The organism is Achromobacter sp. Root170 (genome assembly GCF_001428165.1).
Taxonomy (GTDB): domain Bacteria; phylum Pseudomonadota; class Gammaproteobacteria; order Burkholderiales; family Burkholderiaceae_B; genus Achromobacter; species Achromobacter mucicolens.
Genome location: NZ_LMHN01000001.1, coordinates 700,333 through 756,549, shown reverse-complemented (window position 1 = coordinate 756,549; position 56,217 = coordinate 700,333). Strand labels below are relative to the sequence as shown.

Here is a 56,217-nt window from a genome sequence, read left to right as displayed (position 1 = left end):
CGGACGGCGCCCCGCTGGTGGTGGGCGCCGATTCCGTGTCGCTTGTGGACGCGCAGGACGACGGCCTCATCGCCGTCACCGCCTCTCACGGAGAACGGCTGGCCGGCCTGCAGTCCGATGGCGTCCGGGCCTCCCCGCGCCTGGTCACCTTCAACGACGCGGGCATGGGCAAGGACAGCGCCGGCATAGGACGCCTGCCCCTGCTGCAGCAGCGCGGCATCGCCGCATTGACCGTCTCGGCGCACACCGCCTGCATCGGCGACGCCCGTTCCTGCTACGAGGAAGGGACCATCTCTTCGGCCAACGCCCGCGCCCGCGACCTGGGCTGCCGCGTCGGCACACCGCTCAAAACCTTTATCGACGCCCTGCTCGCCGGGCGCGACACCCACTAGGAGCCTTACCCGCATGTCGGAAAAACTGGAAATCACCGGAGGCGAAGCCCTCGCCCGCATGTTTGCCGCGCACGACGTCGGCCTGATGTTCGGCATGGGCGGCTTTCAGCTCCTGCCCTTCTATGACGCCGCGCGCCGCCTGAACCTGAATCACAACCTGATCAACGACGAGCGCTGCGCGGTGTTCGCGGCCGACGCCTACACCAAGGTCAGCGGCCGCCCGGGCGTGTGCGATGCGACCCTGGGCCCTGGCGCGACCAACCTGGTGACCGGACTGGCCGAAGCCTACAACGCCGGCACGGCGCTGGTCGCGCTGGTCGGCGACTCGCACCGGATGCACTCGTGGAAGAACATGACGCAGGAGGCCCGGCAGTTGGAGGTGCTGCGCCCGGTCGTGAAAGACGTGCTGCGCGTGGAGATGATCGAGCGCATTCCCGAGCTGGTGCGGCGCGCGTTTGCCGTGGCCACCAGCGGGCGCCCGGGGCCCGTGGTGCTGGACGTGCCCGAAGACATCGCGCACGCCGTCCATGCCTTCGAGGTCGACGACTTCTATTCCAGCCCCAACTACCGGCGCTCGCCCGCCCTGCGCTGCCGTCCGTCGGCCGACGACGTGGCGCAAGCGGCAAGCATGCTCGCGGGGGCCTCCCGCCCGCTGATGCTGTGCGGCGGCGGCGTGCACATCAGCGATGCCGCCGATACCGTCCAGGCCTTCGCACGCAAATTCGGCATTCCCGTCGCCCACACCATGAGCGGCAAGGGCGCGATCGCCTGCAGCGATCCGCTGAACGCGGGGCTTTTCGGCCGCTACAGCCGTGTTGCCAATGACCTGATCGCCAAATCCGACTGCCTCTTTGTCGTCGGCTGCAAGCTGGGCGAAGTGGCAACCCGCCGCTACGACCTGCTGGCCGCGGGCGCGCCGATCATCCATCTGGATATCGTGGCCGAGGAATTCGACCGCACCACCACGCCCGCCCTGCGCCTGTGGGGCGACGTGCGTGCCACGCTGGAAGACCTGGACACGCGCCTGGCCGCCCGCGGCGCGCATGCCCGCCAGGACTACGTGGACGAGGTGGGCCAGGCCATGCACGCGTGGCGCGAATCGGTTAACGCAAAGCTGACTTCCGGCGACCGCCCCGTCGGCATGGCGCGGCTGATGCACGAGATCAATGCCTCGCTGCCCGAAGACGGCATCCTGGTGGCCGACGGCGGCTTCGCCGCGCATTGGGGCGGCTTGCTGTTCGACACCAAGCGGGCCGGCCGCGGGTTTGTGCCCGACCGCGGCTTTGCGTCCATTGGCTACGGCATCCCTGGCGCGATCGGCGCGGCCGCGGCGGCCCCCGGGCGCCAGGTGGTCAGCCTGACCGGCGACGGTGGCTGCAACATGTCGCTGGGCGAACTGGAAACCGCGGTGCGCATGAAGCTCGCCTTCACGCTCGTGGTGGTCAATAACGCCGCGTCGGGTTACATCAAGGCGTTGCAGCACCTGATGTACGGCGCGGGCAGCTACCAGTCGTCGGATCTGGTGGACACGAACTACGCCAACGTGGCGCGTGCGCTGGGCTGCAACGGCATCCGCGTCGAGGATCCCGCGGAATTGCCCGCCGCGCTGGCGCAGGCCTACGCCTGCAAGGACCGTCCCACCATTCTTGACGTGGTGGTCACGCGCGATCCCGCGCACATGCTGCCGGGCGTGGACAGCCGGGCGGCCAAGATCAAGCCGGGCGACCGCATCGCCTGAGGGCGTCGCGCATCGCCCGGTTCGACACACAAAACAATATCAAGCAAGGAGACAAACCTCATGAAGCGCAGAACCTGGATCAAGCTGGCGGCCGCCGCTGCAACCCTGTCGCTGGCGGGCGCCGCCGCGGCACAGGCCACCTACCCCGACCGTCCCATCCGCCTGATCGTGCCCTTCCCGCCGGGCGGCACCTCGGACGTGGTCGGACGCATCTTTGCCGAAGCGCTGGCCAAGCAGATCGGCCAGCCGGTCGTGGTGGAGAACCGCGGCGGTGCGGGCGGCACCGTGGGCAGCCGCGCCGTGGCCTCGGCCGCCCCGGACGGCTACACGCTGCTGCTGGGCACGTCCAGCACCAACGGCACCAACCCTGCCGTGTACAAGAACCTGCCCTACGACGCGGTGAAGGACTTCACGCCGGTCACGCAGATCATCCGCGTGCCTGGCGTGATCGTCGTGAACAAGAACTTCCCGGCCAAGGACTATGCGTCGTTCACCGCCCTGATCAAGGGCGCGCCGGGCAAGTATTCGTACGCCTCGTCCGGCAACGGCGGCGCCACCCACATGGCGATGGAGTATTACAAGTCGCTGTCGGGCCTGGACATGATGCACGTGCCGTATCGCGGCACGGGTCCCGCGCTCAATGACGTCATCGCCGGCCAGGTGCCCATCCTGTGGGATACGGCCGCGTCATCGATGGCGCACATCCAGTCGGGCAACCTGCGCCCGATCGTGGTGGCCGCCAAGTCCCGCCTGCCGCAATTGCCGGACGTGCCCACGTTCGCGGAAGTGGGTCTGCCGGACTACGACGCGGAAATGTGGAATGGCCTGCTGGCGCCCGCGGGCCTGCCCAAGGACGTGCTGGCCAAGCTGAACGACGCATCCCGCAAGGCGCTGGCGGACAAGGACGTGCAGGCCAAGTACGCGGGCGTGGGCGCGTATGTGGTCGCCGACAAGCCCGAGGAATTTGCCGCGATGATCCAGGGCGACGTGGCCAAGTGGAAGAAGGTCGCCGACTTTGCGCACATCTCGGCGGAATGACATGGGTCAGCGGCTGAAAGACAAGGTGGCGCTGGTGTTTGGCGCGGGCTCGTCCGGGCCGGGATGGGGCAACGGCAAGGCCGCGGCGGCCCTATACGCGCGCGAGGGCGCGTGGGTGTTCGCCGTGGATCTGCGGCCGGATGCCGCCCGCGAAACCTGCGGCATCATCGAAGCCGAAGGCGGCCGCTGCCAGGCATTGACCGCCGACGTGACGGATTCCGGGCAGATCCAGGCGGCGGTCGCCGCCGTGCTGGCGGCTGCCGGGCGCATCGACGTGCTGCACAACAACGTGGGCATCACGGAAATGGGCGACCCCATCGAGGCCACCGAAGAGAGCTGGCATCGCGTGCTGGACACCAACCTGACCGGCGTGTTCCTGACCTGCAAACATGTGCTGCCCGCCATGCTGGCGCAGGGCGCGGGCAGCATCGTCAACATTTCGTCGCTGGCCTCGATCCAGGTGAATTCCTATCCGTACACCTCTTACTACGCCGCCAAGGCCGGGTTGAATCACCTGACGCGGTCATTGGCCGTGCGTTACGCGCCGGACAATATCCGCGTGAATGCGGTGCTGCCCGGCGTCATCGACACCCCGTTGATCTACAAACAGATCGCGGGCCAGTTCGATGACGTCGAGGAAATGCGGCGGCGGCGCAATGCCGCCAGCCCCATGGGGCGGATGGGCGACGCCTGGGACGTGGCCCATGCCGCGCTGTTTCTGGCAAGCGACGAGGCCAAGTACATCACCGGCGTGTGCCTGCCGGTCGATGGCGGCAAGGCCTGCGCGGGACGCTAGCGCAAAGCCGGCGGGATCGGACTGGCCGGGACGCGATCAGACGCGCGGGGCCAGGTCCGCCGACAATTCCGCCGCCGCGCGCTGCAGCGCGGCCACCACGTCGGCCAGGCGTGCGCCGGACAGGCGCGACCGGATGGCTGCCACGCTCAGCGCCGCCACCACGTGCTGCTCGCGGTCGAGCACCGGCACCCCCACGCCCAGCATGTCCGGAATGATGCGGCCCGGGTTCAGCGCGTAGCCGTTCCTGCGCGCGGCGGCGATGTCCTCGCGCAGCATGTCGGTCGATGGCAGGTCGGGCGCCGCGCTGGCGTCGTAGCGCGCCAGCACGCGTTCGATATCGTCATTGGGCAGGAACGCCAGCAAGGCCAGGCTGCCCGCGCCAACGCCCAACGGGCGGCGGTGGCCGACTTCCAGGGTCAGAATCTTGATGGGAAAGTCGCCCGTCTTGCGGTCCACGCAGACCGCTTCGTGCCCGGAGCGCACCGACAGGAAGCTGGTGTCGCCCGTGGACTGCGCCAGCCTCAGCACGGCCGATTCGGCGATGGCCTTGATGCCGTGCCGGCTTTCGGCCGCCAGCCCCAGGATGTAGGACTCGCGGCCAAGGCTGTAGGTCTTCAGGCGCGGATTGAGCGACAGGAAGCCTTCCTGCAGCAGCGCCGTGAGCATGCGGTGCGCGGTGGGCGGCGTCAGGCCGACATCGCGCACCACGTCCGTCAGGCCCACGCCACGCGCCGGGGCCGCCCCGACGTACTTGAGGATGCGCAGCACGCGGAAAATGCTTTGCGCGCCGCCGACGGCGTCGCTCGCGCGGGGCGCCATCAATGCACCGTCGTCCCGTCCGGCGGCGTCTGGTTCAGCCCCAGCGCCGCTTCCCAACTGCGCAGCGGCACGCAGGTCTGCAGGCGCACGATGGCGCGCTGGATCAGGGCGGGATGCAGCTCGTGGCCGACGTGGGTGGCGATGTCGATGGTGGAATCGCCGTGCAGTTCGGCCAGGCGGGCCTGGGCCGCCTGGGCCTGCGACACGCTCATGACCGGATCGTCGGCGCCGTGCAGCAGATGGATGGTGGTGTACTGCGGGGCGCTCTTGGGCAGTTGCGCGTAGCGGCCCGAAAACGCGATCACGCGTCCGGCCATGCCGTCGTGGGCCTGCACCAGCTCCAGCGCCATGATGGCGCCCTGCGAAAAGCCGGCCAGCGCGGTGTCGGACTGCAGCAGGCCGAAACGGGCCTGCGCATCGTGCACGTAGGCTTCCAGGCGCGGCAAGGCCTGGGCCACGCGGTCGGCGCGGTTGTCGTCGGTAACGCCGCGCACCGAGAACCACTGCCGGCCGGCGCCCCCGCCATCGAAGGGCTCGAAGCCTTCGGGGATCAGCACCGCCGCGCTCGGAAAGGCCGCGCGCACCGCCTGGGCCAGGGGCTCCAGGTTGGCGGGCGATCCGCCCACGCCATGCAGCAGGATGAAGAGCTGGCGCACGTCGACGCCCGGATCGGGAAGGAATTCGATAGAACTGGAAGACGCCATGAAACTGCTCCGTGCTGGGCTGGGACCGTGGAATGCGCCCCGATTGCGGGATTGTAAAATGCGCCGCGCCTGGCCGTCCCGGGCCACTTTTCGATACGTCCTGCCGGCGCAAAGCCCGGTACAATACTGTATATTTATCCAGGTATTGAACACCGGGCGCTTTTTCCATGCAGTCCCCCGAACGTATCCATCCCGCGTTGTGGCGCGCCACGCAGTTGGCCAAAGGCGCCGCACGCACCCTGCCAACCGGGCATGCGGCGCTATCGGCCGAACTGCCGGATAACGGCTGGCCGCTGGGATCGCTCGTCGAGCTGCTGACTCCCCACCCCGGCATCGGAGAAATCCGCCTGCTGCGTCCCGCGCTGGCCCAACTGGAAACCCGCCGGCCCATTGCCCTGGTGCAGCCTCCCCATGTTCCGCACATCGCCAGCTGGATGAGCTGGCGGCTGGATCCCCGGCAACTGCTGTGGGTGGCGCCGGAAAAACCGGTGGATGCGCTGTGGGCCAGCGAACAGATCCTGAAGAACGCCAGTTGCGGCGCGCTGATCTGCTGGCTGCCCCACGTGCGCCCGGAATCCCTGCGCCGCCTGCACCTGGCCGCCCAGGCCAGCGACCTGCTGTTCATCGCCGTGCGCCCGTCCCGCGCCGCCCAAAGCGCCACGCCCGCCGCCTTGCGGCTGGCGCTGGCGCCCGCGCCGGGCGGCCTGTCCGTACACATACTGAAGCGCCGGGGGCCTGTCTGCGACACCCCGCTGTACGTGGGCCTGGAGCCCGGCGCCCTTACCCCCTCTTCTCCCCGCCATGCGCCTCTGGATCGCCGCATACCTGCGCTGCCTGCCGCTGGACGCCATACGCCCGCACTGGCCGCATGAACAGCAGGCGTTCGCCGTTCTGGACCAGGAACGAGTGGCCGCCCTGACGCCCGCCGCCCGCCAGGCCGGCGTGACGCCCGGCATGCGCCGCGCGGGCGCGGCGGCCATCGCGCCCGGCGTGGAACTGCTGCCCCGCCAGCCGCAGGCCGAAGCCGACGCCTTGCAGGGCGCGGCGCTGGCCCTCTTGCAGTACACCCCCGAAATCGCGCTGGCCGACGGCGACACCGTGCTGCTGAATGTGGGCGCCAGCCTGATGTTCTTTCGCGGACCGCGGGCGCTGAGCCGGCGGGTGGCCGCCACGCTGCGCGCGCTGGATCTGCGGGTGTCGCTGGGCATGGCGCCCACGGCCACGGGCGCCTGGCTGCTGGCGCGGCGCGCCGGCCGGGGCGTGCCGCGCCGCACGCTCAAGCTGCCCACCCTGGCGCGGCGGCTCGATGCCCTGCCCTTGGCATTGCTGCCCCAGGCGCAAGGCCGCCGCAACTGGCTGGACGACATCGGCTGCCACACGCTGGCGCACCTGCGCGCCCTGCCCCGCGCGGGCCTGCAGCGGCGCAGCGCGCCCGATCTGCTGCAAGCGCTGGACGCCGCCTACGGCCAGACGCCCGAACTCTACCGCTGGCTCGAACCGCCCAACCAGTTTTCGCGGCGGATCGAGCTCATGGACTATATGGAGCACACCGACGCCGTGCTGGCGGTGGCGGGACGCCTGGCCGAACAGCTGGGCGGCTGGCTGACCGCCCGGCAACTGGCCGTGCGGCGCGTGGTGCTCAGCATGGATCACGAACGCGGCCGCCACGCCCGCCCGCCGACCGAACTGGAGGTCGCGCTGGCCCAGCCCATCTGGCAGGCCTCGCAGCTTCTGCATCTGCTGCGCGAAAAACTGAACCACTTCACGCTGGAGGCCCCCGTCATCGCGGTGGCGCTGCACGCGCCCGACACCGTCGAGCAACCCGCCGCCAGCACCACCCTGTTCCCCGAGCCGGGCGGCACCGCCGCCGACCACGCGCGGCTCCTGGACCTGCTGGTGGCGCGGCTGGGCCGCGACCGGGTGCGCCATGCCCGGCCCACCCCCGACCATCGTCCCGAAGCCGCCAACGCATGGACCGACGCGCTGGCCGCGCCAGAGCGTCCCGCCCCCCTGCCGCCGCTGCTCGACCGGCCGTTCTGGCTGCTGGAAACCCCGCAGCCCCTGAAGCTGTCCGGCCATCGCCCCCACTACGGCGGCCAGGCGCTGCGGCTGATGCGCGGCCCCGAACGCATCGAAAGCGGGTGGTGGGACCCAGCCCTGACCGTGCGCGATTACTTCGTCGCCGAAGACGCGGCCGGCGCGCGCTACTGGATCTACCGCGAGCGCGACGCCGAGGACGCGCGCTGGTTCCTGCACGGTCTGTACGCCTGACATGCGCATGGACGACGACGCCCCCGATCCGCTGGACCCGGCTGAGACCCAGGCCCAGTTGCCCGGCTATGCCGAGCTGCAATGCCAGTCCAATTTTTCCTTCCTGCAAGGCGCCTCGCACCCCGAGGAACTGACCGCCCGCGCGGCCGAACTGGGCTATGCCGCGCTCGCCCTGACCGACGAATGCTCGCTGGCCGGCGTGGTGCGCGCCCATACCGAAGCCAAGACCCTCAAGCTGCCGCTCATCATCGGCGCCACGTTCCAGCTGCGCGCCGCGCCCGACGCCGCGCCGCTGGGCCTGACCCTGCTGGCGCAGACCCGCGAGGGCTACGGCAACCTGTCCGAATTCATCACGCTGGGCCGCACCCGGGCGCCCAAGGGCGAATACCGGCTGGCGCCGCAAGACATTGCCGATCCGCCCGCCGGCTACGCGCACCTGCGCAACCTGCCGGAATGCCTGGCCATCCTGACGCCCGCCTACGGCACCGACGCCGACCGCATGGCCGACCAGGCGCGCTGGCTGGCACGCGTCTTTCCGGGGCGGGCGTGGGTGGGGCTGACCTTGCTGCACCAGTCGCGCGACGACCTGCACCGCGCCGCCGTCGAGCACGCCGCCCAGGCCTCGCAACTGCCGATCGTGGCGGTCGGCCAGGTGCAGATGCATGTCCGCTCGCGCAAGCCGCTGCACGACACGCTGACCGGCATCCGCACCCGCCAGCAGGTGTCGCAATGCGGCTACGCGCTGTCCGGCAACGCCGAACAACACCTGCGCAGCCGCATGCGGCTGGCCAGTCTGTACCCGCCCGACGCGCTGGCGCAGACCCTGGCCGTGGCGCGCCGCTGCACGTTTTCACTGGACGAACTGCATTACGAATACCCCGACGAAATCGTGCCGCCCGGCCACACGCCGGCCAGCTACCTGCGCCAGGAAACGCTGGCCGGGGCCGCCCGGCGTTTTCCGCGGGGCGTTCCCGACGGCGTCACGGCGCAGATCGACAAGGAACTGGAACTCATCTCGGACCTCAACTACGAGGCCTATTTCCTGACCGTCTACGACATCGTGCAGTTCGCCCGCAACGCCGGCATCCTGTGCCAGGGCCGGGGCTCGGCCGCCAACTCCGCCGTGTGCTATTGCCTGGGCATCACCGCCGTGGACCCGCAGCGCGGCAACAACCTGTTCGAACGCTTCATCAGCAAGGAACGCAACGAACCGCCCGACATCGACGTCGACTTCGAACACCAGCGCCGCGAAGAAGTCATCCAGTACATCTACGACAAATACGGCCGTGAACGGGCCGCCCTGACCGCGGTGGTCATCTCGTACCGGCCGCGCAGCGTGCTGCGCGACACGGGGCGTGCGCTGGGCGTGGACCCGGGCGTCATCGACGCCGTGGCCCGCGCCCACCAGTGGTGGGACGGCAAGAAGGAAATGCTGCGCACGCTGGGCGCCTGCGGCCTGGACCCCGAATCCCAGGTGGCCCGCCAGTGGGCGTCGCTGGCGCAGACCATGATGGGTTTTCCGCGCCATCTGTCGCAGCATCCGGGCGGCTTCGTCATTTCACGCGGCAAGCTCTCGCGCCTGGTGCCCATTGAAAACGCCGCCATGCAAGACCGCAGCGTCGTGCAATGGGACAAGGACGACCTGGATGCCCTGAAGCTGCTGAAGGTGGACGTGCTGGCGCTGGGCATGCTGTCGGCATTGCGCCGCACGCTGGAACTGGCCAGCCAGCGCCGCGGCCAGCCGCTGGCGTTGCAGGACATCCCGGAAGGCGACGAGCCCACCTACGACATGATCTGCGATGCCGACACCATCGGCGTCTTCCAGATCGAATCGCGGGCGCAGATGACCATGCTGCCGCGCCTGCGGCCGCGCGAATACTACGACCTGGTGGTGCAGGTGGCCATCGTGCGCCCGGGCCCGATCCAGGGCGGCATGGTCCATCCCTACCTGCGCCGCCGCCAGGGCAAGGAAGACGAAACCTACCCCAGCGAAAAAGTGCGCGGCGTGCTCAGCCGCACCATGGGCGTGCCCATCTTCCAGGAACAGGTCATGCAGATCGCCGTCGTGGCCGCCGGCTTCTCGCCGGGCGAAGCCGACCAGTTGCGCCGGTCAATGGCGGCCTGGCGGCGCAAGGGCGGCGTGGACAAGTTCCGCGTCAAGCTGGTGGGCGGGCTGCTGGCGCACGGCTACACGCTGGACTTCGCCGAAGCCTTGTTCCGTCAGGTGGAAGGGTTTGGCGAATACGGTTTCCCGGAAAGCCATGCGGCCAGTTTCGCGCTGCTGGCATATGCCAGTTCCTGGCTCAAGCGCCACGAACCCGAGGCCTTCCTGGCCGCCCTGCTCAATTCCCAGCCCATGGGGTTCTATGCGCCCGCGCAGCTGGTGCAGGACGCGCGCCGCCACGGCGTGTGCGTGCTGCCCGCAGACGTCACCGTGAGCGGCTGGGATTCCGTGCTGGAAATACTGCCCGGCGGCCATCCCGGCGCCCGGCGGCGCGCGCATCACCACGCGCCGCCTACCGCCGAACCCCGTCCCGCCGTGCGGCTGGGCCTCAGCCTGCTGCAGGGCATGCGCGAGGACACTGCCCGCCGCATCGAAGCCGCGCGGGCCGAGGCCCCCTTTGCCAACACCGCCGACCTGGCTCGCCGCGCCGGGCTCAACCGCCACGACCTGAATGCGCTGGCCGCGGGCGACGCGCTGCGCACCCTGGCCGGCCACCGGCGCCAGGCCAGCTGGGAGGCCGCCGCCAGCGTGCAAAGCCGCGACCTGCTGCGCGACGCCGAGATCGTGGACGCCCAAGCCCCGCAACTGTCCGCCCCATCCGAAAGCCAGACCGTCGCCGCCGACTACCGCAGCGTGGGCCTGACGCTGCACAGCCATCCCGTGTCGCTGCTGCGCCCGCAACTGGCCGCCCGCAATTTCCAGCCCGCCTCGGTGCTGAACGGCTATCCCAACAAACGCGTCGCCCGCGCCTGCGGCATCGTCACCGTGCGCCAGCGCCCCCAGACCTCCAAGGGCGTCATCTTCGTGACCCTCGAAGACGAGACCGGCCCGGTCAACGTGGTGGTCCGCCCCGACCTCATCGAACGCCAGCGCCGCGAACTGCTGGGCGCCACCCTGCTGGGGGTCTTTGGCGCCTGGCAAAGCGTGGACGGCGTGCGCCACCTGATCGCGCAGCGGCTGGTGGATATGTCCGACCTGCTTGGCGGACTGGCGGCGCAGAGCCGCGATTTCCACTAAAGCTGCGCCACCAGCCGCCTGCCGCTGTTGCCCGGTTGCACAGGGGCCGCCGCGCCTTGACCACAGCGCATCGCCGCTGGTCTATCATGGGTTTTTGTCCGCTCGTTGTAAGGAGTCCTACATGATCCGCAAGCTGATCCCCTTCCTGCTGGTTGCCAGCCTGGCTGCGTGCGCCAATACTGGCGGTTCGCGCACATCCAGCGCGCCGGCATCCAGCTCCTCGAGCGCGTCCTCTTCCTCGAGCACCGGCGCTGGCGCTTCCTACGGTTCATCCTCGTCCATGCCCGGCAGCACCAGCGGCAAGAGCTGCGACGCGGGCGCGCTGCAATCGCTTATCGGCCAGAAAGCCACGCCCTCCGTCATGGAAGACATGCGCACGCGCAGCGGCAGCGCCACCGCGCGCATGCTGCGCCCGGGCCAGGTGGTCACCATGGAATACAACAACACCCGCCTGAACCTCATCGTGGACGACAAGGACGTGATGACGGCAATCCGCTGCGGTTGACGGCGCCAGCCGGCCCGCGTCCGGCCGCCTCAGCGGCAGGACCGGGCGCCGCAACAAGACAAGCGCAAGGCCAGCGGCCCCCGCCGGCCGCAGGCCTTGCCAATCAATCTCCGGCCAGCTCCCGATCGGCCAACCCGCCCTTTTCACTCGCCCTTTTCACCCACCCCGAGCGGCCGCGCCGCCGGCGGCACATGCGGCAGGAACGCCCCCGCCACCTCGAAGGCGCATTCCTCGCGCGCAATGTCGATCACCCGGGACACGACCGGGTTGACGATGTTCTTTTTGTGCACCGCGTAGTAATTGATGGTCGGCAGGTCCGGCTGCACATTCAGCTGGCACAGCGCCCCGCGCGCCACGAGCGGCGCAAAGTAGGCGCCCGGCAGATAGCTGATCCCCAATCCCAGCATCGTCAGCTGGGCCATCATGCCCAGGCTGTTGCACGTCAGCACCCGCTTGACGGGCATTCCCTGCTCGGCGAACCACGCGTCATACAGATGCGATAGCGCGGAATTGGTGGGCTGCGAAATGACGGGGTACGGCGCCAGGTCCTGCGGCGTCAGCGCGGCGGCGACATCGATATCCAGCGCCGGGCTGGCCATCCATACATTGGTGACCGCGCCCAAGTGCGTGCAATCGTACTGATAGCCCCAGAAAGGACCCGGCATGATCGCCAGGTCCAGTTCGTCCTGCTCCAGCCGCTCGTAAAGCGTAATGCCGCCGTCGATCTCGGGCATCAGTTGCACGCGCGGGTAGCGCTGGCTGATCTGCTTGATCAGCCCGGCCAGCCAGGTCATGCCGACCAGTTCCGTCACGCCCAGCCGCACCACGCCTTCGAAGCTGGCCGGATCGGCCATGTTCTGGACGATCCGGCTGTTCAGCTCCAGCATCTGGCTCGCCAGCTCAAAGAGCTTGCGGCCCTGCGGGGTCATCAGGAGTTTCTTGGCCCGCCGCTCGAACAGGGGCGCGCCCGCAAAGGCCTCGAGTTCGCCCACCCGCTTGGCAACGGCCGATTGGGTGGTGTGCAGCTTGCGCGACGACGCGCTGAAGCTGCCCAGTTCGGAACTCCAATAAAAGGCCTCCAGCTGTTTGAGGGTGTACATCGCCGCGGTCGAAGAAAAGCGCATGGAAACCCCCAACATTACCACCGAGGCCGCTCGGCCCGGATCATCCCCGCGGATGCAGGATGTCCGCCAGGAAGCGCTGCGCGCGCGGATGCGCCGGCGCGCTGAAGAAGCGCTCGGGCGTGTCCATCTCCAGGATCTCGCCCGCATCCATGAACACCACGCGGTCGCAGACGTCGCGCGCAAAGCCCATTTCGTGCGTCACGCACACCATCGTCATGCCGTCCTTGGCCAGCCCCTTCATCACCTGCAGCACCTCGCCCACCATCTCCGGGTCGAGCGCGCTGGTCGGCTCATCGAACAGCATGACCGGCGGCTGAAGCGCCAGCGCGCGCGCAATCGCCACCCGCTGCTGCTGGCCGCCCGACAGCGATCCGGGATAGGCGTCGATCTTGTGCGCCAGCCCCACGCGATCGAGCAGGCTGCGCGCCAGCTCCACGGCCTGCTTGCGCGGCTGCTTGCGGATGTTCACCGGCGCGAAGATCACGTTTTCCAGCACGCTCATGTGCGGAAACAGGTTGAACTGCTGAAACACGAAGCCGATCTTCTGGCGCAGGGCGTTCAGGTTGGCGCCCTTCTGGTAGATGTCCTGGCCATCGATCAGGATGCGGCCCTTCTCGATGGGCTCCAGCCGGTTGATCGTGCGGATCATGGTGGACTTGCCCGACCCGGACGGGCCGCAAATCACCAGCACCTCACCGCGCGCCACCGACAGGTCCACGTCCTTGAGCACATGATGCTCGCCGTACCACTTGTTCACTTTTTCGAGATTGATCATGTTTTGTTCCTTTAAGCCATGGCCCGCGAGCGGCGGATGCGCAGGTCCAGCCAACTCAAGCCGCGGCTCAGGCTGAAGCACACCAAGAAGTAGATGATGGCCAGAATGCCGAACACCTGCAGCGGCTGCGTCAGCACGAGGTTGTTGACCTGGTTGGCGGCAAAAGTCAGTTCATTGACGCTGATGACATAGCCCAGCGACGTTTCCTTGATGGTGGACACGAACTGGCTGGTCATGCTGGGCAGCACGTTGAACAGCGCCTGCGGCAGCACCACCTTGCGCATCGTCGTCCAGTAGCCCACGCCTAGCGAGCGCGAGGCTTCGATCTGCCCGCGCGGCACCGCCTCGATGCCCGACCGGATCACCTCGGACAGGTAGGCGCTTTCATAGACCACCAGCGCAAAGATCAGCGTCCAGAAGCCGCTGACCACCTGCCCGGTGATCTTGGGCACGACGAAGTAAGCCCAGAAGATCAGCATGAGCAGCGGCATGCCGCGCACCACATTGACCAGCGCCTTGCTGGCCGTGCGCAGCCAGCCATAGGGACTGACACGCGCCAGCGCAATCAACAGCGCCAGCGGCAGGGACATCGCCAGGCCCAGCGCGGCCAGGATCAGGGTGAGCGCCAGTCCGCCCAGCGGACCGTTGGGGTATTGGCCCACGAGCAGCGTGGGCCAGTATTGCATCAGCAGATCAAGCACCGTGGCCTCCGCGGTTCAGACGATAACGGGCGTAGATGCGCGATCCGAAAGCCATGATCAGGAACGATCCCAGCAGGTACATGATCGTCGCCGCGCCGAAGGTGGCGAAGGTGCGGTAGGTCTCGTTTTCGATTTCCCGCGCTTGGTAAGTCAGCTCCATCACGCCGATCGCCATGGCCACGCTGGTGTTCTTGAACAGCAGCAGCGCGCGCCCGACCAGCGGCGGAATGGAGATGCGCAGCGCCTGCGGCACGATCACGAAGCGCATGCATTGCAGATAGCTGGCGCCCAGCGCGCGGGCTGCCTCGAACTGCGTGCCCGGAATGGCGCGCAGGCCGCTGCGGATGTCTTCGGCGATATAGGCGGCCGACCCCAGCGCCAGCGCGATCGCCGCCAGCGACATTTCGGCGTTATGCGCGTACAGCCACATGCGGAACCCTTCGGGCAGCAATTCGGGCATGCCGAAATACCAGAACAGCACCTGCACCAGCAGGGGCACGTTGCGGTGATATTCCACATAGGCGTCGACCAGCCAGCGGCACGGCGCCAGATTGGTGGCGCGCACCACCACCAGCGTCACCGCGATGGTGAACGCCATGACCCATGCAACCAGGAACAGCTGCACGGTGACCGCCATGCCGCTGAGCAGCAGCTGGTATTGGGAAGCGTCTAGAAAGCTCATAAACCTGTCAATCTCCTGCGATCGGGCGCGCGGCGCCAAGCATCACGGCTTCGCGCGCGCCGCCTTGCGGGACGCGCCGAAGCCGTGACTGGAGTGGCGAGGCAAACGCCCGGGTCCGTGCCTCAGCCGGCGATCGGGCCGATCTTGAAGCTGCGTTCCAGCTTGTACGGCGTCTCGGGGCCAAACCACTTGTTGAACAGCTTGGCCGCCGCGCCGGAGGCTTCGGCCTCGTCCAGCGCCTGGTTCACCGTTTCCAGGAAACGCGGTTCGGACTTGCGCACGCCCAGGCCCCAGGGCTCATCGAACACCGCCTTCGGGATGACGCTGACCGGCGCGGTCGGCGGGCTTTGCAGCACCAGGCGCACCAGCACCAGCTCGGAGGCGAACTGCGCGTCGACCTTCTTCTGTTGCAGGGCGAGGTACGTGGCCGAGCTGTCGCCGTAGCCGATCACCTGCGACTTGTCCAGAATGCGCTTGATCTCGCGCTCGGAGCTGGACCCCTTGGTCGCGCCGATGCGGCGGCCGTTCAGGGCCTCGATCGAATCCAGGCCCGAATCCTTGCGCACCATCAGCTTTTGCGGGCTGACGTAGTACGAGTGGCTGAAGGCGATCTGCTGGGCGCGGTCGGGCGAATAGCCCAGGTTGGCCGCCAGGATATCCACACGCCCTTCGTTCAGCTCGGGCACGCGCGCCGCCACCGACAGCAGCTTGTAGTTGACCTTGACGCCCAGCTTGTCGGCGACCAGCTTGCAAACGTCCACGTCATAGCCCACCAGCTGGCGCGTCGCGGCGTCCTGGAAGCTGAAGGGTTGCGACGTGCCCAACGTGCCGCAGACCAGCTCGCCGCGCGCCTTGATGTCGTCAAGCTGGTCGGCGTGGGCGATTCCGCCCGCGGCCAGCGTAGCCAGGCCCAGGCAGGCGGCAAAGAAAGTGTGACGCTTCATGGTTCATTCCCCTTGATTGGTTGTTTGGTGAACAGACTGAATAGGACGTTGAATCTCGGTCTAAGGTATCGAGTGCCGGGTATCAGGCCAGCTTGGCGCACGCCTCGCGGATCGCCGAGCAACCCTGCCGGATATCGTCCAGCGAGGCCGCGAATGACAGCCGGAACGTGCCCGGCGCGCCGTAGGCGTGACCGTCGATGACCGCCACGCCCGCTTCGCGCAGCAGGTAGTGCGTCAGGTCGGTATCGCTGGCGATCACGTCGCCGGCCGGCGTCTTCTTGCCCAAGAGGCCCGAGCAGTCCGGAAAGACATAGAACGCGCCCTGCGGCACCACGATGTCCAGGCCCGGCGTGCCGGACAATTCGGCGATCGCCAGGTCGCGGCGCTCGCGAAACACCTTGGCAAACTCCACGACGCAGTCCTGCGGGCCCGTCAACGCTTGCAGCGCGGCCGCCTGGCTGACCGACGAGGCGCCCGACGTGCTTTGCGATTGCAGGATCGCCATTGCCTTGATGAGCTCATCGGGACCGGCGCCGTAGCCGATGCGCCAGCCCGTCATGGCGTAGGCCTTGGACACGCCGTTGACCACGAGGGTGCGTTCGGCAAGTTCCGGCGCCACCTGCAGCGGATGCACGGTGGGCTCGCCGGTGAAGTTCAGGCGCGCGTAGATGTCGTCGGTCATCAGCCAGACGTGCGGATGACGCGCAAGGACCTCGGTCAGGCCGCGCAGTTCTTCCGCGGTGTAGACCGATCCGGTCGGGTTGCTGGGCGCGTTCATCATCAGCCACTTGGTGCGCGGCGTGATGGCGCGTTCCAGGGCGTCGGGCGTGACCTTGTAGTCGCTGGCGGGCGACGTTTCCACCGTCACCGGCACGCCGCCGTTGACCAGGACCATGTCCGGATAGGACACCCAGAACGGCGCGGGAATCAGCACTTCGTCGCCATCGTTCAGCGTGGCGGCCAGGCCGTTGAAGATCACCTGTTTGGCGCCGGTGCTGACAATGACGCGCGAAGCCGGGTACGTCACGCCGGTCGCTTCCAGCAGGTGCGCGGCGGCGGCCTTGCGCAGGGCGAGCGTGCCCTGCGCCGGCGGATACTTGGTTTCGCCGCGGTTCATGGCGGCCGTCGCGGCCTGCCGGATGTGCTCGGGCGTCGAGAAATCGGGTTCGCCAATGGTCAGGTCGATGATGCGGCGGCCTTGTTCGCGCAGTTCGGCGATGATGGCGCGCGCGGCGACGCTGGGCGAAAGCTTGATGCGCTTGATGCGGTCGGCGACGATGCTCATTTGGCCGCTCCCATCTTTTCGGCCAGCGTCTTTTCCAGCCACGGCTTGGTATACGTGCCGGCACGCAGCTTTTCCTTGGCCACGGCTTCGTCGGCTTCCTTTTTGAGCGCCAGCGCGAGCACCGCGCCGGCATGCTCGGCCGGAATCACCACCACGCCATCGGCGTCGCCCACGACCACGTCGCCGGGGTTGACCACCTGGCCGCCCACCGACACGGGCACGTTGATCTCGCCCGGACCGTCCTTGTAAGGCCCCTTGTGCGAAACCTCACGCGCAAAGCAGCCGAATTCGCCCTGCGCGAACACGTCGGCATCGCGCACGGCGCCGTCGATCACGAATCCTTCGATCCCGCGCGACTGCGCGTCCATCATCATCAGTTCGCCCACCAGCGCGTTGCTGGTGTCGCCCGCGCCGTCCACGACGATCACGTCGCCCGCCCCGCCCAGCGAAATCGCCTTGTGGATCATCAGGTTGTCGCCCGGACGGGTCTTGACGGTCAGCGCCACGCCGACCGTGCGGCGTGCGCCGTTATGCAGCGGACGCAGGCCCGACACGCCGTACAGACGGTTCATGCAGTCGCTGATCTGGGCCGAGCCGATGGTGGCAAAGCCGGCCAGCACGTCGGCGGCGACGGCCGGCGCGGTACGGGAAAGAATGCGATATCCGATGGGATTCATAAGGAAAGTCAGTGTGAATGCAAGGAGCGTTGAAGCGAACCTGCATTACAAAGCCGCGCAAGCCTTTCCTCAAAACGATATAAATTCCCAGCGATCCACGAATATTTTTCGTGGATTACGCCGATTAAGGGTTATCCCTTATTCGTGCATCCGTGCTCAGTCGTCGCCGGCGCCCGACGCGCTGCGCGCCTCGGACAACGCCACTGTCAGGTGCATGACCTTCTTCTTGAGCTGGTCTCGCTCGTCCGTCAGCTTGGCCAGCAACTGGCGCAGGCGAGCGATCTCGGCCGGCATGTCGGCGATGTTCTCGATGGGCTCCTCGGGCGGCGCCTCGCGGGGTGGCGGGGCCTTGGCCTGCCGCACTTCCCGGGCGGCCTGCTGCAATTCCTTGCGGCCGCCGGCAACCGCGGCAGCCTGCCGTTCCGCCGGCAGCGACGCCACGGCCGCCGCGGCGTTGATGGAGATGGCGCCTTCCTTGACCGCGCGCACCAATTCCGGCGCCGCGGACTTCTGGATCTTTTCGATCTGGCCCAGGGTGTTGCTGCTGATGCGGGCGGCGCGCGCCAGGGCCTGCCGGCTGGGCACGGCCGGCTTCCAGTCCGGATTGGCGTGGCCACGCATCGGCGCGGCGCCGGCCCCGGGCGCGTCCTCGTCCCAAGGTGGGGAGTCGTCGGGCGGCGATCCGTCGGATGGCGCGCCCTCCGAAGCTGCGCCTTCCGTCGCCGCCTCGCCAGCCGCCGCCCCGGCCTCAGGCCCGGTACGCGCCAGCAGGATCTCCTTCTTGCGCAGCGCCAGCACCCCCCGCTGGAAGTCCGACACGCTGCGCCGGCCCAGGTGGTTCTCGATCATCCACAGGTGCACGTCTTCGATGGACTTGAAGTGCGGATGCTGGATGGTCTTGAAGGGAATGTCGTGCTTGACGCAGATGGCGTAGCGGTTGTGGCCGTCGACCAGCAGATCGCCCCACAGCACGAGGGCGTCGCGGCACCCTTCGGCCAGGAGGCTGCGCTCCAGCGCGGCGTGTTCGTCCTCGGTCAGCGGGTCTATATAGGCGCGCAGGCCTTCGTCTACTCTGATTTCCATGGTGTCCAAATAAAGTCGGGCCGCGCGCTACGCCAGCCCCTGTCCGCGCAGCACGTCCTGGATCGCCGCCAGCCGCGAGACCGGATCGGTCAGCGCCAGCAGGGTCGCCTTGTCGTCCGGCGGCAAGGGCAAGAGTTCGCACCAGCGGTTCGCCACCCAGCCGCAGTCGTCCAGCCGGAACGGCGGCGCAAGCGGCATACGTTCGGCGGGCACGCCGTCCCGCTGCCACTGCGCCACCAGTCGGCCCAGCGCATCGGCGCTGGCCTGCATGGTTGCCGGCACGGGCGTGGGCGGATCGTCGGGGATGGGCTCGGCCTCGCCCATCCAAAGGCCGTATTTTGCCACCTCGCTGGACCGCAGCCGAAAGCGTCCGGCGCCGCGGCACCGGATTTCCAGCAGGGCCGGCATGGGCGCCTCCCAGCGTTCGACCCGGGCCATCGTGCCCACCGGCGACAGCGTCTCCTCGCCTTCCGGGGAACGGACCTCGCTACCGGCCAGCAGGCCCACGATGCCGAATTCGGTGTTCTCGGCGATGCTGCGGCGGATCATGTCCAGGTAGCGCACCTCGAAGATGCGCAGCTGCACCACGCCGTCGGGAAACAGCGCGTTGGACAATGGAAACAAGGGAATCAGCGACATGGCCGCCTCCTGTTCAGGTCACGTGGAACGCTTCGTCCACCGGCACCTGCAGCGCCGTCGCCAGCGCGTTGGTCTGCGACGCCATCGCGATCACCGCCAGCAGTTCCGCATGCTGGCCGTCGGTCATGCCCTTGGCGCGGGCCGAGGCCGTGTGGGAATGAACGCAATACGCGCACCCATTGGCCGTGGACACCGCGATGTAGATCAGCTCGCGCACCAGCGGCGAGAGCTCGCCCTCGGCCATCATTACCGTCTTGAGCTGCTCCCAGACGCTGCGCATCCGCGGCGGATCGTTGGCCAGCGCCCGCCAGAAATTGTTGACGAAGTCCGATTTGCGCGTGGCGCGGATGTCTTCCAACACCGCCCAGGCCTCGGGACTTCTACGGATCTCGTCATCGCTCAGCAGCCTTACCGTGCTCATTGCACCGCTCCATCGTGAAAAAATCGTGACGCCGCCGCCCTTTCGCGGCGGCCCTGTTCCGATCCGTCGGGGGCCGGGGCCGCCAATCAGGTATTGCGGCCATCGTAGGGAATGCGGGTCAGCGCATTCAAGTCCACATTTTCCAGGCAGCGCACGTTGACCGCCGCGGTCTCCTTGCCTTCGGCGCCCACGCCGAAACCGAACGGCGCGCAGCCGCAATTGGCGCAGAAATGGTGCGAAATCACGTGCTTGTTGAAGGTGTACGTGGATAGAGTCTGCGTCGAGGACGTGATGCGCAGCGCGGCGCGCGGCACGAACCACAGCAGATAGCCCTTGCGGCTGCAGTGCGAGCAATTGCATTCCAGCACCTGGGACACATCGCCATCGACTTCATAGGCGATCTGTCCGCAGTGGCAGCTTCCTTGTTGCATGGATTGTCTCCCGGCCGTTATCGGATCAGACTCCCATCATAGGCCTGTGCCGCCCGCCTTGCCCATGCGGACCCGCCGCACTTCACCCCGCCCGGAGCCATCATGCCCCAGTTATCCGCCTATCTCAGTTTCGACGGCAATTGCGCCGAAGCCATGCGCTTTTACGAACGCGTGCTGGGAGGCCGCCTTGACGCGCTGGTCCGTTATGCCGATGCGCCCGCCGATGCCGTCATGCCCATTCTGTCCGACGAGGACGCCGGACGCGTCATGTACGCCCGCCTGACGCTGGATGAGCAGACCTTGCTGGGCAGCGACGCCACCGCCGGACACCCCTACCCCGGCAACCGGGGAGTGGCGCTGGCGCTCGTGTATCCCACCGTGTCGGACGCGCATCGGGTATTCGACCTTCTGGCCGAAGGCGGCAGCGTCACGATGCCGCTGCAAAAGACGTTCTGGGCAGAAGCCTACGGCGCGCTGGTCGACCGGTATGGCACGCGCTGGATGGTGAGCGGGGGCCGCATGACCCACTGATGGCCCGGACGGCTGTGCCCGGCGCCAGGTTCAACCGCCCGGCCGGTGCGCCGCCAGCACCTCGTGCAGCGACTGCGCCGCGCGCTGCAGCACCGGCACGGCGCGCAGCAGATCGTCCAGCATCACGCGCGCCGTGGGCGCATGGCAAGCCACCGCCGCGACCACGCGGTCTTCGCCGTCGCGCACCGGGACCGCCACCGCGCTCATGCCGCGCACGAATTCCTCGTTGTCGATGCCGATGCCGCGCACGGCCAGCCGCTCCAGCTCGGCCTCAAGCCGGGCCGGGTCGGTCAGCGTGCGCGGCGTGTTGCGCGTGAGCGGCAGGCGGGCCAGCACGCGGCTGCGCTCCAGACGGTTCATCGAGGCCAGGAACAGCTTGCCGCTTGCCGTGCAGTGCATGGGCACGTGGCTGCCCACCGCAAAAAAGAGCCGCAACGGCTCATTGGTCTCGACGCGCTCCATGTAGACGACGCGGTCGCCGTCGGGCGCGGTCAGGTTGCAGGTTTCGCCCAGCGTGCCCACCAGTTGGGTCAGCACGGCGCGGCACGCGCGAGTGAAGGCGCAGGCGCGCAGCGTGGCCAGCGCCAGCGAGGTGGCCTGCGGCCCCGGCACGAAACCGTTTTCGGTGGGCGTGGCGGCCACGAAGCCGGCGCGCTGCATGGCCGCCAAGAGGCGCATCAACGTGGTCTTGGGCATGTCGAGCCGCTGCGCAAGCTGCGCCAGCGTGGGCGGATGCTGCGCCCGCGCCAGATGATCCAGCACCAGCAACGCCCGCAACGAACGGGCGGCCTCCTGCTGTCCGCCCGCGTCATCGGACCGGCCATCGGCCGGCTCCTGCGATGCTGCACTGCGATTTTGAAACCGAAGCCGCATGTTCTGTTCCATTTCTCCGCCCCAGCGCGTGTTGTGCTTTGTTCTGTGCGCGCGCTTCCTAGAATCGCCTCAGATGCCGGCCTGGTCCGCATTGCGGAGTCTGCACCGGCCGGTCATGCCGAACAAATATAAGGGAGACCGCGCGGAAATGTCCGATACCGTCGATTACATCGTGGTGGGCGCCGGCTCGGCCGGATGCGTGATGGCCAACCGGTTGAGCGCGGACGGCGCGCATTCGGTCTGCCTGCTGGAGGCCGGTCCGAAGGACACCTATCCCTGGATCCATATTCCCATCGGCTACGGCAAGACGATGTTTCACAAGGTGGTGAACTGGGGCTACTACACCGACCCGGATCCCAACATGCTGGACCGGCGCATCTACTGGCCGCGCGGCCGCACGCTGGGCGGCTCCAGTTCCATCAATGGCCTGATCTACATCCGCGGCCAGCGCGACGACTACGACGCCTGGGCCGAAGCCGGCAACCCCGGCTGGGGCTGGGACGACTGCCTGCCCTGGTTCCGCAAGCTGGAAAACAACGATCTGGGCCCGGGCCCCACCCGCGGCACCGAGGGCCCGCTGAACGCCACCTCCATCAAGACGCCGCATCCGCTAGTGGAGGCGCTGATCGACGCCGCAGGCAAGCTGGGCGTGCCGCGCGTCCGTGACTTCAATTCGGGCGACCAGGAAGGCGTGGGTTACTACCAGCTCACCACGCGCAACGGGCGGCGCTGCTCCACGGCGGTGGCCTACCTGCGGCCCGCGCAAGACCGCCCCAACCTTCGCATCGAAACCGATGCGCACGCGATGGCCGTGCTGTTCGAAGGCAGCCGCGCCTGCGGCGTGCGCTACCGCCGCGATGGCCAGGTCCGAACGCTGCGCGCCCGGCGCGAGGTGGTGCTTTGCGCGGGCGCGCTGCAATCGCCGCAACTGCTTCAGCTGTCCGGCATCGGCCCGGCCAGCCTGCTGCGCGAGTTCGGCATCGGCATCGTGCGCGACCTGCCCGGCGTGGGCGAAAACCTGCAGGACCATCTGCAGATCCGCCTGATCTACGAGACCACGCGCCCGATCACCACCAACGACCAGTTGCGCACGCTGCACGGCCGCCTGCGCATGGGGCTGCAATGGCTGCTGCTGCGCAGCGGTCCGCTGGCCGTGGGCATCAACCAGGGGGGCCTGTTCTGCCGGGTCGATCCGGCCAGCCGCACGCCCGACACCCAGTTCCATTTCGCCACGCTGTCGGCCGACATGGCGGGCGGCAAGGTGCATCCCTTCTCGGGTTGCACCTATTCGGTGTGCCAGCTGCGGCCCAGCTCGCGCGGCCGCGTCCGGCTGCGCAGCACGGACCCGTTCGAGGCGCCGTCCATGCTGCCGAATTACCTGTCGACGGAGCTGGACCGCCGCATGGCCGTGGCCGCCGTCCGGTACGCGCGCCGGGTCGCCGCGACCGAGCCGCTGGCCGGCCTGATGAAGCACGAATTCCGCCCCGGCCCGGACGTGCAGACAGACGACGAGATCCTGCACTTCTGCCGCGAGTACGGCGCCACCATCTTCCACCCTTCGGGCACCGCGAAGATGGGCCCGCGCAGCGACCCCCTGGCCGTGGTCGACGAGCGCCTGCGCGTGCACGGCGTGTCGGCGCTGCGCGTGGTGGATTGCTCGATCATGCCCACGCTGGTCTCGGGCAACACCAACGCGCCGGTCGTGATGCTGGCCGAGCGCGCGGCGGATTTCATGCTGCAGGACGTGCGGCAGGCGCGCGCGCAGACCGTGCGCACGCCTGCGCGGATGGAGATGACGGACCCCGGTTAGGAAACGCATATCGCAGACAGACCCGGCCGCGGCAGCGCAGATTGTCCGGCCGACCCACCAAAGGAGACTGGACATGGCCAAGCAAAACGAAGCGGCGGTGCGCAAAGTCGTCACCGCCTCGCTGATCGGCGCCACCATCGAGTGGTACGACTTTTTCCTGTATGGCGTCGTCGCCGGCATCGTATTCAACAAGCTGTACTTTCCCACCGGCGATCCGCTGGTCTCGACCATGCTCGCCTACACGACGTTCGCCGTCGGCTTCGTGACCCGGCCGCTGGGCGGACTGATCTTCGGCCACTTCGGCGATCGCATCGGCCGAAAGAGCATGCTGGTGATGACGCTGATGATCATGGGCATCGCCACCTTCCTGATCGGCCTGGTGCCCACGTACGAGATGATCGGCATCTGGGCGCCCATCCTGCTGCTGCTCTTGCGTGTGTTCCAGGGCATCGGGCTGGGCGGCGAATGGGGCGGCGCGGTGCTCATGGCCTATGAATATGCCCCGCCCGACAAGAAAGGCTTCTACGCGTCGCTGCCGCAGATCGGGCTGGCGATCGGGCTGTGCCTGGCCTCGGGCACGGTGGCGCTGCTGTCCGTGCTGCTGACCGACGAGCAGTTCATGGCGTGGGGCTGGCGCGTCGCCTTCCTGGCGTCCGCCGCGATGGTGGCCGTGGGCATGTACATCCGGCTCAACATCAAGGAGACGCCGGAGTTCACGGCGGTCAAGGCGCAGAACGCCGAAAGCCGCATCCCGTTCATGGACATGATGCGCCGCTATCCGGGCAACGTGGTCAAGGGCATGGGCGCGCGCTATATCGACGGTGTGTTCTTCAACGTCTTTGGGGTGTTCTCGATCTCGTTCCTGACGCAATCGGTGCAGATCACCCGGACCGAGGCGCTGATCGGGGTGATGGCGGCGGCGCTGGTGATGTGCTTCTTCATCCCCTTCTTCGGCCGGCTGTCCGACCGCATCGGCCGTACCCGCGTGTACTTCTGGGGTTCGCTCATCACCGCCGCGGCGTCCTTTCCCGGCTTCTGGATGATGATCAACAGCGGCGGCAACGTGATGCTGATCTGGCTGGCCATCATCATTCCGTTCGGGATCCTGTACGCCGCCGTGTACGGTCCGGAGGCCGCGCTGTTCTGCGAACTTTTCGACGCCAAGGTGCGCTACACCGGCATCTCGTTCGTCTACCAGTTCTCGGGCATCTTCGCGTCCGGCATCACGCCGATCATCGCCACCGCACTGCTCAAGACGGGCGGCGGGCAGCCGTGGCTGATCTGCCTGTACGTGATGTTTGCGGGGGTCGTGTCGGCCTTCTGCGCGTGGCTGATCGGGCGCGGCAGGCAGCCTGCCGAAGTGGACGACGCAAGCCAGCCGTCCATGCAGCGGGCTGGGCTGCGCAAGGCGTAGGCGGCGGGCGGCCCGTGCGCAGCGGATCCGCACGGGTCACAACCGGGGGACCGTCCGGCGCCCCCCTTTCGCCGCTCAATCCCGTGCCGCCTGCGGCGGCTGCTGGGCCGGCCACCCGCCGCCCAGCGCCTTGAACAAGGTCGCCAGCGCCGCCTGGCGCTGCGCGCTGACGTCGATGTAGGCAATCTGGTCCGTGTAGGCGCTGCGCTGCGCATCCAGATAGCGCAGATGGCTGTCCACGCCGCCGCGGTAGCGCGCCTCGGAAAGCTGCAGGGCCACCTGGCTGGACTGCGCCAGCGCAAGCCGGGACGCCTCTTCACGCCGCAGCGTCTCGGTGGCCACCAGCGCGTCCGACACCTCGCGGAACGCCGTCTGGATCGTGCGTTCGTACTGGGCCACGGCGATGTCCTTGCGCACGGTGGCCAGATCCAGGTTAGCCACGTTGCGCCCGCCGGCAAAGATCGGCAGCGTGATCTGCGGGGTGAACGACCAGGCGCGCTGGCCGGCTTCGAACAGGCCCGACAGGTCCGCGCTGGAACTGCCGAACAGGCCGGTCAGCGAAATGCTGGGAAAGAACGCGGCCCGCGCCGCGCCGATGCTGGCGTTGCGTGCCTGCAGCGCATGTTCGGCGGCCAGGATGTCCGGCCGGTTTTCCAGCAGCGCGGCTGGCGCGCCCGCCGCGATCTCCTGCACCAGCATCGGGGCATCGGCCGTGCGGGCCGGCAGATACGGCGACAGGTCGCTGATGCCCACCAGCAGGCCGAGCGCGTTGCCGGCCTGGCGGACCTCGCGATCCGTGCGCTCGAGCTCGGCGCGTGACTGCTCGGTCAGGCCGAGCGCTTCCTGATAGTCGAGCGCGGTGGCCGCGCCCGCCTGCCGGCGCTTGGCGGTCAGCGCCAGCGACGCCTCGCGGCTGGCCAACGTCTGGCGCGTCACATCCAGGCGCCGCTGCGCGCTATCGCGCGCCACATACGCCTGGATCACCTCGGCCACCAGGCTGATCTGCGCGCTGCGCGCGGTCGCCTCGGTCGCCAGGTACTCCTGCAAGGCGGCATCCGACAGGCTGCGCACGCGGCCGAACAGGTCCAGTTCGAAGGCGGTCAAGCCCAGGCCGGCCTGATAGCTGCTTTGGACCGACGAGGCGCCCGTGCTGCTCAGGTCTGCCGGCACACGCTGGCGCGTGCCCGTGCCCTGCGCGTCGATGCCGGGCAGCCGGTCCGCGCGGGTGATCTGGTACTGCGCCCGGGCCGCCTCGATGTCGAGCAGCGTCTGGCGCAGGTCGCGGTTGTTGGCCAGCGCCAATTCCACCAGCTTGCGCAAGGCGTCGTCGGTGATGAAGGACTGCCAGTCCAGCGTCGCCGCCGCCGACTCGCCGGGGCCGGACGCCGCCAGGCTCCAGTGGTCGCCCACGGGAGACGCCGGACGTTCATAGACGGGCGCGAGCGAGCAACCCGCCAGCGCCGCCGTCAGCAGCAAGGCGGACAGCCGCAAGGGAAACAAGGTCTGCATCATGGCGTTACTCCTGCACGGTGCGCGGCGCGGCGTTGGCGGCGGGCGAGGACTTGCCGCGCTTGCGCTGCACCAGCGACAGCACCCACACGAAGAAGATGGGAACGAAGATCACGCCCAGCAGCGTGGCGGTCAGCATGCCGCCGATCACACCCACGCCCAGCGCGCGCTGGCTGGCCGCGCCCGCGCCGGAGGCCAACGCCAGCGGCACCACGCCCAGGATGAACGCCAGCGACGTCATCACGATGGGACGGAAGCGCAGCTTGGCGGCCTGGATGGCGGCGTCGGCAAGGCTGTGGCCCTGTTCGCGCAGGCTCTTGGCAAACTCCACGATCAGGATGGCGTTCTTGGCCGCAAGGCCGATGATGGTGATGAGGCCAACCTTGAAGTACACGTCGTTCGGCATGCCCAGCACCGTCACCGCCAGCACCGACCCCAGCGCGCCAATCGGCACGATCAGCATCACGGACGCCGGAATCGACCAGCTTTCATACAGGGCGACCATCAGCAGGAACACCACCAGGAAGGCCAGCGCGAACAGCATCGGCGCCTGCGATCCGGCAAACTTTTCCTGATACGACAGGCCGGTCCATTCGTAACCAATGCCCTCCGGCAAGCCGGCCACGATGCGCTCGATCTCGGCCATGGCCTGGCCGGTGCTGCTGCCGGGCATGGCGTCGCCCGCGATCTTGAACGCCGGATAGCCGTTGTAGCGGGAGATCTGCACGGGGCCGTTCTCCCAGTCCGTCTTCACGAACGCGCTGAGCGGCACCATGCCGCCAGTCTTGTTCGGCACGTTCAGCTTCAGGATGCTCTCGGGCGTCATGCGGTCGCGCACGTCGGCCTGCACCACCACGCGCTGCAGGCGGCCGGCGTTGGCAAAGTCGTTGACGGTGGCCGACCCATACGCCGACGAAATCGCCGTGCTGATCACGTCAAAGCCCACGCCCAGCGCCTCGGCCTTTTCGCGGTCGATGTCCAGCCGCAGCTGCGGCGCGTCGGCCAGGCCTTCCATCATGGCGTAAGCGATCACAGGCGAACTGTTGGCTTGCGCCAGCAGCTGGTCGCGCGCTTTGGTCAGCGCCGCGCGGCCCACGCCGCCGCGGTCCTGCAGCCGCAGCGCGAAGCCGCCCGAGTTGCCCAATCCGTCGATGGGCGGCGGGTTGACGGCCATGACCGCGCCGTCGTCGATCACCGCGAAACGCGCGTTCACGCTGTCGGCCACGTCGGCGGCCGATTGACCCTTGCCCCGCTCGGACCAGTCCTTGAGCGTCGGGAACGCGATGCCCGCGTTCTGACCCGTGCCCGAAAAGCTGAAACCCATGACGGTGAAGGCATCGCCCATGGCGTCCAGCGACAGCAGGTGCTGCTCGACGTCGGCCACCACCTTGTCGGTGCGCACATGCGTCGCGCCCGGCGGCAGTTGCACGTCGACGATGACGTAGCCCTGGTCTTCCGGCGGCACGAAGGATTCCGGCACACGCATGTACAGCACGGCCAGTACGGCCACGATGGCCAAGTAGATCACCATGTAGCGGCCCGTGCGGCGCACCAGGCGGGAATTTAGCGCCTCGAAGCGGCCCGTCAGGCGGATGAACGCGCGGTTGAACCCGCCGAAGAAACCCTTCTTTTCGTCATGATGGCCCTTCGGAATGGGCTTGAGAAACGTGGCGCACAGGGCCGGCGTGAAGGTCAGCGCCAAAAAGCCCGAGAACAAGATCGACACCGCCAGCGACAGCGAAAACTGCTGGTAGATGACGCCCACCGAACCGCTCATGAACGCCAGCGGCAAAAACACCGCCGACAGCACCAGCGTGATGCCGACGATGGCGCCGGACACCTGTTCCATCGCCTTGACCGTGGCTTCGCGCGGCGACAGGCCTTCCTCGGCCATGATGCGCTCGACGTTCTCGACCACCACGATGGCGTCGTCCACGAGGATGCCGATGGCCAGCACCATGCCGAACATGGTCATCATGTTCACCGAGAAGCCCAGCACCGACATCACCGCGAACGTGCCCAGCAGGCACACCGGCACGACGATGGTCGGAATCAGCGTGTAGCGGAAGTTCTGCAGGAACAGGTACATCACCAGGAAGACCAGCACCATCGCTTCCAGCAGCGTGTGCACCACCTTCGTGATGGCCACGCTGACGAACTTGGACGTGTCGAACGGCACCGAGTACGCAATGTCTTCGGGGAACGAGGCCGACAGTTCCTTCAGGCGGGCATTCACGGCCTTGACGGTGTCGATGGCGTTGGCGCCCGGCGCAAGCTGCACCGCCGCGCCGACCGCCTTCTTGCCGTTCAGGCGCGTTTCGAAGTCGTAGCTCTGGCGGCCGACTTCCAGGCGCGCCACGTCGGCCAGGCGCACAGACGAGCCATCCGGATTGGCGCGCAGGACGATGCGCCCGAATTCCTCGGGGTTGTCCAGCGTGCCCTTGACGGCCAGCGTCGCGGTCAGCTCCTGCTCGGACGCGCCGGGACGGCTGCCGAAGCTGCCGGCCGGCACCTGCACGTTCTGCGCGGCAATGGCCGCGTTGACGTCCGCCACGGACAGGCCAAGACCCAGCAGCTTCTGCGGGTCGATCCAGACGCGCATCGCGGCTTCGGCGCCGAAGAACTGCACCTTGCCCACGCCATTGACGCGGCGGATCTCGTTGTTGATGTGACGCGCGGCGTAGTCGGACAGCCCGACCACATTCTTGTGCGCATCGTCGCCCTTGTAGGTCAGGGCGTAGATCATCAGGAAGTTCGAACTGGCCTGCTCAACCTGCAGACCTTGCTGCGTCACAGCGGTGGGCAGGCGCGCTTCGGCCTTCTTGATCCGGTTCTGCACGTCGACCTGCGCCAGGTCGGGATCGGTGCCCGGCTGGAACGTGACGGTGATTTCCGCGCTGCCGCTGGAACTGCTGGACGACTCGTAGTACAGCATGTTCTTCGCGCCGTTCAGCTCTTCCTCGATGACGCTGGTAACCGAATCGACCAGCACGGTGGCGGAGGCGCCCGGATAGGTGGCGGCAATGGTCACCTGCGGCGGCGCGACCACCGGAAACTGCGACACCGGCAGCGACGGAATCGCCAGCAGCCCCGCGAGCGAGATGAAGATGGCCACCACCCAGGCGAAATTGGGGCGGCCAATGAAAAACTTGGACATGGTCTAACCTCGGATTTGCGCGCGATGCATGGGGGCCGCTTATTGCTTGGCGGCAGCGGCGGCATCGCCGGCGGCGGCCACCTTGGGCTCGTTCACGGGCGTCACGCTGACTTTCTGGCCGGGCACGGCGGCGCTGACGCCGCCCACGATCACCCGGTCGCCAGCGGCCAGGCCCTCGGTGATGTGCCAATCGCCGCCGCGCATGGTGCCGGTCTGCACGGCGCGGGTCTCGACAACGTCATCCGCCCCCACCACCAGCACCTGGGGCTTGCCATCGGTGCTGCGGGTGACGGCGCGCTGCGGGACCAGGATCGCATCCGGATCCACGCCCTGATGCGTGCGCACCCGCACGTACATGCCGGGCAACAGCAGCACGTCCGGATTGGCGAATTCACCACGCAGGGCCACCTGGCCGGTGCTGCGGTCCACGGCGATGTCCGAGAACAAGAGGCGCCCTTCGCGCTGCTTGTCGGTGCCATCGATCGTGATGGAGATGCGCGCGCCCTCGCCTTCGCCCAGGCTGCCATCCTGCATGGCCGCGCGCATGCGCAACATGTCGGCGACCGGCTGATTGAAGTCCACATAGACCGGATCCAGCTGCTGGATCGTCGCCATCACGGTGGCTTCGTTCTGGCCCACGAGCGCGCCTTCGGTCACCTGCGCACGCCCGATGCGGCCCGAGATGGGCGCCTTGACCGTGGCGTAGTCCAGGTTCAGCTGCGCGGTCTCGACGTCGGCCTGGGCCGACCGGCGGGCGGCCAGCGCGCTCTTGAGCGTGGTGTTGGCCGTGTCGAAATCCTGCTGGCTGACGGCTTCGATCTTGACCAGCGGCGTGTAGCGCTTGACGACGGCCTGGGCATCGGCCACGGCGGCCTGGGCCTTGGCCAGCTCGCCCTGTGCGCGCGACAAGGCGGCCTTGAACGGCGCGGGGTCGATGCGGAACAGCACGTCGCCCGCCTTGACGTCGGCGCCTTCGACGAAATCGCGGCTGAGCACGATGCCGGCCACGCGGGCGCGGACTTCGGCCACGCGCATGGGCTCGACGCGCCCGGGCAGTTCGCTCGTCAACGTGTAGCGCTGCGGCTGCACGGCCAGCGCCTGCACGGGACGCGGCCCTGCCGCCTGGGGCTCACCGCCGTCAGAGCCGCCGCAACCGGCCAAGAGGATTGCCGTCGACAACACCGCCAGGGGCAACTGCCATGCTTTATTCCACTTCATTCACTACCCCGCGCCGCGCGTCTTGAATTCAAAGAGACGCCGATGCTACCTTAAAGACCGATTTGAATCAATATTGATTCATTTGTTGCTTTTCGGCTTGATTTTGCGGACCAACAAGTCCTTACTTGAAAAATTCGCCAAAGTTTGTACAAAGTGAATCGGCCATGATCCAATACCGGCCCAGGGATATCCAAAATGGGGAGGAGGCAATGTCTGAAGAGGCAGGCCACGAACGGCTGCTTGTCGCATTGGCGCTTGCGATGGTGGACCAGCCGCGCGCCACGCTGCAGGAACTGGCCAAGGCAGTGGGCGTCAGCAAGGCGACCTTGTACCGGTTCTGTAAGACGCGAGACCAGTTGGTGCTGCGCCTGATGACGCATTGCGCGCAGGTCATGAAGCAGGCGCTGGCGGACTCGCACCTGGACACCGCCCCGCCCCGCGCGGCGCTGCGCAACCTGATCGAACAGCACCTCGCGCACAAGGAACTGACCGCGTTCCTGATCTACAACTGGAAGCCCGACACCGAGCTCGAGCCCGACATCATGAACAGCTGGTCGGGCTACCAGGAAACGCTGGACGCATTTTTTCTGCGCGGACAGCGCGAAGGCGCCTTCCGCGTGGACATGACCGCCGCCGCGCTGAGCGAACTATTGATCGCCATCATCACCAGCATGGTGGATGCCGAGCGCCGCGGCCGGATTGCCCGCATGGGCATCGCGCAGGTGGCCGAGCAGATGATGCTGCACGGCATCTCGGCCGAGCCGGCCCCAGGCCGCTGAACGGGGCGTCCGGATCATTGCACCCGTGCGCACACGGGTGCAATGGGCACGATCCCCCTTCCGCGCCCGCTCAGGCCGCCGACACCGGGCGGCCGTAGAACGGATAGTTCGGATCGTTGTAGCCATGCGCGGAGGCGTGACCGGGCACCACCCACTCGTTCACGACCGTTTCGTCTTCAGGCGTGATCGTCACGTCCAGCGCCGCGTAGTAATCGTCCATTTGTGCCAGCGTGCGCGGACCGGCGATGACGGCGGTGATGACAGGATTGGCCAGCACCCACGCGGTCGCGAAGTGACCCGGCTGAACCCCGCGCGCGGCGCTATGCTGCACAAGCTTCTGCGCGATCTGCAGGGATTCTTCGCGGAATTCCGTGGCCAGGATGCGGCGGTCGCCACGTCCGGCGCGCGTATCCGGCGCAGGCGCCTGGCCCGGCAGGTACTTGCCCGTCAGCACGCCGCGCGCGATCGGGCTGTACGGCACGACGCCCAGGCCGTAATGCTTGCACGCCGGCAGGATCTCGACCTCTGGGCCGCGGTTCAGCATGTTGTAGTACGGCTGGCACACCACCGGTTGCGGCACACCCAGCTTTTCGCACAGGCGCATCACCTCGGCAATGCGCCATCCGCGGAAATTCGACAGGCCGAAGCTGCGCAGCTTGCCCGCGCGGATCAGGTCGCCCAGCGCCCACAACGCCTCTTCCAGGTTTTCTTCGTGGTAGTCGCGGTGCAGGTACAGGATGTCCATGAAATCCGTATCCATGCGCGAAAGGCTCTGTTCCACCCCGCGGATCAGCCACTGGCGCGAGTAATGCGCCAGGTTCGGTCCCTTGCCGACCGGATTACCGATCTTGCTGGCCAGCACCCAGTCGTGGCGTTGCCCCTTGAGCAGCTTGCCCACCACTTCTTCCGACCGGCCCTCGTTGTAGACGTCCGCGGTGTCGATGAAATTGACCCCATGATCGCGCGCCGACGCAACGATGCGCGCGGCCTCGTCATCGGGCGTCTGCTCTCCGAACATCATGGTGCCCAGGCAGAGCGGCGATACCCGGAGATTGCTGGTTCCCAGTCGGCGGTAGTTCATGGCGTGGTTCCTTGATCGGATGAAAAGATGCGGCGTGGCCACGCGGCAACGCGCGGCCGAACGCGATATCTTGCCCGAAAAAACCTGACATGCCGCAAAACCCCGGCTGGGATGAGGGTGTCAGGCACCGGCCTCGTTGCGCAGGTGTCAGTCGCCCGCGTCCACCGCCGCCAGGATCTTCCCGAACAGCGCGTCGGCATGGGCCGAATTCAGCCAGCGCACGATCACGACCATCTTGCGCTCTGGCTCCACCCACGTGAACGAGCTGCCCGCCCCTACCCCGAAGAAGCTGGAGGACGGCACGCTGGGAAAGACCTTGCCTTCGTGGTTCAGCCAGATCAAATAGCCGTAGTACGGCGCGATGTCGCAGGGGGTGCGCATGGCCTGCAGCCATTCGCGCGACAGGATCTGGCGGCCGTTCGCCTGGCCGTCGTTCAACAGCATCTGGCCAATCAGCGCCTGGTCGTTGGCGCTGATGGACATGCCGCCGCCCCAGTGCGAACCGCCGGGCACCGACGGCATGCGCTGGCCGTCGATCTCGACCCAGGCGTTGTCGTAGCCGACCCACTGCCAGTTCTCGCTGCAGCCGATGGGCCGCGTGACGGCCTCGCGGAACACCTCCGGCAGCGGTTTGCGGAACAGATGCAGCAGCGCATAAGACAGCTGATTGATGCGCACGTCGTTGTATTCCCAATACGTGCCGGGTTCCTGCAACGGACGCGCATCGCCCTTCTTGCCATCCGGCGGCACGCCAAAGGTGACGGCGCGGTAGCGGTCCGCCTGATCCGACACGCCGAAGCGTTCGCCTTCCCATTCGCTGGTCTGCTGCAACAGGTGGCGCCACGTGATGGACGCGTTGCGGCCTTCGTCAAAGCCGATGCCCGGCACGCGCTTGCCCACGGGCTCGTCCACATCCGGCAGCAGGCCGCGGTCATGCGCGACGCCCGCCAAAATGGCCAGGTAAAGCTTGGCGACGCTGAACGTCAGGTCGGCCCGGTCCGGCTCGCCCCACGAGGCTACGGTCTTGCCGTCCACCACCACCACGCCGGACACCGGCCCGCGATCGTGGATGGGACCCAGCAGACGGTTCCACGGCGGCGGGTCGTTCAGGTGCACGCCAAAATTGCCTTTGACGCTGCGATCCCAGGTCGATTCGTGTTCGTTGGCGAACTGGATCGCCTGCTGCATGAGCGTATTCATCGGTTCCCTCGTTGTTGTGTGTTCATCCCGCCACGCGTTCGGGCGCGCGGGTCAGATATTCCATGGCGGCTTGCAATCCGCCCGAGCGGTGCGGGACGCCGGCCGCGGCCAGCCCCATCTCCACGCCAGCCAGCGTGCCGCATAGCGTCAGGTCGTTGAAGTGGCCCAGATGGCCGATGCGGAAGATGCGGTCGGAAAGCTTGCCCAGGCCCTGCCCCAGCGACATATCGAAGCGATCCAGAATGACCTTGCGCAGCGCGTCGGCGCTGTGGCCGTCGGGCATCAGCACCGCGGTCAACGCCGGGCTGTGCGCGGCCGCGTCCAGGCTCAGCAGCTCCAACCCCCACCCGGCCACCGCCAGCCGGGTGGCGCGGGCGTGGCGCTCGTGGCGCGCAAACACCTGCGGCAGGCCTTCGGCCGCCAGCATGGCCAGCGCTTCATGAAGGCCATACAGCAGGTTGGTCGACGGGGTGTACGGGAAATAACCCTTTGCGTTGGGCCCCAGCATTTCGCGCCAATCCCAATAGGAGCGCGGCAGGCGCGCGGTCTCGGCCGCGGCCAGCGCGCGCGGCCCCACCGCGTTGAACGACAGGCCCGGCGGCAGCATCAGTCCCTTCTGCGATCCGGCCACCGTGACGTCCACGCCCCATTCGTCGTGGCGGTAGTCGATGGAGCCCAGCGAGGAAATCGTGTCGACCATCAGCAGCGCCGGGTGCCCGGCCTGGTCGATGGCGGCGCGCACCGCGGCGATGTCGCTGGTGACGCCGGTTGAGGTCTCGTTGTGCACCACGCACACCGCCTTGATGCGGTGCTGGGCATCGTCGGCCAGCCGCGCGCCGATGACACCGGCATCGACGGGGCGACGCCAGTCGCCTTCGATGCAATCAACATCCAGTCCCAACCGCCCGGCAAGCTTGCGCCACAGGCTGGCGAAGTGGCCGGTCTCGACCATCAGCACGCGGTCGCCCGGCGACAGCGTGTTGACCAGCGCCGCTTCCCAGGCCCCGGTGCCCGAAGCCGGAAAGATCACGACAGGCGATTCGGTCCGGAAGACCTGCTTGATGCCCGCCAGCACCGCTTTGCCAAGCTCGCCGAATTCCGGTCCCCGATGATCGATGGTGGCCTGGTCGATGGCGCGCAGGACGCGGTCGGGGACGTTGGTCGGTCCGGGAATCTGCAGGAAATGCCGGCCGGACGGGTGGGAGTTCAGCGTGAGCATGCGGGGCCCCAATATGGACGGTTTGTATACCAGTACGCCCTGCGCGCATCCTGATGCGACACGCGCCAGCCTGGCGGACTTGCGGCTTGCGCCACTCTATCCCATTGTTTTTACGTCGATAACCTAGGGTATACACCCATCAAAACCGCAGCAAAGACAGGTTTATAGTCTGCGAAAACAAGGGGAATTTTTGTATACCAATGAGCAGCGATCCTAGCTTCTTGCCGGATCACGCCGGGGCCGTGGCCTCGCCCGATCTTGCGCCCGCCCCAGTCCCAGCGGCCGTTCGCGCCGCCGGCGACGGGCGCACGCTGGCGGGATCGGCGGCCGGATCGCTGCGCGAACGCATCATCCAGGGCGAATTCCCGCCCGGCACCCGCTTGAACGAACGCGCGCTGTGCGACCTGCTGGGCGTGTCGCGCACCCCGCTGCGCGAGGCGTTCCGCCTGCTGGCCGCCGAAGGCCTGGTGCAGATCGAACCGAACCGCGGCGCGCAGGTGGTGGCGCTGTCCGAAGCGAACATCCGCGAAGCCTTCGAAGTGATCGGCGGGCTGGAAGCGATGTCGTGCCGGTTTGCCTGCGAGCGCGCGACCGACGTCGAGATCGCGGAAATCCGCGCGCTGACCTACGAAATGATGGCCAGCCATGCGCGGCATGACCTGCCGACGTACTTTCGCGTCAACCGCGAGATCCACGAACGCATCAGCCTGGCCGCGCACAACAGCCTGCTCAAGCAGCTTTACGACGCGCAGAACGCGCGGATCCAGAACCTGCGCTTCGTCTCGAACGAGAACCGGCAGAAATGGGATCTGGCGATGCGTGAACACATAGAAATGGCGGAGGCCCTTGCCGCGCGCGACGCGGACCGGCTGGCAGCCATCATGCGGCAGCACCTGCAGCGCAAATGCGAGGCGGCGCTCAAGAGCCGGAGCGAGACGATAGATACGCAACACATGTAGTGTCATCAAGAGGAGCCTTCACCATGGCTGATAGTCGCTTCACACCTTGCTGCATCACGCTTTCTCGCTTCACCCCCGCCGCGCCCGCGCTGTCCTTGCGCCGCGTCACGCCATTGAAGGCACTTGCCGCCGCGCTGGTGGCCTGCGCCGCACTGGCATCCCAGCCCGCGCTTGCCGGCAAGAAGGACGACACCTTGCGCATGGCCTACGACCAGGCCCCGGAAAGTGTCGACCCGTACTTCAACAACGTGCGCATCGGCGTCATCATCGCGGCCAACGTGTGGGACACCCTGCTCTACCGCGACCCGGTCACCAACGAGTACAAGGGCCAGCTCGCCAAGAGCTGGAAGCAGATCGATGACAAGACCATGGAATTCGAGCTGCGCGAGGGCGTCAAATTCCACAACGGCGAGGAGTTCGACGCCGACTCGGTGGTCTACACGCTGAACTTCGTGGCCGACCCGAAGAACAAGGCGGTCACGCAGCAGAACGTGTCCTGGATCGACAAGGTCGAGAAGATCGACAAGTACAAGGTGCGCCTGACCACCAAGGAGCCCTTCCCCGGCGCCAAGGAATACCTGTCCACCACGGCCGCCATCCACCCCGCCAAGTACTACCAGGAAGTCGGCCCCAAGGGCATGAACGCCAAGCCCGTGGGCTCCGGTCCGTACAAGGTCGTGGACTATCAGCCCGGCAAGTCCATCACGCTGGAACGCAATGCCGACTATTTCAAGGATTCGCCCAAGGCGCAGCCCAAGATCGGCAAGGTGGTCATCCGCTTCATCCCCGACCGCCAGACGCAGATGGCCGAGGTGATCTCCGGCGGCGAAGACCTTATCATGAGCGTGCCCAAGGACCAGGCCGAGCAGCTGGGCGGCATGCCGAACCTGCAGATGGTGACCGGCAACACCATGCGCATCGTGTTCATGCAGATGAACATCCTGGAAGGCACCCCCGCGCCGCAACTGAAGGACGAGCGCGTGCGCCGCGCCATCATCCACGCAATCGACCGCGAGTCGATGCTCAAGAACATCGTGGGCGAAGGCGGCGGGCTCATCAACACCATCTGCACCCCGTCGCAGGTGGGCTGCACGCAGGAAGGCGCGCCGACCTACAAGTACGACCCTGCGCAGGCCAAGAAGCTGCTGGCCGAGGCGGGCTATCCCAACGGCTTTGACATCGACATCGTTGCGTACCGCGAACGCAACCAGACCGAAGCCATCATCAACTACCTGCAGGCCGTCGGCATCCGCGCCAAGCTGAATTTCCTGCAGTACGCCGCGATGCGCGACATGATCCGCGCCAACAAGGCCTCGCTCACGCACCAGACCTGGGGCTCGAACCTGGTGAACGACGTGTCGGCATCCACGCCGGTGTACTTCGCCTTCGGCAGCGACGACATCACGCGCGACCCGAAGGTGCGCGACCTCCTGAAAAAGGGCGATACCACCATCGACAGCGATGCGCGCAAAGCGGCCTACAAGGAGGCGCTGGACATCATCGCGGAAAAGGCCTACGCGGTGCCGCTCTGGACACTGCCCGCCTACTACGTCGCCACCAAGGACGTGAACTTCAAGCCCTACTCGGATGAGCTGGTGCGCTTCTGGGACATGAGCTGGAAGTAAGGCGCGCCCCGCGCCGGGCCGGCCCCGCGGCCCGCCCGGCGCTGCTGAACAGAGAGGAAGTCCTATGCTTTATTTCACGCTGAGGCGCCTGGGCCTGGCGGCGCTGGTGGCGCTGACCGTGTCCATTCTGGCGTTCCTGCTGCTGCACCTGTCGGGCGACCCGGCGCTGGCGCTGGCCGGCGAAGGCGCGCGCCAGGCCGACATCGACATGATCCGCAAAACCTACGGGCTGGACCGCCCGATCATCGTCCAGTACGCCGACTGGCTCTGGCACATCCTGCAAGGCGACTTCGGCACCTCGGTGTACTTCAAGACCGAGGCCGGGCCACTCATCCTGTCCAAGCTGGCGACGACGCTGAAGCTGGGCATGGCCGCGCTGGCCTTCGCGCTGTTCATCTCGATTCCGCTGGGCGTGCTGGCCGCCCTGTACAAGGGCAGCCTGATCGACCGCGTCTGTCTGGCGATTGCCGTGCTGGGACAGGCGCTGCCGAACTTCTTCTTCGCGCTGATCCTGATCATGCTGTTCTCGATATCCCTGCGCATCCTGCCGGTGTCGGGCAGCGGCACGTGGCAGCACTTCGTCATGCCCGCGATCGCGCTGGGGTATTACGTGGCGCCTGCGTTCATGCGGCTGATCCGCGCTGGCATGATTGAGGTCCTGGGCGCCGATTACATCCGCACCGCGCGCGCCAAGGGGCTGCCGGCCGGCAAGGTGATCTTCAAGCACGCGCTGCGCAACGCGATCGTGCCGGTGGTGGCGCTGGCCGCCGTGCAGCTGGGCTACCTGCTGGGCGGCTCAGTGGTCATCGAGACCATCTTCGCGCTGGACGGGCTGGGTTACCTGGCCTACCAGAGCATCACGTACAAGGACTATCCGGTCATGCAGCTGATCGTGCTGCTGCTGTCGGTGCTGTACGTGCTGCTGACGCTTGCCGCCGACGTGGCCAACGCGTGGCTCGATCCGCGCATCCGGGTGTCCTGACATGAACACGCCTACGATCACCCCCGCCACGTCCGCGGCGCCCCCGCTGGAACTGTCCGCGGCCACGCTGCGCTGGCGCCGCCTGCGGCGCAACAAGGCGCTTTTGGCCGGCGGCGGCATTCTGCTCGTCATTGTGCTGATCGCGCTGCTGGCGCCGTGGATCTCGCCGCACGATCCCTATTTCCAGGATCTGGCCTACCGTACCGCGCCGCCCGTCTGGTACGAGAAAGGCACCTGGCTACACCCATTGGGCACCGACCAGTTGGGACGCGATTACATGTCGCGCCTTTTCTACGGGGCGCGCATTTCGCTCCTGATCGGCATCAGCGTGGCGCTCATCTCCGGCCTCATCGGCACGGCGATGGGCATGGCGGCCGGCTACTTCGGCGGCAAGGTCGACATGGCCGTGTCGTTTCTCATCACCACGCGGCTCTCCATGCCGGTGATCCTGGTGGCGCTGGCCACCGTGGCCATCGTCGGCGGCTCGCTGTGGGTGGTGATCCTGGTGCTGGGTTTGCTCAAGTGGGACCGCTACGCGGTGGTGATGCGCAGCGCCACGCAGCAGGTGCGCTCGCTGGAATACGTGGCCGCGGCGCAGGCGGCCGGCGCCAGCACCTGGCGCATCGTCTGGGGCGAGGTCCTGCCCAACGTCGTGCCGCAACTGATCGTGATCGCCACGCTGGAAGCGGCCAGCGCCATCCTGCTGGAAGCCTCGCTGTCGTTCCTGGGCCTGGGCGTACAACCGCCGCTGCCGTCCTGGGGATTGATGATCTCCGAAGCCAAGGCCTACATGTTCTTCTCGTTCTGGCTAATCGCCATTCCCGGATCGGCGCTGGCGCTGCTGATCTTCGCGATCAACCTGGCCGGCGACGGATTGCATCAACTCCTGACGCCTGAAGAGAGGGCCTGAGCATGAATGGCACCGATATCGTCCTGGACGTGCAGGGCCTGACCGTCGACATCGCCACGCCACGCGGCCCGCTGCACGCGGTGCGCGATGTGTCCTTCCAGGTCCGGCGCGGTGAAACGCTGTGCCTGGTCGGGGAATCGGGCTGCGGCAAGTCGATGACCTCGCTGGCCATCATGGGCCTGTTGCCCAAGGCTGCCCGGCGCAGCACGCGCCGGCTGGCCGTGCTGGGCGAGGACCTGTCCAAGGCACGCGGCCGGCGCGTCAATGCGCTGCGCGGCAGCAAGATGGCGATGATCTTTCAAGAGCCCATGACGGCGCTCAATCCCGCCTACGCCATCGGCGAACAGCTCACCGAACACTACATCCACCACTGCAAGGCGAGCAGCCAGCAGGCGCGCGACCGCGCCGTGGAACTGCTGGAGAAGGTCGGCATCGCGTCGGCCGGCCAGCGTCTGGGCCAGTATCCGCACCAGTTGTCCGGCGGGCTGCGCCAGCGGGTGATGATCGCGATGGCGCTCATGTGCGGTCCCGAGCTGCTGATTGCCGACGAACCCAGCACCGCGCTGGACGTCACGATTCAAGCCCAGATCCTGCGGCTGCTGGCGGACCTGCAGGCCGAACTGGGCATTGCCATGGTGCTGATCACGCACGACCTGGGCGTGGTGGCGCGCATCGCCCGCCAAGTGGCGGTGATGTACGCCGGCCAGATCGTGGAAGAAGGCCCCGTGGCCGATATTTTCGCCACCCCGCACCATCCCTACACGCAAGGGCTGCTGGGCTGTATCCCCGTGCCCGGCCGCACGGCCCCGGGCGAGGCGCTGGGCACCATCCCGGGCGTCGTGCCGTCGCTGGTGGGCGAGCTGCGCGGCTGCGCCTTCGCCGATCGCTGCCGTTATGCGCAACCGCAATGCCGGCAGGCCGTTCCCATCCATGGCCAGGCCGCTGGCCAGCAATGGCGCTGCATTCTCAGCGCCGAAGGAGTCCCCGCATGAGCGCGCTGCTGCAAGCCGATGCCGTCAGCCGCCAATTCACGGTGCGCGCCGGCATGTTCCGCCCGCGGGCCACGCTGCACGCGGTCAATGGCGTGGACCTGGCCGTCGACCGGGGCGCGGTGCTGGGCATCGTTGGCGAGTCGGGCTGCGGCAAGTCCACGCTGGCGCGCATGCTGCTGGGTCTGACGCCGCCCACCGAGGGCAGCATCCGCCTTGAAGGCCAAGACATCCGCAAGATGGACCGGCGCGCCCTCGCCCGCCGCGTGCAACCCATCTTCCAGGACCCGTATTCGTCCTTGAACCCGCGCCGCTCCATCGCTTCCATCGTGTCGCTGCCGCTGGAGGTGCACGGCATCCCCAACCCGAAGATGCACAAGGCCATCGACATGCTGGAACGCGTGGGCCTGCCGCCGCGGCTGGCCCACAACACGCCCGGGCAGCTGTCGGGCGGCCAGCGCCAGCGCGTGGCCATCGCGCGCGCGCTGGTGATGCAGCCCGAGATCGTGATCTGCGACGAGCCGACCTCCGCGCTGGACGTGTCGGTGCAGGCGCAGATCATGAACCTGCTGATGGACCTGCGGCGCGACTTCAACCTGACCTATGTCTTCATCAGCCACAATCTGGCCGTGGTCGAACACATCGCCACCCACGTGGCCGTGATGTACCTGGGCCGCGTGGTCGAATCCGCGCCCACCGCCCGCCTCTTTCACGACCCGCGCCATCCCTACACGCAGGCGCTGCTGGCGTCGGTGCTCACCCCCGAGCCGGGGCTGGGCATCCCCGACATGGGCCTGGGCCTGTCGTTTCCCGACCCGCTGCATCCGCCGTCCGGCTGCCCCTTCCATCCGCGTTGCCAGCACGCCATGCCGCAATGCAAGACCGAACGGCCCGCGCTGACGCAGCGCGATGGGGCGCTCGTTGCCTGCCACCTCTACCCGACCCATTCCTCGACGTCCACCGGAGCTTCCCAGCCATGACCCGCGCACAAGCCATCGCCCAGGCCGAGCAGTGCTTTGATTCCGGCGCCTTCCGCACGCTTCTGGCGCGCCGGCTGGCGCTGCCCACGGAAAGCCAGAACCCCGAGCGCGCCGCCGTGCTGGCGGACTACCTGGAAGCGGAAATCCGGCCGGCGTTCGAAGCGCTGGGCTTTACCTGCCGCACCCTCACGCATCCGAAGGCGCTGGCCCCTTTCCTGTACGCCGAGCGCATCGAGGACCCGGACCTGCCCACCGTGCTGGGCTACGGCCACGGCGACGTGATCCGCGGATTGGAACGGGAATGGAAGGAAGGCCTGTCGCCCTGGGCGCTGACCGAGGCCGAAGGCCGCTGGTATGGCCGCGGCATCGCCGACAACAAGGGTCAGCACAGCATCAACATGGAGGCGCTGCGGCTGGTCCTGGAAACGCGCGGCAAGCTGGGCTTCAACGCCAAATACCTGATCGAGATGGGCGAGGAAACGGGTTCGATGGGCCTGCGCGAACTGTGCACCGAACATCGCGACCTCATGGCGGCCGACCTGCTGATCGCCTCCGACGGCCCGCGCCTGAGCGCCAACCGCCCTACCATCTTCCTCGGTGCGCGCGGCAGCCTGAACTTCGACCTCACCATCGAGGCGCGCGCCGGCGGCCATCATTCCGGCAACTGGGGCGGACTGATCTCCAACCCCGGCCTGCAACTGGCGCATGCGATCGCCAGCATCGCCACGCCCAACGGCCAGATCCGCATCCCGGAATGGGTGCCCAAGGAACTGCCGCCGGCCGTGCGCCGCGCGCTGGCCGACTGCGAAGTCGATGGCGGCGCGGACGGGCCTGAGATCGAACCCGACTGGGGCGAGCCGGGCCTGTCGCCCGCCGAACGCGTCTTCGGCTGGTGTTCGTTCGAGGTGCTGGCCTACAAGACCGGCAACCCGGACACGCCCGTCAACGCCATCCCGCCGCGCGCGTGGGCGCGCTGCCAGCTGCGCTTCGTGGTGGGTGTGGACCCGGACGACCTCATTCCGGCCCTGCGCCGTCATCTGGACAGCCACGGCTTTCCGATGGTTCAGATATCCCTGACCCGCGAAACCATGTTCCGCGCGACCCGCATCGACCCGGATGACGCCTGGGTGAGCTGGGCGGTGGCGTCGCTGGAACGCACTTCCGGCCAGAAGACCGCACTGCTGCCCAACCTGGGCGGCTCGCTGCCCAACGACATCTTCACCGACGTGCTGGGCCTCAAGACGATCTGGGTGCCCCACTCTTACCCAGGCTGCTCGCAGCACGCGCCGAACGAGCACCTGCCGCCCGATCTGCTGCGGCAGGGGCTCAGCCTGATGACGGGGCTGTACTGGGACCTGGGCGCGGGCGACACGCCCGAGATCAGAAATCCCAGATAACCGGCACCCAGCGGAACGCATCGCCTTCCTTCGCCACCCGGCCCACCGACGGGAACGGCAGATGCGCCGCCACGAGCAGCCCCTTGTTCTGGGCCAGCTCGTTGAACAGGGCAAGGCGAACCCGGGCCGACTCCACCGGATCGTGCTCGAAGCCGTTGTGCCATTCGGGATGATCGAACGCCACCGGGAACACGGCGTCGCCCGCAAACGTCAGGCGGTCGCCGTCCGAGATCAGATCGACGACACAGTGGCCGGGCGTGTGGCCGCCGGTCAGGCGCACGATCACGCCCGGGGCCACTTCCTTGCGATCCTCGAAGACCTGGATCTGGTCGCGGTACGTTTCATAGAAGCTGGTCGCCGTCGAGCGCAGCACGGCGGGCACCGGCTTGGGCATGACCGTCTGCGTAAAGTCCGGTGACGTCCAGAACGCCACTTCGGTGGCGTTGACATGGATGCGCACGTCCTTGCGCAGGCGCTCCTTCACGCCGGGGACCAGCAGTCCGCCCACGTGATCCATGTGCATGTGCGTGATGATCACGTCCGTCACGGATTCGAGCGCAATGCCCGCCGATTGCAGGCGTTGCGGAAACTGCCCCGCGCGCGGAAAGCCCGGGAACTGGCCGCCCAGCCCCGCATCGATCAGAATGGTCTGCTCGCCGCTTCGCGCCACCATCACGTTCAGCGGCCAGTCGAATGCGTCCGGCGGCATGTACATGTGGTCGAGCCAGTCGGCCAGATCGGCCGGATCGGCATTCGTGGCCATCGTCGAGGTGGGCAGCGGCAGCACCCCGTCGCTGACCACCAGCGCGTCGATGTCGCCGATCTGCACGGCATAGCGGGAAGGAACCAGATCGATGGCGGTCTGGGTGATGGGGTCCAAAGTGTCTGCGGAAAACATGGCGTTATCTCCTGGATGGCAGTCAGGCAGCGGCGCAGCGGGCAAGCGGCGCGCGCCGGGCGGGGTGGTACGAGTCGATCGACAGTGAAGGCATCGTAGGACCACCACCGCAGCCGCGGTAGACACAGCGCGGGAAGCACGATGTTGTGCGATGCGCACCAATGCGGATGGCGCATTGGCCCGCCGCGCAAACCTGCTCAATTCAACTCGGCGCCAATCTCCGAGTCCCGATACGCCACGGCGGTCATCGCCGTCAGCACAAAGATCACGCCAACGCACCCCACCGCGGCCAGCACACCCTGCAGGGCCTGAACGCCCACGTAGTCGTACAGCATCGGACGCAAGTCGTTGCTGGCGTGCGCGCCCAGGACCAGCAACGTGAGGAATGCCAGCATCAACGGCCACCGCGGATAGCGCATCGCGCCACGCACCGCGCCAAACCCATACGTGCCCGTGACCGCCGCGCGCGGCAGACTCAGGCCGTACACGGCCAATCCGTACAGCACGGGCAGCCACACCAATGCCAGCAATGCCATCAGCATGCCGTAGAACAATTCATCGTTGCCGCCGCCGATCAGCATGTAGAGGACATACGGAAGATCGCCCGTGGCGCGCGCGATCGCCATGCCGCCAACAGCCAGTCCGCCCAGCAACACGAAGTGCCGGGCCTCCGGGTTGCCGCCCCGCGCGTCGGCCGTGCGCGCGGTCTCGCCCAGCAATATCACCCGATGCCACGCGTACGTCGTGCGCGCGAAGGCGATCAGGCAGACGAGCGCCAGCGCAAGGATCAGCCAATCCTGAAGCCGATACAAGGGAGACACGACCAGCGCGAACGGCAGCGTCAGCACGAACACCGCCAACGACCAGGGGGCCGCGGCCAGCATCGTGCGGCCCTGTTGCCGGATGACGCTGGCGGTCGCCGCGACGAGGCGGCCTGCTCCGAGTTTGCTGGACACGAGACTCCCTTGCTCTGACATGGTGGGTCTCGTTTATACCGCACGCGGCGTGGTCAAACCGGGACAGGCGGCGCCTATCTCGGTTACCCTCGCGGACCATTCCTTTACGCCCTATCTTCATGAAGACAATTCCCCTTGCATTCGCCGCCGCTGCGGCCGCCCTGCTGCCTACGCTGGCCAGCGCCGCCTACACGCCCACCGACATTGAGCGCGCCGTTCTGGAATATGGCATCCGCGAAGAGCATGATGCGCTGCTTGCCGCCGATTGGCGCCTGCTGGGCCGGGTGATGGATTACTCGCGTGTGGACGCCCAAAAGATCTCGGACATCTACGCCAAGGGTCCGAACGACAAAGTGCCGCCCGTGATCGACGATTCCTTCGTGATCAAGACAACCATCGACGCTGCCGCCGCGAAAGCCGGCGTCGTCACCTTCGCCGGCACGCGCGGGGCCACCGTCCGCGCCATGCTGCCGGCCGGCGCCAAGCCCGCCGACGCCCTGCTGCTCAATTGCACCAAGCTGGCGTGGGCCGGTGGCGTTGCCACGTTCTCGCAATGCCAGGACTGGGCGCCGATCGCCGAGAAGACCGTCGCCACGTTTCGCGCCGACATCGCCGCATTCCTGCAAGGCAAGCCGGTCAAGAAATACGTGGCAAAGTTCGTCGTCGACTACTTCGTCGTCGCGGGCGACATGCCAGACAAGTCCGGCTGCCCTGACGACCGCAAGGCCTGCGACCAGGCGATCCGCAAGACCGACATGACGAGCGCCGGCTACCAGGCCGTCAACGAGCGCTTGCAGGCCGCAGGCGTGCAGACCGGACGGTAGGCCCCCAAGGCCCGGACCAATCGCAAAGCCAGGCTGGCGCGAATTCACGCTTCCAACGGAACGGGAATCTGATCCCGTTCCAACGCGCGCATCAGCCTGGTCCATTCCTGCGGCGTCAGGTGCGGCTGGATGGCCTGCAACACGGCCTCGAAGACCGGCGCCGGAACGGCCGTCTGCAGGCCGCCCAGCAACGCGGCCCGCTCGCCGGGCGTCATGGCCGGAATCATCCACCGCAGCACGCATAGGTTCTCGGCCGGCGGCAGCGAGGCCACGATGGCGCCCTCCAGCGCACGCAGTTCGTCGTCGCTGTAGCAGGACCACAGCGCCTGATTATGCTGGGACTCCTCCACGTGCATATGCACGAAATTTTCCCCCACGAACAACGCCAGCCCGCGGTACAGCCGCAGCGCGGCGTCCGTTCGTGCGGCGGCGTGCTGTGCGTCGCCCAGGCTCGCCACCGCCTCGCGCAACGCCGTGATCGCGGCCAGGTGTTCGGCATGCTCGCCAGCGACGCGTGCGCTGGAACCCGGACGCCGTGCTTCCATGGCGGGATGAACAAAGTCGTTCTCGTGCCCCAGATGGCTGGCGCACAGGTCCGCCAGCGCAAGCACGCGTTCACAGACCGCCCGCGTGGCGGCGGCGTCATGCACGTCGATCCGGCCAACGGCCAAGAGCGTATCCATCATCATGGCGCGCAGCGCCTTGTGGATGCCAACATAGATGTCCACGCGCGGCGCATCGGCGCCGGACGGCGGAAAGGACGGGGAAGCAATCAGGCAGTTCATGGAGTAGACCTTTTGTGCGGTGAAAAAGCGGGATCGCGCGTTGAGCAGTAATGAGAATGCCGGCCGCGGCGCCGGTCCAATCCCGAGCGCCAGCCAGCGAAGACAGTCTAGGAAAAGCCCGGGCCGCGCGTTGCTAAAAGTCTGTTAAGCAGCCTATGATTTCCGGCACGCCGACGTCCAACCGTCTTGAGGCCTCGCGCCGTGCCCAGACTGCCCGCCGAATGGAGCCTTAGCCTGCCCGCCCTGCCTTCGCTGCGGCTGGGCAGTTGCGATCTGGACGGCAATCCGCATGTCGGCCGCGCCCTGGCCGTTGACGCGCTGCCCGACGGCCGTCTGCTGGTGCTGATTGCCGAATGCGCCGCGCCCCGGGTGGTGGCCGCGGTGCGAGAAACCGCCCAGGTCGCCCTGCTGGCCACCTCTCCGCGCAGCAACCGCACCCTGCACGTCAAAGGGCATGACGCGCGCGTCGCGCCTGCGCAGCGATCCCACGCCGCCCTGCTGATGCTGCGGCGCGACACGCTGGCCCGCGAACTGGCCGACGTCGACGGCTTTGCCGGCGCGCCCTTCCTGGACCACTGGTACGGCATTGCGGCACACGCGATGACGGCCATTACCTTCAGCGTGGCGGGTGCGTGGAACCAGACGCCCGGGCCCGACGCCGGCCAGGCCATCGCGCTGGAGCCTGACGCATGAGCGCCCTGACACTGCTTGGGGTGCGCCGCATTCTGGACGGCGGCATTCCGCCCACGCTTTGCAGCGTGTCTGCCGACGGCATTCCCCACGTCAATCTGCTGTCGCACGTCGAGTACGTGGACACGAACCACGTCGCGCTGACGTTCCAGTTTTTCAACCAAAGCCGCAAGAACATTCTTGTCACGCGGCGAGCCAGCCTGATGGTCGAGGATCCCCGCTCCGGCGGCGGCTTGGGCCTGCAATTGCGCTATGTGCGCACCGAAACCGAAGGGCCGGTCTTCGAGCGGTTGCGGGCCAAGCTGGCGGGCATCGCCGCGCATTCGGGCATGGAGGACGTGTTCCGGCTGCGCGGCGCGGATATCTATGCGGTGCTGGACATCGCTCCCCTGCACCCGGGCGCGCCGCTAGCCACGCTGCAGCCGCGCTGCGATCTGGCGGCGGGTGCGCGCGCCGTTTCGGCCCGCCTGGCCGAATGCGGCGAACTTGCCCAACTGCCGCAGGTCGCTTTGGACGGACTGCGCCAGGATCTGGCCGTCCGGCACGCCATCCTGTGGCTGCTGGATGGGGATCGCCAGACGCTGTATGCGCTTGCCAGCATGGGCTACCCGCAGCAGGGAATCGGCGCCGAACTGCCGCTGGCCGAAGCGGGCCTGGTTGGCGTGGCCGTGCGCGAAGGCGTGGCGCTACGGATTGGCCATATGGCGCGCATGTACCGCTATGGCCGCACGCTGCATCAGATCGCCGTGGACAAGCACTGGGCGGGCGGCCAGCCGATCGCCCTGCCGGGCCTGGCCACGCCATGCAGCCAGCTGGCCGTTCCGCTGCGCGCGCGCGGGCGGACCGTGGGCGCGCTGCTGGTCGAAAGCGAAAGCGATCAGTTCTTTGGCTATGACGACGAAGACGCGCTGGCGGTGCTGGGCGCGCAGCTTGCGCAGACGCTGGTGGCGTTGCAACGCGCGGAACTGGACGCGGCGCCGCCCATGCCGACGCAGGACCGCGCCGATCCGCCCGGGCACGCATTCGGGAAGGGAGACCTGGGTGCAGGCAGGGATACGGGGCCTGCCCTGCATCTGCGCTATTTTCCCCGCGATGGCACGATCTTCATCGACGACCAATACCTCATCAAGGGCGTGGCAGGCGCCATCCTCTGGAAGATCGCCAACGACGCCCAGCGCACGGGGCGGTGGGACTTTTCGACGCGGCAATTGCGGCTGGSGGGCAGCTCGCTCGGCCTGCCCGACATCCAGGACAACCTGGGCGTGCGCCTGCTGCTGTTGCAACGCCGCCTGGCCGACTGGGGCGGCCCCCTGCAGATCGGCAAGGTGCGGCGCGGCTGCTATACGCTGACGGCGGCACGCGCGCTGCGGCTGGAATCCGCCGACGACGCGGCGGCATGATTCACGGGCAACGGCACCCGCCAGAGGTGTCGTTGCCCGTGCCGCGAAGGCTTTTCGATGGCCTTAGCTGCGCGCCGGCTCCGTGCGCGCGGGATCGGCTTCGGCCTCTTCGCGGGCCTCCAGTTCGTTGCCCAGCACCTCTGCCGAATCGGCGTTGGCCGTTTCCGGCTTCAAGCGGCGGCGCGTATGGCCCGCGGCGCGCGCGTCCCCGCCCTCGTCGGGCCGTTCGGCCTGCAGGTGCACGTTGGCGGGCGGCGCAAAGCCGCGCTTGTCCTGCCCGAAGTACACCACCGTGTGCGGGTACGGCAGCTCGATGCCGGCGGCGTCGAAGTGCTTCTTGAGCAGCCGGTTGTAGCCGCGCTGCACCGCCCACTGCATGCCGGGGGTGGTCTTGATGAGGATGCGGATGGTCACGCCCTTGTCGTTGACCGCCGTGACGCCCGCCACGGTCATTTCTTCCAGGATCTCCGGTCCCAGCACCGAATCCGTCATCAGTTCGGCGAAGGCCGCGCGCAGATGCTCGATCGCGTCATCCACGCTTTCGCGGTGCGCAATGGTGTATTCGCCCAGGTGATACGAGAAGTCACGCATGTGGTTGGCCACCACGTCCACCGACGAGAACGGCACCAGATGGTAGCCGCCGTCCAGCGTGCGGATGCCGACCGAACGGATGGTCATCTTCTCGACCGTGCCGAAAACGCCTGCCACCTGCACCACGTCGTTCTCGTTCATCCCGTTCTCAAGCTGGATGAAGACCCCGGTGATGATGTCCTGCACCAGCTTCTGCGCGCCAAAACCGATGGCCAGGCCCACCACGCCGGCGCCCGCGATCAGCGGACCGACGTCGATGCCGATCTGCGAAAGCAGCACCATCAGCGTCATGGTCACGATGACGATCAGCGCGGCGTTGCGGAACAGCGCCAGCAGCGTGCGCTCGCGCGCGCTCGGCATGCCCCGCTCTTCGCTCTGGCTCAGGCGGTGCTCGATGATGCTGGCAATTACCGTCCACGCCAGCATGGCGATCAGGAGGACGATGACGATGTTCAGCACCACCTTGATCGCGGCGGCGCCGGCGTCCGACGCCAGCCAGCGCGACAGGTCAAAGGCCCGCCACGCGTCCAGGATCAGCAGCACGATGATGATGCGGATGATCCAGCCCACCACCTTCAGCGCGGCCGGCACGTAGGCGTTGACGCGCGCTTCCAGCAGCGGCAGCCGCCGGCGCAGGTCGTCCGACAGGCGGATCGGCTTGGACAGCATGGCATTGAGCAGCAGGATCAGCAGGCTGCCCACGCCGATGACCAGCAGCGTCTGCGCCGTGGCGCGGGCCATGAAGGGCAACGCGTCCGTCGGGTCGACCTGGCTGACCACCAGCAGGATGGTGAAGTAGACGATGCCCAGCACGTGCCAGATGCGCGACAGCAGGCGCAGGCGCGATCCCATGAACGTGGCCGCGCCGGCCGCGCGGCGGTCCAGGCGTTCGCGAACGGCCTGCCGGTTCTGCCAGATGACGCGCACCGCGTAGATGTACACCGCCAGCATGATCAGCATCGTCGTCAGCCGACCCAGCGCGGGCGACAGCGCCGCCGCCATCACGGGACCGACCACCAGCGTGCCGTAACCGGCCGCTGCCACGATGCGCACGAGCCACGCGTTCCAGTACTTGGCCAGTTCGTCAGACATCGGCAACAGGCGCAGATGCGGATGGCGCACGGCGAATACCGTGCGGATCAGCACCTTGACGATCTCCACCGCCACGAAGGCCTGCAGAAACAGCGAGGCCAGCCCGTCCAGCGTGCCGCGCCCCGGCGTGGTCCAAAGCGCCGCCGCGCCGCCCGCCATGGCGGCCAGCAGGACGACGGCCACGTCGATGGCCAGCGCGCCGATGATCGCGCCTGCGCGGCGCGCCAGCACCTTCATGGACGCCGGCTTGCCGCGCGCGGGCGGCGTGCCGGTTTCGCAACCCTGCTCGGCAACCCAATGGTCGATCCGCGTATAGATGCGCATGGCGATCATGCGCAGCAGGATGAAGGCGATGATGGTGGCGATGGCGGCCATCGCCAGCGGCAGCAAGGCGCTACGCGCCTCGCCGCTGTCCATGCGCAGGTTCTGGCCCGACGCCAGCGCGCGCAGGTCGTCGGCACCCTGCCCCATGTCGGCCGCAATGCCGGTCAGGAAACGCTGGACGCCGTCGGCCATGCGCTCTTGCAGGCTCGGTTCGGCCGGCGTGGCGGGAACTGGCTTGGCGGGCGCCGCGCGCGATGGCGCGTTGCCCGCCGGCGCCTGTTTGTCTCCTGCCGCCTGCGACCGAAGCTGGTCGATCAGGGCCTGGCGGGCTTCGGGGTTGTCCAGCAGATCCGCCAACGCGGCGGGGGTCAAGGCCGAAGGCGTGGCTGCCGGCTCCTGCGCCGACGCAGCCGGCAGCAGCGGGAACGCGGCCACCGCCGGGGCCTGCCACAGGAACGACAAGCAACTGAGCATCGCCGCCAGCAGCCAGGCCGCCAGCCATGGCCTTTCCCGTCTGCGCCGCCAGGAGACGGCGGCATGATGGCGGGTCGGAAGGGAGTGCGATGCTGTCGTTGCGGATCGAACCACTAATAAATCTCCTCTGCGATCAGGGCATGGATGCCAGGGCAAAAAAAAAGCGCCGGCGACCGGAGTCGCGGCTTGGTCACTGGCACATGATAAAGCCCATGGTCTGTCCCCTTTGGCGGCGGCCTTATCGCCGCAAGCAATAAACAAGCGGCGATTAATTCGTTGGTGCGGGCGGAGCCATTGATTAGAGTCCAACGCCGTCCTACCCGCGCCGCAATCCGGGCGGCGCGCCCAACCACGAGTCCGCTTCATGACCCCCCGATTCCAAGCTGCACGCCGCAACACCCTGCTCGCCCTTGCCCTGGCCGCCATCGGCATGGCCACCGCGCACGCCGACCAACGCGTCATCCGCATCGTCGTGCCCTACGGCACCGGCGCGGTCCAGGACACCATCGCTCGCGCCATCGGCGATGAACTGGGCAAGGCCCTGGACGCCTCGATCGTGATTGAAAACCGCGCCGGCGCCGGCGGCACCGTGGGCACCGCCCAGGTCGCCCGCGCCAAGCCCGACGGCAACACCCTGGTCCTGGCCGCCGCCAGCCACAACATCGCCGGATATCTGTACAAGAACCTCAGCTACGACCCCGGCAAGGACTTCACCGGCGTCGCCTACATCGGCAACACCGGCTACATCATCCTTGCGTCCGCGTCGCTGAACGCCAGGAACACGGCCGAATTCATCCAGGCCGTCAAGGCCAAGCCCGGCGCCTACGACTACGCGTCCGCTGGCAACGGCAGCGCCTCGCACTTGGGCATGGCGTCGTTCCTGACGGCCGCCGGCGCGCAGATGCAGCACATTCCCATGAAGTCCACGGGCGACGCCGTGACCGAACTGCTGGCCGGCCGCGTCCAGGCGGTCACCGCCGCCACCATCGGCGTCACCGCCTACCGCAACGACCCGCGCGTCACGTTCCTGGCCTACACCGGCAAAACCCGCTCACGCTTTGCCCCCGACCTGCCCACCGTGGCCGAAAGCGGCCTGCCCGGCTACGCCTTCGACTCCTGGCTCGGTCTGCTGGCCCCGGCGGGCATCTCCACCGCCGACCGCGACCAGATCAACGCCGCCGTGAACAAGGTGCTGGCCGACCCCAAGGTGCAAGCCCGCCTGGCCTCGCTGGGCGTCGAAGCCGAAGCGAAGTCGGCGGCGCAGTTTCAGGAATTGCTGAACGCGGATTTTGAAGCGGCCGGGAAGGTGGTGGCGGCGTCGGGGGCTCGGGTGGAGTAACTGCCGCTCACTCGCAAGATTGGCATTGCAACCCTGGCCCGGGGCCATGGCCGGGGTTTTCATACTGGCGCACTGCTGCGCCTGCGCACGCATATCAATCGAACCTTGCCCATGACACTTGGATTGATAGCGGACTCGAGGATTCTACAAATCAGACCCTCTCATTCGCAGTTTCGAACTATTCAAATGTCCAAGGGGTTCGTACCGCCTTAGATTGAACGTCCTTTCGTTCAATCACCGAGTGAAGCTCATGGCGCAAGCAACGACTGATCGGATGCCTGAGGCGTCCAGATCGATGCCCCCCCATACCGTGAACTTTAAAAAAGCGCTGGGTTCCATTCGCCCGAATGAAAAACGCCTGGGCAAAGCCATCTCCCCACCGCCTTGCGAACGCGGTGTGCCCCTGTATCCGCTGCGCTATGGCGGCTGGTCAATCCAGATGCAAAAGATGCCAGGGTGGAACTCGAGTATCTGTATTTCCCGGACCCTGATTCGCAACCTGACATAGCGTTGCGGCAACCGCACGCGCCAAAGCCATTGCAGTTCTCGTCGGGCGGATGGCTGTCTGACCCGATCAGTTCTGCGCTACTCGAACCTGTCCGGAGGACAAGTAATGGCTGACACCAAACGCCTTCCGAGAAGTCTCCGATTCGGCGGTACGCCTCTGTACCACCACCAGCCATCGGGAGAGCATCCTCAGCCGGACGGGGTGAGGCGAGTCAATGAGCGATGTGTCGAACTCGAAACGTACGCAAACTTTACGCAAAGTGGGGCCGCCAGACATATCGGGCTCGGTGCGGTGGTAGCGATCGCAGGGGTGATCTTGATGATAGCCATTTTGAACGAGAAGAATTCGAATTTCGAAAATTATCTTTCGATTATTATGGCTGCACCTGCACTGCCTGCTGTCACAACGCTGATTTATTTCGCGAGTGGAGCACATCGAACTCGTGGTGCTTATGTTCGAATTAATAGGCGTACTCAGAAGCTGTATTACGTCTTTCCCAGGAGTAAACGACTTCACGTTATCGACTGGGCTCACGTCGAGGCTCTGGCCGGCTACATCCCGATATTTTCAGGCACTATCAATACGTCAAGACATCCGCTGTACCTATTAGGCGTAGATTTAGCCATGACCCCACCCACCGAAATCTGTGTGGCATGTGGAAACCTTGGGGTGGCGGTCGGTGACCGGTCCGCCAAGGCGCTGTGGGCCTATCTTCAAGCCTTTATGGCCCACGGCCCCGAAGGTTTACCTGAACCTGCGCCGCTGCCTCCTCGGCTAACCCGCAAACAGGAAGCCCTCCAACCGTACCGGGAGTGGTATGCAGGATTGCGTCGCAGAATCGCGAAGCCCTATGGTTTATTGAAAGCGCCGATTACTATCCCACTTTCGCTCGGCGGGCTATTGATCCACGCTATCCCGGACAGCGTGGAGGCCTTCGTTCAATACAACGTCCCTTACGCGCAGTTCCCTGCTGAGATCGACCGGTTGTGCGGCTTCGAAGATCCGCGCACCCAGGACATTTGCGTTAACAGCGAACAAATCGAACCGTGACGCGCATTCTCCCGAAACGCCCGGCCCATGACCTGTCATTGGCCTGTAAAGCTCACCTTCTGCGCATCCCGTCCAGCAGCAGATCCGTCATGAACTCGGCCAGCGCTTTCTGCGTGGCGGCGTCGGGGAGCTGGCGGGTGAAGCGTTCGATGATGCCCATGAGGGACTGGCCGAACCACTCGGGCGAAATTTCCGGGCGGAACAGGCCTGCCTGCTGCTCTGAGCGGACGTTGTCGGCGATCAGGGCCACCAATTCGTCCTTGAGCGCTTCGGCGGCGTCGGCCTGGAAAAAGCCGATTCGCGTGAGGTTGGGGTCTTCCTGCAAGATGGCAAGCAGTGTGCCGATGCCTTGCCGGATGCGCGCAACGAGTGCCGCGCCTTCGAGGTCGCCGGGCAAGCGGGCCTGGCTGATGGCCTGGCGGAGCCGTTGGGCAAACAGGCCCACCAGCTCGTCATAGGCGGCCTGCTTGCTAGTGAAGTATTGATAGAACACGGGCTGGGTCACCCCGGCGCGGGCGACGATATCGCTGACGCGGGTGTGCTGGAATCCCCGCTCGGCGAATTCCGCCGCGGCGACGGTCAACAGTTGCCGCCGCGTGCGTTCACCCTTGGTAAGACGCTTGTCCTGCGGTGCCGAATCGGGTAGTGCCGTGATCATCGCGGAAAAGTACTACCGATCCCTGCTTTGCGCTACCGAAGGCGACGCAGACTGGCCGCGCGCTGGCCATTTCGGCTTGCAGCCGTGCCGCCGTCAGACGCCTGAAATCACTTGAAATTCCCGTAGCGATTCTGGACATACCGCCGAGGCGCCGGCGCAGTACAGTACGGCTATCGTCCGGCCTGATGGCAATCTGCCCATGCCGGACGGCCTTGGAGCAAGATCATGAAGCGGTTTGTGGGCCGGGCGGTTGTTGTGGGATTGGCGCTGGCGGTTGCCAGCGCCCCAGCAATGGCTGGCGGGCGTGGCGGGAATTGGGGCGGTTATGGTGGTGGCTACGGCGGCGGTCATGGTGGCGGCTACCACCATCACCACGGCGGCGGTGGCAGCAGTTCCAGCGGCTGGTGGATTGGCGGCGCCTTTGCGCTGGCGTCGATCGGGCTGCTGCTGGCAGCCAATTCAGGGCCTTCCTACGTGCAGACCGGGGTTTATTCCTCTGGGGTCGGCTATACGAGCCCGCCGCTGTATGCCGCGCCCGTATATGGGACGACGGTCTATGAAGCCGCGCCGGTCTACACCGCCCCGGTTTACGAAGCACCGCCGGTTGCGTATTCCACGCCGGTCCCGCAGTACGCGCCGGTGCAATACGAGCCCGCGCCCCCGGTCAATGCCGCCCAGGCGAACGCCACCACGGACTGCCAGCGTTGGGCCATGAACCAGAGCGGTTACGATCCCGCCACCATCACCCAATGGACCACCCAGATCATGGTGGACACCTACAACCGCGCGCTGGATTCTTGCATGACTAGCCGCGGATATCGCGCAAACTGACAGGCGCGGTGTCGGGGATACCGGCCGGCGCGCTCGAACGGCACGCTTCAGCGGCGCCAACCGCGCCAGGCAAAGATCAAGCCGACGGCCAGGAGCACACCCGCCGGCAGCACCCAGACGAATCCCGAGTCCGTATAGACGACCTGTTCGATCGGATCGTAGTAGCGGCCCAACTCGTTGAACTCCCACCGCAAATACTGCGCGTACCAGGCGTAAAAGAAGACGGCGGACAGGATCAGGCTTGCCATCGCGGCCACGCGGGCGAACGCGACGCCGTGATGGTTGCGAACGATGCCCTTCCAGGCCAGGTAGCCGCATCCGGCTACCCCGGCCAGCACCAGCCAGTCACCCGCCTCAGCCAGCATCGCCTGCCTCCAGTTCGGCCAGGAACGCCGCCGCTTGAGCCCACTGGTGTTCGCTGAAGACGTACAAGCCTGCACCGCGCAGCAATTGCGCCGTCACGCCCACACCGGGCTGCCGGCGGACTGCAAAATGGCCGTCGTAGACGTAGCCGCTTCCACAGGACGGACTGCCCTCTTTGAGCACGGCGATGCGGATGCCGTGGGCCTGCGCGGCTGCCAACGCTTCGCGCGCCCCGTGCACGAAAGGCGCCGTCACGTCGTCGCCCGTCACGGCGACAACGCGCGCGTGGCCCGCCAGCACCGAGGCCGCGTCCCTGCCCGGCTCGATTTCCGCCGGGGGCCGGGGGATCGGCATGCCGCCGGCTACTTCGGGACAGACCGCCACGACACGCCCTTCTGCGAGCCAGCGGGTCAGGACCGCACCGCCTTGCGGCACCCCGCGACCGTCGTAGCGCACGGGGTTTCCCAGAAGGCAGGAGCTGACCAGAACGGGTTGCATTTGGGATAGGAGCCAAGCGTGACGGGCGGCGGTCCGG

General features: G+C 67.1%; 52 protein-coding genes (1 of these 52 only partly in view). 25 read left to right on the top strand and 27 right to left on the bottom strand.

Annotated features, from left to right (window positions below; genetic code table 11):
- The 4 genes in view from ASD87_RS03470 to ASD87_RS03455 are tightly spaced (at most 60 nt apart) and all read left to right on the top strand, a layout consistent with a single transcriptional unit that may run on beyond the window.
- Positions 1-392, top strand: partial view of a hypothetical protein gene (locus ASD87_RS03470; RefSeq protein ID WP_056317177.1) — the 3' end only. Its footprint begins 442 nt before the window's first position; only the last 392 of its 834 coding nucleotides appear in the window; its start codon lies beyond the left edge, outside the window; its stop codon occupies positions 390-392.
- A 13-nt stretch (positions 393-405) separates the two neighbouring features.
- On the top strand, positions 406-2,130 hold the full coding sequence (locus ASD87_RS03465; protein WP_056317175.1) for a thiamine pyrophosphate-binding protein: 1,725 nt from the start codon (positions 406-408) through the stop codon (positions 2,128-2,130).
- A 60-nt stretch (positions 2,131-2,190) separates the two neighbouring features.
- Positions 2,191-3,168, top strand: coding sequence for a tripartite tricarboxylate transporter substrate binding protein (locus tag ASD87_RS03460; protein WP_056317172.1), 978 nt, complete (start codon positions 2,191-2,193; stop codon positions 3,166-3,168).
- A 1-nt stretch (position 3,169) separates the two neighbouring features.
- Positions 3,170-3,964, top strand: a complete 795-nt coding sequence (locus ASD87_RS03455; RefSeq protein WP_056317169.1) for an SDR family NAD(P)-dependent oxidoreductase — start codon at positions 3,170-3,172, stop codon at positions 3,962-3,964.
- Between the two features lie 36 nt (positions 3,965-4,000).
- Here ASD87_RS03455 and ASD87_RS03450 read toward each other — a convergent pair whose 3' ends face one another.
- Together ASD87_RS03450 and ypfH are read right to left on the bottom strand one after the other, a co-directional pair.
- Positions 4,001-4,783 (bottom strand): IclR family transcriptional regulator, encoded by a 783-nt coding sequence (locus ASD87_RS03450; RefSeq protein ID WP_056317168.1) that lies wholly within the window; start codon positions 4,781-4,783, stop codon positions 4,001-4,003.
- Positions 4,783-5,487, bottom strand: coding sequence for an esterase (ypfH, locus tag ASD87_RS03445; RefSeq protein ID WP_056317165.1), 705 nt, complete (start codon positions 5,485-5,487; stop codon positions 4,783-4,785). Before ypfH ends, ASD87_RS03450 begins: the two co-directional genes overlap by 1 nt.
- A 167-nt stretch (positions 5,488-5,654) precedes the next feature.
- On the opposite strand from ypfH, the gene imuA reads away from it, so the two are divergent.
- From imuA to ASD87_RS03425, 4 genes are all read left to right on the top strand, one after another.
- Positions 5,655-6,359, top strand: a complete 705-nt coding sequence (gene imuA / locus ASD87_RS03440) for a translesion DNA synthesis-associated protein ImuA (RefSeq protein WP_056317163.1) — start codon at positions 5,655-5,657, stop codon at positions 6,357-6,359.
- A complete protein-coding gene (locus ASD87_RS03435) occupies positions 6,289-7,758 on the top strand; it encodes a DNA polymerase Y family protein (RefSeq protein ID WP_056317159.1) in 1,470 nt (489 codons plus the stop codon). Before imuA ends, ASD87_RS03435 begins: the two co-directional genes overlap by 71 nt.
- 1 nt (position 7,759) lies before the next feature.
- A complete protein-coding gene (locus ASD87_RS03430; protein ID WP_056317156.1) occupies positions 7,760-10,999 on the top strand; it encodes an error-prone DNA polymerase in 3,240 nt (1,079 codons plus the stop codon).
- Positions 11,000-11,120: 121 nt separating this feature from the next.
- Positions 11,121-11,504 (top strand): I78 family peptidase inhibitor, encoded by a 384-nt coding sequence (locus tag ASD87_RS03425; protein WP_056317153.1) that lies wholly within the window; start codon positions 11,121-11,123, stop codon positions 11,502-11,504.
- Between the two features lie 143 nt (positions 11,505-11,647).
- Here ASD87_RS03425 and ASD87_RS03420 read toward each other — a convergent pair whose 3' ends face one another.
- The 11 genes from ASD87_RS03420 to ASD87_RS03370 form a co-directional block, all read right to left on the bottom strand.
- Positions 11,648-12,643 (bottom strand): LysR family transcriptional regulator, encoded by a 996-nt coding sequence (locus ASD87_RS03420; RefSeq protein ID WP_056317151.1) that lies wholly within the window; start codon positions 12,641-12,643, stop codon positions 11,648-11,650.
- A 25-nt stretch (positions 12,644-12,668) separates the two neighbouring features.
- Complete coding sequence (locus ASD87_RS03415) at positions 12,669-13,403, bottom strand: amino acid ABC transporter ATP-binding protein (protein ID WP_056317146.1); 735 nt, start codon at positions 13,401-13,403, stop codon at positions 12,669-12,671.
- 11 nt (positions 13,404-13,414) lie between these two features.
- Entirely contained in the window at positions 13,415-14,104 is a 690-nt protein-coding gene (locus tag ASD87_RS03410) for an amino acid ABC transporter permease (RefSeq protein WP_056317143.1), read from the bottom strand.
- On the bottom strand, positions 14,097-14,786 hold the full coding sequence (locus ASD87_RS03405; RefSeq protein WP_056317142.1) for an amino acid ABC transporter permease: 690 nt from the start codon (positions 14,784-14,786) through the stop codon (positions 14,097-14,099). Before ASD87_RS03405 ends, ASD87_RS03410 begins: the two co-directional genes overlap by 8 nt.
- Positions 14,787-14,908: 122 nt before the next feature.
- The gene (locus ASD87_RS03400; RefSeq protein WP_056317141.1) at positions 14,909-15,730 is read right to left on the bottom strand and encodes an ABC transporter substrate-binding protein; all 822 of its coding nucleotides are present in this window, start codon (positions 15,728-15,730) and stop codon (positions 14,909-14,911) included.
- A gap of 82 nt (positions 15,731-15,812) precedes the next feature.
- Complete coding sequence (locus ASD87_RS03395) at positions 15,813-17,015, bottom strand: aminotransferase class I/II-fold pyridoxal phosphate-dependent enzyme (RefSeq protein ID WP_056317138.1); 1,203 nt, start codon at positions 17,013-17,015, stop codon at positions 15,813-15,815.
- The gene (locus tag ASD87_RS03390) at positions 17,012-17,692 is read right to left on the bottom strand and encodes an RraA family protein (RefSeq protein WP_056317136.1); all 681 of its coding nucleotides are present in this window, start codon (positions 17,690-17,692) and stop codon (positions 17,012-17,014) included. Before ASD87_RS03390 ends, ASD87_RS03395 begins: the two co-directional genes overlap by 4 nt.
- Before the next feature lie 156 nt (positions 17,693-17,848).
- Positions 17,849-18,775, bottom strand: coding sequence for a hypothetical protein (locus ASD87_RS03385; protein WP_056317133.1), 927 nt, complete (start codon positions 18,773-18,775; stop codon positions 17,849-17,851).
- A gap of 27 nt (positions 18,776-18,802) precedes the next feature.
- Positions 18,803-19,414: an LON peptidase substrate-binding domain-containing protein gene (locus tag ASD87_RS03380; RefSeq protein ID WP_056317130.1), complete on the bottom strand. Its 612-nt coding sequence runs from the start codon at positions 19,412-19,414 to the stop codon at positions 18,803-18,805.
- Positions 19,415-19,427: 13 nt separating this feature from the next.
- Positions 19,428-19,835: a carboxymuconolactone decarboxylase family protein gene (locus ASD87_RS03375; protein ID WP_056317127.1), complete on the bottom strand. Its 408-nt coding sequence runs from the start codon at positions 19,833-19,835 to the stop codon at positions 19,428-19,430.
- Between the two features lie 86 nt (positions 19,836-19,921).
- Positions 19,922-20,266, bottom strand: a complete 345-nt coding sequence (locus ASD87_RS03370) for a GFA family protein (protein ID WP_056317126.1) — start codon at positions 20,264-20,266, stop codon at positions 19,922-19,924.
- A 102-nt stretch (positions 20,267-20,368) separates the two neighbouring features.
- Between ASD87_RS03370 and ASD87_RS03365 the strand changes: the two genes are divergently transcribed.
- A complete protein-coding gene (locus ASD87_RS03365; protein ID WP_056317125.1) occupies positions 20,369-20,797 on the top strand; it encodes a VOC family protein in 429 nt (142 codons plus the stop codon).
- Between the two features lie 30 nt (positions 20,798-20,827).
- Here ASD87_RS03365 and ASD87_RS03360 read toward each other — a convergent pair whose 3' ends face one another.
- Positions 20,828-21,682 carry an IclR family transcriptional regulator gene (locus ASD87_RS03360; protein WP_056317121.1) on the bottom strand — a complete coding sequence of 285 codons (855 nt, stop codon included), beginning with the start codon at positions 21,680-21,682 and terminating at the stop codon, positions 20,828-20,830.
- A gap of 136 nt (positions 21,683-21,818) precedes the next feature.
- Here ASD87_RS03360 and ASD87_RS03355 point away from each other — a divergent pair, with 136 nt between their 5' ends.
- Both ASD87_RS03355 and ASD87_RS03350 read left to right on the top strand, forming a co-directional pair.
- On the top strand, positions 21,819-23,480 hold the full coding sequence (locus ASD87_RS03355) for a GMC family oxidoreductase (protein ID WP_056318704.1): 1,662 nt from the start codon (positions 21,819-21,821) through the stop codon (positions 23,478-23,480).
- A gap of 73 nt (positions 23,481-23,553) precedes the next feature.
- The gene (locus ASD87_RS03350; RefSeq protein ID WP_056317117.1) at positions 23,554-24,894 is read left to right on the top strand and encodes an MFS transporter; all 1,341 of its coding nucleotides are present in this window, start codon (positions 23,554-23,556) and stop codon (positions 24,892-24,894) included.
- Positions 24,895-24,969: 75 nt separating this feature from the next.
- On the opposite strand, the gene ASD87_RS03345 is transcribed toward ASD87_RS03350, so the two are convergent.
- The 3 genes from ASD87_RS03345 to ASD87_RS03335 are packed head-to-tail and all read right to left on the bottom strand — an operon-like array spanning position 24,970 to position 30,778.
- Positions 24,970-26,406: an efflux transporter outer membrane subunit gene (locus ASD87_RS03345; protein ID WP_056317114.1), complete on the bottom strand. Its 1,437-nt coding sequence runs from the start codon at positions 26,404-26,406 to the stop codon at positions 24,970-24,972.
- A 4-nt stretch (positions 26,407-26,410) separates the two neighbouring features.
- A complete protein-coding gene (locus ASD87_RS03340; protein WP_056317113.1) occupies positions 26,411-29,560 on the bottom strand; it encodes an efflux RND transporter permease subunit in 3,150 nt (1,049 codons plus the stop codon).
- Between the two features lie 39 nt (positions 29,561-29,599).
- Complete coding sequence (locus ASD87_RS03335; protein WP_056317110.1) at positions 29,600-30,778, bottom strand: efflux RND transporter periplasmic adaptor subunit; 1,179 nt, start codon at positions 30,776-30,778, stop codon at positions 29,600-29,602.
- A gap of 209 nt (positions 30,779-30,987) precedes the next feature.
- Here ASD87_RS03335 and ASD87_RS03330 point away from each other — a divergent pair, with 209 nt between their 5' ends.
- A complete protein-coding gene (locus tag ASD87_RS03330) occupies positions 30,988-31,557 on the top strand; it encodes a TetR/AcrR family transcriptional regulator (protein ID WP_056317107.1) in 570 nt (189 codons plus the stop codon).
- A 70-nt stretch (positions 31,558-31,627) separates the two neighbouring features.
- Here ASD87_RS03330 and ASD87_RS03325 read toward each other — a convergent pair whose 3' ends face one another.
- The 3 genes from ASD87_RS03325 to ASD87_RS03315 all read right to left on the bottom strand — a co-directional run bounded on the left by ASD87_RS03325 (position 31,628) and on the right by ASD87_RS03315 (position 35,057).
- The gene (locus ASD87_RS03325; protein ID WP_056317103.1) at positions 31,628-32,638 is read right to left on the bottom strand and encodes an aldo/keto reductase; all 1,011 of its coding nucleotides are present in this window, start codon (positions 32,636-32,638) and stop codon (positions 31,628-31,630) included.
- 147 nt (positions 32,639-32,785) lie between these two features.
- Positions 32,786-33,838 carry a serine hydrolase gene (locus ASD87_RS03320; protein WP_056317100.1) on the bottom strand — a complete coding sequence of 351 codons (1,053 nt, stop codon included), beginning with the start codon at positions 33,836-33,838 and terminating at the stop codon, positions 32,786-32,788.
- A 22-nt stretch (positions 33,839-33,860) separates the two neighbouring features.
- The gene (locus tag ASD87_RS03315; RefSeq protein ID WP_056317096.1) at positions 33,861-35,057 is read right to left on the bottom strand and encodes an alanine--glyoxylate aminotransferase family protein; all 1,197 of its coding nucleotides are present in this window, start codon (positions 35,055-35,057) and stop codon (positions 33,861-33,863) included.
- Positions 35,058-35,257: 200 nt separating this feature from the next.
- Here ASD87_RS03315 and ASD87_RS03310 point away from each other — a divergent pair, with 200 nt between their 5' ends.
- The 7 genes from ASD87_RS03310 (at position 35,258) to ASD87_RS03280 (ending at position 42,899) form a co-directional block, all read left to right on the top strand.
- Positions 35,258-36,016 carry a GntR family transcriptional regulator gene (locus tag ASD87_RS03310; RefSeq protein WP_223575669.1) on the top strand — a complete coding sequence of 253 codons (759 nt, stop codon included), beginning with the start codon at positions 35,258-35,260 and terminating at the stop codon, positions 36,014-36,016.
- 23 nt (positions 36,017-36,039) lie between these two features.
- A complete protein-coding gene (locus ASD87_RS03305) occupies positions 36,040-37,641 on the top strand; it encodes an ABC transporter substrate-binding protein (RefSeq protein WP_223575670.1) in 1,602 nt (533 codons plus the stop codon).
- Positions 37,642-37,705: 64 nt separating this feature from the next.
- Entirely contained in the window at positions 37,706-38,623 is a 918-nt protein-coding gene (locus tag ASD87_RS03300; protein ID WP_056317093.1) for an ABC transporter permease, read from the top strand.
- Between the two features lies 1 nt (position 38,624).
- A complete protein-coding gene (locus tag ASD87_RS03295; protein WP_081101081.1) occupies positions 38,625-39,533 on the top strand; it encodes an ABC transporter permease in 909 nt (302 codons plus the stop codon).
- Positions 39,534-39,535: 2 nt separating this feature from the next.
- A complete protein-coding gene (locus ASD87_RS03290) occupies positions 39,536-40,525 on the top strand; it encodes an ABC transporter ATP-binding protein (protein WP_056317090.1) in 990 nt (329 codons plus the stop codon).
- Entirely contained in the window at positions 40,522-41,502 is a 981-nt protein-coding gene (locus ASD87_RS03285) for an ABC transporter ATP-binding protein (RefSeq protein WP_056317087.1), read from the top strand. The genes ASD87_RS03290 and ASD87_RS03285 overlap by 4 nt, the downstream gene beginning before the upstream one ends.
- On the top strand, positions 41,499-42,899 hold the full coding sequence (locus ASD87_RS03280) for a M20 family metallopeptidase (RefSeq protein ID WP_056317085.1): 1,401 nt from the start codon (positions 41,499-41,501) through the stop codon (positions 42,897-42,899). The genes ASD87_RS03285 and ASD87_RS03280 overlap by 4 nt, the downstream gene beginning before the upstream one ends.
- Here ASD87_RS03280 and ASD87_RS03275 read toward each other — a convergent pair.
- Complete coding sequence (locus ASD87_RS03275; protein WP_056317083.1) at positions 42,883-43,797, bottom strand: MBL fold metallo-hydrolase; 915 nt, start codon at positions 43,795-43,797, stop codon at positions 42,883-42,885. The genes ASD87_RS03280 and ASD87_RS03275 overlap by 17 nt on opposite strands.
- Positions 43,798-43,994: 197 nt before the next feature.
- Complete coding sequence (locus ASD87_RS03270; protein ID WP_235512594.1) at positions 43,995-44,774, bottom strand: hypothetical protein; 780 nt, start codon at positions 44,772-44,774, stop codon at positions 43,995-43,997.
- A gap of 98 nt (positions 44,775-44,872) precedes the next feature.
- On the opposite strand from ASD87_RS03270, the gene ASD87_RS03265 reads away from it, so the two are divergent.
- Positions 44,873-45,577 carry a hypothetical protein gene (locus ASD87_RS03265; protein WP_056317080.1) on the top strand — a complete coding sequence of 235 codons (705 nt, stop codon included), beginning with the start codon at positions 44,873-44,875 and terminating at the stop codon, positions 45,575-45,577.
- Positions 45,578-45,621: 44 nt separating this feature from the next.
- Here the strand turns inward: ASD87_RS03265 and ASD87_RS03260 are convergent, their stop codons facing one another.
- Positions 45,622-46,362, bottom strand: a complete 741-nt coding sequence (locus ASD87_RS03260) for a hemerythrin domain-containing protein (RefSeq protein WP_056317077.1) — start codon at positions 46,360-46,362, stop codon at positions 45,622-45,624.
- 201 nt (positions 46,363-46,563) lie between these two features.
- Between ASD87_RS03260 and ASD87_RS03255 the strand changes: the two genes are divergently transcribed.
- Together ASD87_RS03255 and ASD87_RS03250 are read left to right on the top strand one after the other, a co-directional pair.
- Positions 46,564-47,055 carry a hypothetical protein gene (locus ASD87_RS03255; protein ID WP_056317074.1) on the top strand — a complete coding sequence of 164 codons (492 nt, stop codon included), beginning with the start codon at positions 46,564-46,566 and terminating at the stop codon, positions 47,053-47,055.
- Positions 47,052-48,452 carry a GAF domain-containing protein gene (locus ASD87_RS03250; RefSeq protein ID WP_056317071.1) on the top strand — a complete coding sequence of 467 codons (1,401 nt, stop codon included), beginning with the start codon at positions 47,052-47,054 and terminating at the stop codon, positions 48,450-48,452. Before ASD87_RS03255 ends, ASD87_RS03250 begins: the two co-directional genes overlap by 4 nt.
- Before the next feature lie 63 nt (positions 48,453-48,515).
- On the opposite strand, the gene ASD87_RS03245 is transcribed toward ASD87_RS03250, so the two are convergent.
- Positions 48,516-50,933 carry a mechanosensitive ion channel domain-containing protein gene (locus tag ASD87_RS03245; protein WP_056317068.1) on the bottom strand — a complete coding sequence of 806 codons (2,418 nt, stop codon included), beginning with the start codon at positions 50,931-50,933 and terminating at the stop codon, positions 48,516-48,518.
- Positions 50,934-51,297: 364 nt separating this feature from the next.
- On the opposite strand from ASD87_RS03245, the gene ASD87_RS03240 reads away from it, so the two are divergent.
- Together ASD87_RS03240 and ASD87_RS26840 are read left to right on the top strand one after the other, a co-directional pair.
- A complete protein-coding gene (locus ASD87_RS03240) occupies positions 51,298-52,272 on the top strand; it encodes a tripartite tricarboxylate transporter substrate-binding protein (protein ID WP_056317066.1) in 975 nt (324 codons plus the stop codon).
- 613 nt (positions 52,273-52,885) lie between these two features.
- Positions 52,886-53,830: a DUF6708 domain-containing protein gene (locus ASD87_RS26840; protein WP_156403372.1), complete on the top strand. Its 945-nt coding sequence runs from the start codon at positions 52,886-52,888 to the stop codon at positions 53,828-53,830.
- A gap of 52 nt (positions 53,831-53,882) precedes the next feature.
- On the opposite strand, the gene ASD87_RS03230 is transcribed toward ASD87_RS26840, so the two are convergent.
- Positions 53,883-54,488: a TetR/AcrR family transcriptional regulator gene (locus ASD87_RS03230; RefSeq protein ID WP_056317060.1), complete on the bottom strand. Its 606-nt coding sequence runs from the start codon at positions 54,486-54,488 to the stop codon at positions 53,883-53,885.
- Between the two features lie 225 nt (positions 54,489-54,713).
- Here ASD87_RS03230 and ASD87_RS03225 point away from each other — a divergent pair, with 225 nt between their 5' ends.
- Entirely contained in the window at positions 54,714-55,319 is a 606-nt protein-coding gene (locus tag ASD87_RS03225; RefSeq protein WP_056317057.1) for a hypothetical protein, read from the top strand.
- A 47-nt stretch (positions 55,320-55,366) separates the two neighbouring features.
- Here the strand turns inward: ASD87_RS03225 and ASD87_RS03220 are convergent, their stop codons facing one another.
- On the bottom strand, positions 55,367-55,684 hold the full coding sequence (locus tag ASD87_RS03220) for a hypothetical protein (RefSeq protein WP_056317053.1): 318 nt from the start codon (positions 55,682-55,684) through the stop codon (positions 55,367-55,369).
- Positions 55,674-56,180 (bottom strand): DUF523 domain-containing protein, encoded by a 507-nt coding sequence (locus tag ASD87_RS03215; RefSeq protein ID WP_056317049.1) that lies wholly within the window; start codon positions 56,178-56,180, stop codon positions 55,674-55,676. The genes ASD87_RS03220 and ASD87_RS03215 overlap by 11 nt, the downstream gene beginning before the upstream one ends.
- Positions 56,181-56,217 lie beyond the last annotated feature (37 nt).

Bases quoted from the DNA above. Each gene is read 5' to 3' on its own strand.
- ASD87_RS03400 (WP_056317141.1), bottom strand. From the start codon at position 15,730: ATGAAGCGTCACACTTTCTTTGCCGCCTGCCTGGGCCTGGCTACGCTG.
- ASD87_RS03275 (WP_056317083.1), bottom strand. From the start codon at position 43,797: ATGTTTTCCGCAGACACTTTGGACCCCATCACCCAGACCGCCATCGAT.
- ASD87_RS03280 (WP_056317085.1), top strand. From the start codon at position 41,499: ATGACCCGCGCACAAGCCATCGCCCAGGCCGAGCAGTGCTTTGATTCC.
- ASD87_RS03350 (WP_056317117.1), top strand. From the start codon at position 23,554: ATGGCCAAGCAAAACGAAGCGGCGGTGCGCAAAGTCGTCACCGCCTCG.
- ASD87_RS03455 (WP_056317169.1), top strand. From the start codon at position 3,170: ATGGGTCAGCGGCTGAAAGACAAGGTGGCGCTGGTGTTTGGCGCGGGC.
- ASD87_RS03290 (WP_056317090.1), top strand. From the start codon at position 39,536: ATGAATGGCACCGATATCGTCCTGGACGTGCAGGGCCTGACCGTCGAC.
- ASD87_RS26840 (WP_156403372.1), top strand. From the start codon at position 52,886: ATGGCTGACACCAAACGCCTTCCGAGAAGTCTCCGATTCGGCGGTACG.
- ASD87_RS03295 (WP_081101081.1), top strand. From the start codon at position 38,625: ATGAACACGCCTACGATCACCCCCGCCACGTCCGCGGCGCCCCCGCTG.
- ASD87_RS03405 (WP_056317142.1), bottom strand. From the start codon at position 14,786: ATGAGCTTTCTAGACGCTTCCCAATACCAGCTGCTGCTCAGCGGCATG.
- ASD87_RS03320 (WP_056317100.1), bottom strand. From the start codon at position 33,838: ATGAATACGCTCATGCAGCAGGCGATCCAGTTCGCCAACGAACACGAA.
- imuA (WP_056317163.1), top strand. From the start codon at position 5,655: ATGCAGTCCCCCGAACGTATCCATCCCGCGTTGTGGCGCGCCACGCAG.
- ASD87_RS03375 (WP_056317127.1), bottom strand. From the start codon at position 19,835: ATGAGCACGGTAAGGCTGCTGAGCGATGACGAGATCCGTAGAAGTCCC.
- ASD87_RS03260 (WP_056317077.1), bottom strand. From the start codon at position 46,362: ATGAACTGCCTGATTGCTTCCCCGTCCTTTCCGCCGTCCGGCGCCGAT.
- ASD87_RS03415 (WP_056317146.1), bottom strand. From the start codon at position 13,403: ATGATCAATCTCGAAAAAGTGAACAAGTGGTACGGCGAGCATCATGTG.
- ASD87_RS03215 (WP_056317049.1), bottom strand. From the start codon at position 56,180: ATGCAACCCGTTCTGGTCAGCTCCTGCCTTCTGGGAAACCCCGTGCGC.
- ASD87_RS03240 (WP_056317066.1), top strand. From the start codon at position 51,298: ATGACCCCCCGATTCCAAGCTGCACGCCGCAACACCCTGCTCGCCCTT.
- ASD87_RS03310 (WP_223575669.1), top strand. From the start codon at position 35,258: ATGAGCAGCGATCCTAGCTTCTTGCCGGATCACGCCGGGGCCGTGGCC.
- ASD87_RS03265 (WP_056317080.1), top strand. From the start codon at position 44,873: ATGAAGACAATTCCCCTTGCATTCGCCGCCGCTGCGGCCGCCCTGCTG.
- ASD87_RS03390 (WP_056317136.1), bottom strand. From the start codon at position 17,692: ATGAATCCCATCGGATATCGCATTCTTTCCCGTACCGCGCCGGCCGTC.
- ASD87_RS03270 (WP_235512594.1), bottom strand. From the start codon at position 44,774: ATGTCAGAGCAAGGGAGTCTCGTGTCCAGCAAACTCGGAGCAGGCCGC.
- ASD87_RS03425 (WP_056317153.1), top strand. From the start codon at position 11,121: ATGATCCGCAAGCTGATCCCCTTCCTGCTGGTTGCCAGCCTGGCTGCG.
- ASD87_RS03380 (WP_056317130.1), bottom strand. From the start codon at position 19,414: ATGTCGCTGATTCCCTTGTTTCCATTGTCCAACGCGCTGTTTCCCGAC.
- ASD87_RS03220 (WP_056317053.1), bottom strand. From the start codon at position 55,684: ATGCTGGCTGAGGCGGGTGACTGGCTGGTGCTGGCCGGGGTAGCCGGA.
- ASD87_RS03395 (WP_056317138.1), bottom strand. From the start codon at position 17,015: ATGAGCATCGTCGCCGACCGCATCAAGCGCATCAAGCTTTCGCCCAGC.
- ASD87_RS03330 (WP_056317107.1), top strand. From the start codon at position 30,988: ATGTCTGAAGAGGCAGGCCACGAACGGCTGCTTGTCGCATTGGCGCTT.
- ASD87_RS03340 (WP_056317113.1), bottom strand. From the start codon at position 29,560: ATGTCCAAGTTTTTCATTGGCCGCCCCAATTTCGCCTGGGTGGTGGCC.
- ASD87_RS03345 (WP_056317114.1), bottom strand. From the start codon at position 26,406: ATGATGCAGACCTTGTTTCCCTTGCGGCTGTCCGCCTTGCTGCTGACG.
- ASD87_RS03365 (WP_056317125.1), top strand. From the start codon at position 20,369: ATGCCCCAGTTATCCGCCTATCTCAGTTTCGACGGCAATTGCGCCGAA.
- ASD87_RS03355 (WP_056318704.1), top strand. From the start codon at position 21,819: ATGTCCGATACCGTCGATTACATCGTGGTGGGCGCCGGCTCGGCCGGA.
- ASD87_RS03450 (WP_056317168.1), bottom strand. From the start codon at position 4,783: ATGGCGCCCCGCGCGAGCGACGCCGTCGGCGGCGCGCAAAGCATTTTC.
- ASD87_RS03225 (WP_056317057.1), top strand. From the start codon at position 54,714: ATGAAGCGGTTTGTGGGCCGGGCGGTTGTTGTGGGATTGGCGCTGGCG.
- ypfH (WP_056317165.1), bottom strand. From the start codon at position 5,487: ATGGCGTCTTCCAGTTCTATCGAATTCCTTCCCGATCCGGGCGTCGAC.
- ASD87_RS03420 (WP_056317151.1), bottom strand. From the start codon at position 12,643: ATGTTGGGGGTTTCCATGCGCTTTTCTTCGACCGCGGCGATGTACACC.
- ASD87_RS03370 (WP_056317126.1), bottom strand. From the start codon at position 20,266: ATGCAACAAGGAAGCTGCCACTGCGGACAGATCGCCTATGAAGTCGAT.
- ASD87_RS03465 (WP_056317175.1), top strand. From the start codon at position 406: ATGTCGGAAAAACTGGAAATCACCGGAGGCGAAGCCCTCGCCCGCATG.
- ASD87_RS03360 (WP_056317121.1), bottom strand. From the start codon at position 21,682: ATGGAACAGAACATGCGGCTTCGGTTTCAAAATCGCAGTGCAGCATCG.
- ASD87_RS03230 (WP_056317060.1), bottom strand. From the start codon at position 54,488: ATGATCACGGCACTACCCGATTCGGCACCGCAGGACAAGCGTCTTACC.
- ASD87_RS03460 (WP_056317172.1), top strand. From the start codon at position 2,191: ATGAAGCGCAGAACCTGGATCAAGCTGGCGGCCGCCGCTGCAACCCTG.
- ASD87_RS03325 (WP_056317103.1), bottom strand. From the start codon at position 32,638: ATGAACTACCGCCGACTGGGAACCAGCAATCTCCGGGTATCGCCGCTC.
- ASD87_RS03305 (WP_223575670.1), top strand. From the start codon at position 36,040: ATGGCTGATAGTCGCTTCACACCTTGCTGCATCACGCTTTCTCGCTTC.
- ASD87_RS03245 (WP_056317068.1), bottom strand. From the start codon at position 50,933: ATGCTCAGTTGCTTGTCGTTCCTGTGGCAGGCCCCGGCGGTGGCCGCG.
- ASD87_RS03430 (WP_056317156.1), top strand. From the start codon at position 7,760: ATGCGCATGGACGACGACGCCCCCGATCCGCTGGACCCGGCTGAGACC.
- ASD87_RS03385 (WP_056317133.1), bottom strand. From the start codon at position 18,775: ATGGAAATCAGAGTAGACGAAGGCCTGCGCGCCTATATAGACCCGCTG.
- ASD87_RS03315 (WP_056317096.1), bottom strand. From the start codon at position 35,057: ATGCTCACGCTGAACTCCCACCCGTCCGGCCGGCATTTCCTGCAGATT.
- ASD87_RS03335 (WP_056317110.1), bottom strand. From the start codon at position 30,778: ATGAAGTGGAATAAAGCATGGCAGTTGCCCCTGGCGGTGTTGTCGACG.
- ASD87_RS03435 (WP_056317159.1), top strand. From the start codon at position 6,289: ATGCGCCTCTGGATCGCCGCATACCTGCGCTGCCTGCCGCTGGACGCC.
- ASD87_RS03285 (WP_056317087.1), top strand. From the start codon at position 40,522: ATGAGCGCGCTGCTGCAAGCCGATGCCGTCAGCCGCCAATTCACGGTG.
- ASD87_RS03300 (WP_056317093.1), top strand. From the start codon at position 37,706: ATGCTTTATTTCACGCTGAGGCGCCTGGGCCTGGCGGCGCTGGTGGCG.